Annotated in this window: 58 protein-coding genes and 1 pseudogene (2 of these 59 only partly in view); 20 read left to right on the forward strand and 39 right to left on the reverse strand. The window is 71.1% G+C overall.

Translation table 11 applies throughout. The annotated features are described in order from the left end of the window. A protein-coding gene (locus ACN28F_RS02865) for an oxidoreductase (protein ID WP_281554516.1) crosses the window boundary here: on the reverse strand, positions 1–99 show its beginning. The gene continues 780 nt to the left of window position 1, outside the view; only the first 99 of its 879 coding nucleotides appear in the window; its start codon is at positions 97–99; its stop codon lies off the left edge, out of view. 93 nt (positions 100–192) lie between these two features. Here ACN28F_RS02865 and ACN28F_RS02870 point away from each other — a divergent pair, with 93 nt between their 5' ends. From ACN28F_RS02870 to ACN28F_RS02890, 5 genes are all read left to right on the forward strand, one after another. After that, positions 193–747, forward strand: a complete 555-nt coding sequence (locus tag ACN28F_RS02870) for a TetR/AcrR family transcriptional regulator (protein ID WP_281554515.1) — start codon at positions 193–195, stop codon at positions 745–747. Between the two features lie 170 nt (positions 748–917). Further along, complete coding sequence (locus ACN28F_RS02875) at positions 918–2,474, forward strand: ABC transporter substrate-binding protein (RefSeq protein WP_421356953.1); 1,557 nt, start codon at positions 918–920, stop codon at positions 2,472–2,474. Next, complete coding sequence (locus ACN28F_RS02880; protein WP_289206575.1) at positions 2,471–3,436, forward strand: ABC transporter permease; 966 nt, start codon at positions 2,471–2,473, stop codon at positions 3,434–3,436. Before ACN28F_RS02875 ends, ACN28F_RS02880 begins: the two co-directional genes overlap by 4 nt. A 23-nt stretch (positions 3,437–3,459) precedes the next feature. Continuing rightward, positions 3,460–5,412 carry a dipeptide/oligopeptide/nickel ABC transporter permease/ATP-binding protein gene (locus ACN28F_RS02885; protein WP_421356954.1) on the forward strand — a complete coding sequence of 651 codons (1,953 nt, stop codon included), beginning with the start codon at positions 3,460–3,462 and terminating at the stop codon, positions 5,410–5,412. A 3-nt stretch (positions 5,413–5,415) separates the two neighbouring features. After that, complete coding sequence (locus ACN28F_RS02890) at positions 5,416–6,234, forward strand: ABC transporter ATP-binding protein (protein WP_289206577.1); 819 nt, start codon at positions 5,416–5,418, stop codon at positions 6,232–6,234. Here the strand turns inward: ACN28F_RS02890 and ACN28F_RS02895 are convergent. Genes ACN28F_RS02895 through ACN28F_RS02905 form a run of 3 tightly spaced genes read right to left on the reverse strand, consistent with a single transcriptional unit; the run spans position 6,204 to position 8,981 of the window. After that, the gene (locus ACN28F_RS02895) at positions 6,204–6,962 is read right to left on the reverse strand and encodes a class I SAM-dependent DNA methyltransferase (protein WP_282230407.1); all 759 of its coding nucleotides are present in this window, start codon (positions 6,960–6,962) and stop codon (positions 6,204–6,206) included. The genes ACN28F_RS02890 and ACN28F_RS02895 overlap by 31 nt on opposite strands. 19 nt (positions 6,963–6,981) lie before the next feature. After that, positions 6,982–8,205, reverse strand: a complete 1,224-nt coding sequence (locus ACN28F_RS02900) for an ATP-grasp domain-containing protein (protein WP_289206578.1) — start codon at positions 8,203–8,205, stop codon at positions 6,982–6,984. Further along, positions 8,202–8,981, reverse strand: a complete 780-nt coding sequence (locus tag ACN28F_RS02905) for a class I SAM-dependent methyltransferase (protein WP_289206579.1) — start codon at positions 8,979–8,981, stop codon at positions 8,202–8,204. The genes ACN28F_RS02900 and ACN28F_RS02905 overlap by 4 nt, the downstream gene beginning before the upstream one ends. Positions 8,982–9,278: 297 nt before the next feature. On the opposite strand from ACN28F_RS02905, the gene ACN28F_RS02910 reads away from it, so the two are divergent. Next, positions 9,279–10,400: a pyridoxal-phosphate dependent enzyme gene (locus ACN28F_RS02910; protein WP_282230404.1), complete on the forward strand. Its 1,122-nt coding sequence runs from the start codon at positions 9,279–9,281 to the stop codon at positions 10,398–10,400. Between the two features lie 6 nt (positions 10,401–10,406). Here the strand turns inward: ACN28F_RS02910 and ACN28F_RS02915 are convergent, their stop codons facing one another. From ACN28F_RS02915 to ACN28F_RS02930, 4 genes and pseudogenes are all read right to left on the reverse strand, one after another. Continuing rightward, a complete protein-coding gene (locus ACN28F_RS02915) occupies positions 10,407–11,636 on the reverse strand; it encodes an MFS transporter (protein WP_282230403.1) in 1,230 nt (409 codons plus the stop codon). Then, positions 11,636–12,742 (reverse strand): mandelate racemase/muconate lactonizing enzyme family protein, encoded by a 1,107-nt coding sequence (locus ACN28F_RS02920; protein ID WP_289206580.1) that lies wholly within the window; start codon positions 12,740–12,742, stop codon positions 11,636–11,638. Before ACN28F_RS02920 ends, ACN28F_RS02915 begins: the two co-directional genes overlap by 1 nt. Before the next feature lie 38 nt (positions 12,743–12,780). After that, positions 12,781–13,580: pseudogene (locus tag ACN28F_RS02925) on the reverse strand (class I SAM-dependent methyltransferase). Positions 13,581–13,663: 83 nt separating this feature from the next. Next, positions 13,664–13,867, reverse strand: coding sequence for a hypothetical protein (locus ACN28F_RS02930; RefSeq protein ID WP_348650086.1), 204 nt, complete (start codon positions 13,865–13,867; stop codon positions 13,664–13,666). 68 nt (positions 13,868–13,935) lie between these two features. On the opposite strand from ACN28F_RS02930, the gene ACN28F_RS02935 reads away from it, so the two are divergent. The 5 genes from ACN28F_RS02935 (at position 13,936) to ACN28F_RS02955 (ending at position 19,064) form a co-directional block, all read left to right on the forward strand. Then, complete coding sequence (locus ACN28F_RS02935) at positions 13,936–14,883, forward strand: helix-turn-helix domain-containing protein (RefSeq protein ID WP_416567712.1); 948 nt, start codon at positions 13,936–13,938, stop codon at positions 14,881–14,883. 230 nt (positions 14,884–15,113) lie between these two features. Then, a complete protein-coding gene (locus ACN28F_RS02940) occupies positions 15,114–16,280 on the forward strand; it encodes an agmatinase family protein (protein WP_421356955.1) in 1,167 nt (388 codons plus the stop codon). 47 nt (positions 16,281–16,327) lie between these two features. Continuing rightward, the gene (locus ACN28F_RS02945) at positions 16,328–17,362 is read left to right on the forward strand and encodes an ABC transporter substrate-binding protein (protein WP_421356956.1); all 1,035 of its coding nucleotides are present in this window, start codon (positions 16,328–16,330) and stop codon (positions 17,360–17,362) included. Beyond that, positions 17,359–18,231, forward strand: coding sequence for an ABC transporter permease (locus ACN28F_RS02950; RefSeq protein ID WP_289206585.1), 873 nt, complete (start codon positions 17,359–17,361; stop codon positions 18,229–18,231). Before ACN28F_RS02945 ends, ACN28F_RS02950 begins: the two co-directional genes overlap by 4 nt. Beyond that, positions 18,228–19,064, forward strand: coding sequence for an ABC transporter ATP-binding protein (locus tag ACN28F_RS02955; RefSeq protein WP_289206586.1), 837 nt, complete (start codon positions 18,228–18,230; stop codon positions 19,062–19,064). The genes ACN28F_RS02950 and ACN28F_RS02955 overlap by 4 nt, the downstream gene beginning before the upstream one ends. A 43-nt stretch (positions 19,065–19,107) precedes the next feature. On the opposite strand, the gene ACN28F_RS02960 is transcribed toward ACN28F_RS02955, so the two are convergent. Further along, complete coding sequence (locus ACN28F_RS02960) at positions 19,108–19,884, reverse strand: ABC transporter permease (protein ID WP_289206587.1); 777 nt, start codon at positions 19,882–19,884, stop codon at positions 19,108–19,110. A 31-nt stretch (positions 19,885–19,915) separates the two neighbouring features. After that, positions 19,916–20,644 (reverse strand): ABC transporter ATP-binding protein, encoded by a 729-nt coding sequence (locus ACN28F_RS02965; RefSeq protein WP_289206588.1) that lies wholly within the window; start codon positions 20,642–20,644, stop codon positions 19,916–19,918. A 136-nt stretch (positions 20,645–20,780) separates the two neighbouring features. On the opposite strand from ACN28F_RS02965, the gene ACN28F_RS02970 reads away from it, so the two are divergent. Continuing rightward, positions 20,781–21,908, forward strand: coding sequence for a sensor histidine kinase (locus ACN28F_RS02970; protein WP_289206589.1), 1,128 nt, complete (start codon positions 20,781–20,783; stop codon positions 21,906–21,908). Continuing rightward, on the forward strand, positions 21,905–22,588 hold the full coding sequence (locus tag ACN28F_RS02975) for a response regulator (RefSeq protein ID WP_421356957.1): 684 nt from the start codon (positions 21,905–21,907) through the stop codon (positions 22,586–22,588). Before ACN28F_RS02970 ends, ACN28F_RS02975 begins: the two co-directional genes overlap by 4 nt. Positions 22,589–22,603: 15 nt before the next feature. Here ACN28F_RS02975 and ACN28F_RS02980 read toward each other — a convergent pair whose 3' ends face one another. Next, entirely contained in the window at positions 22,604–22,996 is a 393-nt protein-coding gene (locus ACN28F_RS02980; RefSeq protein WP_421356958.1) for a VOC family protein, read from the reverse strand. Between the two features lie 25 nt (positions 22,997–23,021). Then, on the reverse strand, positions 23,022–23,534 hold the full coding sequence (locus ACN28F_RS02985) for a winged helix-turn-helix transcriptional regulator (protein WP_421356959.1): 513 nt from the start codon (positions 23,532–23,534) through the stop codon (positions 23,022–23,024). Positions 23,535–23,590: 56 nt separating this feature from the next. Here ACN28F_RS02985 and ACN28F_RS02990 point away from each other — a divergent pair, with 56 nt between their 5' ends. Next, a complete protein-coding gene (locus ACN28F_RS02990; RefSeq protein WP_421356960.1) occupies positions 23,591–24,124 on the forward strand; it encodes a PaaI family thioesterase in 534 nt (177 codons plus the stop codon). A gap of 49 nt (positions 24,125–24,173) precedes the next feature. Next, entirely contained in the window at positions 24,174–25,406 is a 1,233-nt protein-coding gene (locus ACN28F_RS02995; protein WP_421356961.1) for an MFS transporter, read from the forward strand. Positions 25,407–25,416: 10 nt separating this feature from the next. On the opposite strand, the gene urtE is transcribed toward ACN28F_RS02995, so the two are convergent. The 8 genes from urtE to ACN28F_RS03035 form a co-directional block, all read right to left on the reverse strand. After that, a complete protein-coding gene (gene urtE / locus ACN28F_RS03000; protein WP_421361234.1) occupies positions 25,417–26,109 on the reverse strand; it encodes an urea ABC transporter ATP-binding subunit UrtE in 693 nt (230 codons plus the stop codon). A 5-nt stretch (positions 26,110–26,114) separates the two neighbouring features. After that, on the reverse strand, positions 26,115–26,921 hold the full coding sequence (urtD, locus tag ACN28F_RS03005) for an urea ABC transporter ATP-binding protein UrtD (RefSeq protein WP_421356962.1): 807 nt from the start codon (positions 26,919–26,921) through the stop codon (positions 26,115–26,117). Continuing rightward, positions 26,918–28,135: an urea ABC transporter permease subunit UrtC gene (gene urtC / locus ACN28F_RS03010; protein WP_289206595.1), complete on the reverse strand. Its 1,218-nt coding sequence runs from the start codon at positions 28,133–28,135 to the stop codon at positions 26,918–26,920. Before urtC ends, urtD begins: the two co-directional genes overlap by 4 nt. Then, complete coding sequence (urtB, locus tag ACN28F_RS03015; RefSeq protein WP_289206596.1) at positions 28,132–29,007, reverse strand: urea ABC transporter permease subunit UrtB; 876 nt, start codon at positions 29,005–29,007, stop codon at positions 28,132–28,134. Before urtB ends, urtC begins: the two co-directional genes overlap by 4 nt. 33 nt (positions 29,008–29,040) lie before the next feature. Then, positions 29,041–30,264, reverse strand: a complete 1,224-nt coding sequence (gene urtA, locus ACN28F_RS03020; protein WP_421356963.1) for an urea ABC transporter substrate-binding protein — start codon at positions 30,262–30,264, stop codon at positions 29,041–29,043. 196 nt (positions 30,265–30,460) lie between these two features. Then, positions 30,461–31,378 carry an acyl-ACP desaturase gene (locus ACN28F_RS03025; RefSeq protein WP_289211003.1) on the reverse strand — a complete coding sequence of 306 codons (918 nt, stop codon included), beginning with the start codon at positions 31,376–31,378 and terminating at the stop codon, positions 30,461–30,463. Positions 31,379–31,521: 143 nt separating this feature from the next. Further along, positions 31,522–32,883, reverse strand: coding sequence for a histidine--tRNA ligase (hisS, locus tag ACN28F_RS03030; protein WP_421356964.1), 1,362 nt, complete (start codon positions 32,881–32,883; stop codon positions 31,522–31,524). Positions 32,884–32,897: 14 nt separating this feature from the next. Further along, positions 32,898–33,614 carry an MBL fold metallo-hydrolase gene (locus ACN28F_RS03035; RefSeq protein WP_289206599.1) on the reverse strand — a complete coding sequence of 239 codons (717 nt, stop codon included), beginning with the start codon at positions 33,612–33,614 and terminating at the stop codon, positions 32,898–32,900. A gap of 293 nt (positions 33,615–33,907) precedes the next feature. Between ACN28F_RS03035 and ACN28F_RS03040 the strand changes: the two genes are divergently transcribed. Together ACN28F_RS03040 and ACN28F_RS03045 are read left to right on the forward strand one after the other, a co-directional pair. Continuing rightward, positions 33,908–34,822, forward strand: coding sequence for a peptidylprolyl isomerase (locus tag ACN28F_RS03040; protein ID WP_289206600.1), 915 nt, complete (start codon positions 33,908–33,910; stop codon positions 34,820–34,822). Between the two features lie 44 nt (positions 34,823–34,866). Next, positions 34,867–35,694: a peptidylprolyl isomerase gene (locus tag ACN28F_RS03045; protein ID WP_289206601.1), complete on the forward strand. Its 828-nt coding sequence runs from the start codon at positions 34,867–34,869 to the stop codon at positions 35,692–35,694. A gap of 150 nt (positions 35,695–35,844) precedes the next feature. Here ACN28F_RS03045 and ACN28F_RS03050 read toward each other — a convergent pair whose 3' ends face one another. The 11 genes from ACN28F_RS03050 to ACN28F_RS03100 all read right to left on the reverse strand — a co-directional run bounded on the left by ACN28F_RS03050 (position 35,845) and on the right by ACN28F_RS03100 (position 47,158). Beyond that, the gene (locus ACN28F_RS03050) at positions 35,845–38,364 is read right to left on the reverse strand and encodes a RelA/SpoT family protein (protein WP_289206602.1); all 2,520 of its coding nucleotides are present in this window, start codon (positions 38,362–38,364) and stop codon (positions 35,845–35,847) included. Positions 38,365–38,539: 175 nt separating this feature from the next. Further along, entirely contained in the window at positions 38,540–39,103 is a 564-nt protein-coding gene (locus ACN28F_RS03055; RefSeq protein ID WP_421356965.1) for an adenine phosphoribosyltransferase, read from the reverse strand. A 126-nt stretch (positions 39,104–39,229) separates the two neighbouring features. After that, a complete protein-coding gene (gene secF / locus ACN28F_RS03060; RefSeq protein ID WP_289206604.1) occupies positions 39,230–40,441 on the reverse strand; it encodes a protein translocase subunit SecF in 1,212 nt (403 codons plus the stop codon). A 1-nt stretch (position 40,442) separates the two neighbouring features. Further along, positions 40,443–42,341 carry a protein translocase subunit SecD gene (gene secD / locus ACN28F_RS03065; protein WP_289206605.1) on the reverse strand — a complete coding sequence of 633 codons (1,899 nt, stop codon included), beginning with the start codon at positions 42,339–42,341 and terminating at the stop codon, positions 40,443–40,445. A 184-nt stretch (positions 42,342–42,525) separates the two neighbouring features. Continuing rightward, positions 42,526–42,873, reverse strand: a complete 348-nt coding sequence (gene yajC, locus ACN28F_RS03070; RefSeq protein ID WP_289206606.1) for a preprotein translocase subunit YajC — start codon at positions 42,871–42,873, stop codon at positions 42,526–42,528. Between the two features lie 146 nt (positions 42,874–43,019). Next, complete coding sequence (gene ruvB / locus ACN28F_RS03075) at positions 43,020–44,111, reverse strand: Holliday junction branch migration DNA helicase RuvB (protein ID WP_289206607.1); 1,092 nt, start codon at positions 44,109–44,111, stop codon at positions 43,020–43,022. Positions 44,112–44,130: 19 nt separating this feature from the next. Then, entirely contained in the window at positions 44,131–44,733 is a 603-nt protein-coding gene (ruvA, locus tag ACN28F_RS03080) for a Holliday junction branch migration protein RuvA (RefSeq protein WP_421356966.1), read from the reverse strand. Then, entirely contained in the window at positions 44,730–45,257 is a 528-nt protein-coding gene (ruvC, locus tag ACN28F_RS03085; RefSeq protein ID WP_421356967.1) for a crossover junction endodeoxyribonuclease RuvC, read from the reverse strand. The genes ruvA and ruvC overlap by 4 nt, the downstream gene beginning before the upstream one ends. Positions 45,258–45,421: 164 nt before the next feature. After that, positions 45,422–46,045, reverse strand: a complete 624-nt coding sequence (locus ACN28F_RS03090) for a transcriptional regulator (protein WP_421356968.1) — start codon at positions 46,043–46,045, stop codon at positions 45,422–45,424. Between the two features lie 404 nt (positions 46,046–46,449). Then, positions 46,450–46,731, reverse strand: coding sequence for a hypothetical protein (locus ACN28F_RS03095; protein ID WP_421356969.1), 282 nt, complete (start codon positions 46,729–46,731; stop codon positions 46,450–46,452). Further along, positions 46,724–47,158 (reverse strand): hypothetical protein, encoded by a 435-nt coding sequence (locus ACN28F_RS03100; protein WP_421356970.1) that lies wholly within the window; start codon positions 47,156–47,158, stop codon positions 46,724–46,726. Before ACN28F_RS03100 ends, ACN28F_RS03095 begins: the two co-directional genes overlap by 8 nt. Before the next feature lie 234 nt (positions 47,159–47,392). Here ACN28F_RS03100 and ACN28F_RS03105 point away from each other — a divergent pair, with 234 nt between their 5' ends. Both ACN28F_RS03105 and ACN28F_RS03110 read left to right on the forward strand, forming a co-directional pair. After that, positions 47,393–48,178, forward strand: coding sequence for a helix-turn-helix domain-containing protein (locus ACN28F_RS03105; RefSeq protein ID WP_421356971.1), 786 nt, complete (start codon positions 47,393–47,395; stop codon positions 48,176–48,178). Further along, the gene (locus tag ACN28F_RS03110) at positions 48,165–48,353 is read left to right on the forward strand and encodes a DUF397 domain-containing protein (protein WP_421356972.1); all 189 of its coding nucleotides are present in this window, start codon (positions 48,165–48,167) and stop codon (positions 48,351–48,353) included. Before ACN28F_RS03105 ends, ACN28F_RS03110 begins: the two co-directional genes overlap by 14 nt. A 282-nt stretch (positions 48,354–48,635) precedes the next feature. Here the strand turns inward: ACN28F_RS03110 and ACN28F_RS03115 are convergent, their stop codons facing one another. The 8 genes from ACN28F_RS03115 to pgsA form a co-directional block, all read right to left on the reverse strand. After that, positions 48,636–48,917, reverse strand: coding sequence for a type II toxin-antitoxin system VapB family antitoxin (locus ACN28F_RS03115; RefSeq protein WP_421356973.1), 282 nt, complete (start codon positions 48,915–48,917; stop codon positions 48,636–48,638). 37 nt (positions 48,918–48,954) lie between these two features. Further along, positions 48,955–49,704 carry a YebC/PmpR family DNA-binding transcriptional regulator gene (locus tag ACN28F_RS03120; RefSeq protein WP_282227804.1) on the reverse strand — a complete coding sequence of 250 codons (750 nt, stop codon included), beginning with the start codon at positions 49,702–49,704 and terminating at the stop codon, positions 48,955–48,957. 30 nt (positions 49,705–49,734) lie between these two features. Continuing rightward, positions 49,735–50,349, reverse strand: a complete 615-nt coding sequence (pdxT, locus tag ACN28F_RS03125; RefSeq protein ID WP_421356974.1) for a pyridoxal 5'-phosphate synthase glutaminase subunit PdxT — start codon at positions 50,347–50,349, stop codon at positions 49,735–49,737. Then, a complete protein-coding gene (gene pdxS, locus ACN28F_RS03130) occupies positions 50,346–51,224 on the reverse strand; it encodes a pyridoxal 5'-phosphate synthase lyase subunit PdxS (RefSeq protein WP_421361236.1) in 879 nt (292 codons plus the stop codon). The genes pdxT and pdxS overlap by 4 nt, the downstream gene beginning before the upstream one ends. A 237-nt stretch (positions 51,225–51,461) precedes the next feature. Beyond that, entirely contained in the window at positions 51,462–51,995 is a 534-nt protein-coding gene (locus tag ACN28F_RS03135) for a hypothetical protein (protein WP_289206614.1), read from the reverse strand. Positions 51,996–52,038: 43 nt separating this feature from the next. Beyond that, complete coding sequence (locus ACN28F_RS03140; RefSeq protein ID WP_289206615.1) at positions 52,039–53,199, reverse strand: glycosyltransferase family 4 protein; 1,161 nt, start codon at positions 53,197–53,199, stop codon at positions 52,039–52,041. A gap of 12 nt (positions 53,200–53,211) precedes the next feature. Continuing rightward, entirely contained in the window at positions 53,212–54,144 is a 933-nt protein-coding gene (locus ACN28F_RS03145) for a phosphatidylinositol mannoside acyltransferase (RefSeq protein WP_289206616.1), read from the reverse strand. Next, the gene (gene pgsA / locus ACN28F_RS03150; protein ID WP_289206617.1) at positions 54,141–54,779 is read right to left on the reverse strand and encodes a phosphatidylinositol phosphate synthase; all 639 of its coding nucleotides are present in this window, start codon (positions 54,777–54,779) and stop codon (positions 54,141–54,143) included. The genes ACN28F_RS03145 and pgsA overlap by 4 nt, the downstream gene beginning before the upstream one ends. A gap of 318 nt (positions 54,780–55,097) precedes the next feature. Between pgsA and ACN28F_RS03155 the strand changes: the two genes are divergently transcribed. Beyond that, positions 55,098–56,764, forward strand: the 5' portion of a protein-coding gene (locus ACN28F_RS03155) for an elongation factor G-like protein EF-G2 (protein WP_421356975.1). Its footprint extends 457 nt past the window's final position; only the first 1,667 of its 2,124 coding nucleotides appear in the window; the start codon lies at positions 55,098–55,100; the stop codon falls past the right edge of the window.

Below are 56,764 nucleotides of genomic sequence, written 5' to 3' on the forward strand. Positions count from 1 at the left end.
GACGGCGTAGACGTGGTAGCCCATGGCGCGCAGCTTGCGGGCGGTGGCCTCGCCGATGCCGGAGGAGGCGCCGGTGACGACGGCGACCTTGTCGCTCATGATCTCTCCCTTGGTAACCAACTAGATAGTTACATCATCGGCGCTACCCGCGCAGTTGTCAACCAACCAGTTGGTTTTGGGTAGGCTGGCGGCATGGTCCGCGACTCCACCGCCACCAAGCACCGGATCCTCGACGCCGCCACCGTCGAGTTCGCCGCCCACGGCCTGGCCGGCGCCCGGGTCGACCGGGTAGCCGAGCGCGCCGGCGCCAACAAGCAGCTGATCTACGCGTACTTCGGCAGCAAGGAACGGCTCTTCGACACCACCCTCGCCACCCACCTGGAGCGCTTCATGGAAGCGGTGCCCTTCGACGCAGACGACATACCCGGCTACGCCACCGCGATGTTCGACTTCGGCGTCACGCACCCGGACCTGCTCCGACTGCTGCAGTGGCACACCCTCGAACGGCCCGGCGAGCTCGCCCGGATGGAGCAGAACCACCACACGACCCGACGGAAACTGGCCGCCCTGGCCGAGGCCCAGGCCGCCGGCCTGGTCGACGACACGCTCCCGCCCGCCGAACTGCTCGCCGTCGTTCTCGCCGTCGCCCGGGCCTACGACGATCCGGCGCCGACGTCGGTGGCCGCGCGCCGGGCCAGCGTGACCACCGCCGTACGCCGGCTCGTCACCCCCGGCCCGCGCCCGTAGAGCCAGCTCGTCACTCCGCCCGCGACCGTAGAACCCGGCGACCCGGGTCCGGCGCGCCGCCGGTCCGCGACATCGAAACGGTTGTGCCGGGAACCAGCGACGCCGTTGCACCGACTACTCCTATCGGACCCCGGGACACATTATTGACTGACGTCTATCTGGAGCGCTCCGTGCCGCGACCCCGCATGCTTGCCGCCGTCCTCGCCGCGTCGATCGGACTCACCACAGCCTGCAGCGCTGACTCCGGTGGTGGCGCCACCTCGACGACATTACGGATCGGGTTGGGCACCGAGTCGGGCGCACTGGACCCGCACGCGTTCACCGGCAACTTCCTGCTCCTCGACGCCATCTACGAGCCACTGGTCAGCTACGGCGAGGACGGGCAACTGGAGCCGGGCCTGGCCGAGTCCTGGACGGTGGCACCGGACGGACGGCAAGTGAGTTTCGACCTACGCGACGACGTGCACTTCACCGACGGGACGCCGGTCGACGCCATGGCCGTCAAGTGGAACTTCGACCGGTGGGTGGGCAACGAACGCTTCTCGTTCTTCCGGGCCTCGCAGGTCGTCTCCGCTGTGGACGCCCCGGATCCGGACACAGTCGTGCTCACCCTGTCCGAACCGTACGAACCGCTGCTGCAGGAGTTGTCGATCGTCCGTCCTGTCCGGCTGCTCAGCCCGGAGTCCGCCGACGCCGACGGCACCTTCCAGGACCCGGTGGGCACTGGGGCGTGGAAGCTGGTCTCCAACGGCGCCACCGGCACCGTGCTGGAGCGCAACGACGACTACTGGGGGCCGAAGCCCAGTCTGGAACGGCTCGAGTTCAAGGTGATCCCGGATTCGCAGGCCCGCGTCGACGCGCTCACCAACGGCGAGATCGATCTGATCGGCGGCGCCTACCTGGCACCGATCACGCCGGTGGAGGCGCAGTCCTTGCGCGATCGCGCCGGCGTACGGCTGATCACCGGCGCGGCGGACGTCTCGATCCTGCTCGGGTTCAACCCCGACGGCCCCGCCGGCGACCGGGCGGTCCGAGAGGCCGTCGGCCGGGCGATCGACACCGAGGCGCTAGCGACGGCGTTGTTCCTGGGCCAAGCGGAACCGGCCCGTCGGGTGTTCCCGCCGAGCGTGCCGGACTCCGGTACCGATCTGCCGGTCGGCTTCGACCGGGCCGCCGCAGGGCGGGTGCTAGACACCGCAGGCTACCTCCGCGAAGGGGAGATCCGGACCCGCGACGGCGAGCCGCTGTCGTTGCGGCTGCTCATCCCGGCCGCACCGGCCGAGGGGCAGCTCGATCCGCGCACCATGGCCGCCGCGATCGCCTCCGCTCTGCAGGAGGTGGGGATCGGCGTGGAACTGGTCCCGGTCGACGCCGCCGCCTACTACGACGAGCGGGCCGAGGGCAGGTACGACCTGACCTTCTTCGAAACCCTCGGCGCCCCGTACGACCCGTCCAGCTCGATCGTGTCCCTGTTCACCGACGGGGCCCGAGCGCCGCTGTGGGTGACGCCGACCACCGAGGACCTGGTCGACAAGGCGTTGTTCGCCACCGACCCCGCTGAACGTTCCGAGGCCTACCAGGACCTCTACGAGGCGGTGGCCGCTGATACCGGGTTCGTCCCGTTGGTGTACCGGCCCCGACTGTGGGCGGTGCGCGACGGGGTGAACGGCTTCGCGGTGCCGCCCACCGACGTAGATCTCGAACTGACCGGGGTCACCGTCGGGTGAGCGTGTCCCTGCGGCCACGGTCCGTCGGCGGCCACCTCGTACGGTGGACCGTCGACACCGTCGGCGTGCTGCTCGCGCTGTCGGCCGGAACGTTCGCGCTGGTGCTGCTGGCCCGCGGCGATCCCGCCGCGGTGCTGGCGGCCACCCGGGCCGGCCGGCCGGCGACTCCGGAGCAGGTCGAGGCCGTCCGCTCCGAACTTGGGCTGAACGCTCCCGCCCCGGTGCGGTACGTGCGGTGGCTGGCCGACGCCGCCACCGGCGACTTCGGACTGTCACTGCGGACGAACCTGCCGATCGGCCCCGAGGTCGCCGACCGGCTGGCCGTGACGGCGGGGCTGGTGGCGGGATCGGTCGTGGTGGCCGTGGTGGTGGGGATGACCGTCGGCGTCGCCGGGGCGGTGGCCGGGCGGGGGCCGCTGCGTGGGGTACTGCGGATCGGGGCGCTGCTGGCGACGTCGGTGCCGGCGTTCTGGCTGAGCTACCTCCTGGTTCTGCTGCTGGCTCTACGGTGGCAACTGGTGCCGACGTCAGGCATGGCCGGTCCCGCCACCTGGGTGATGCCGATGGCGGTGCTCGGGCTGCCGGCGGCCGGAGTGCTCAGCCGGGTGGTGGCTGTCACGTTACGGGAAGCGATCGACCGGCCGTACGTCCTGGCGGCGCTGGCCCGGGGCAGCGGGCCGATGTCTATCGTGCTCCGGGACGGTCTGCCGAACGCGGCCGGGCCGATCCTGTCCGTAACCGGGGTGATCATCGGCGGTCTGCTGGTTGGCACGGTCGTGGTGGAACAAGTCTTCGGCTGGCCCGGTCTCGGGGCGTACTTCGTCCACGCCGCCGCCGCCCGTGACGTGCCGGCCCTGCAGGCCAGCGCGCTCGTGCTCGGCGGAGGTTTCATCCTGGCCAATCGGCTCGCCGACGTCGTGCAGGTCCTCGTCGATCCCCGGGCCCGGTCGGGCATCGGATGACGGCCGGACATGGAAAGTGGACGATGCCCGCCCCGGTACGGACGGCGCTGGTCGGCCTGCCGTTGGCCGGGTTCGCGGTCGTGGGGCTGCTCGCACCGGTGCTGGCGCCGGCCGACCCGGCGGCCAACGATCTGTCGGCCAGTCTGCTGCCGCCGTCGGCGGCCCATCTGCTCGGCACCGACCAGCTGGGCCGTGACCAGCTCAGCCGGCTCCTGCACGGTGCGCGAATCTCACTCGCCGTCACGGCGGCGGTCCTGCTGGTCTCGGTGACCATCGGGGTGCTCGCCGGCGCTGTCGCCGGATACCTGGGTGGCTGGGTCGACCGAATCGTCGCCCGGGTCATCGACATGGCGGTCTCGCTACCGGGAATGCTGGTGGCGCTGGCGGTCATCGGCGTACGTGGCCCCGGTGTGGAGAATCTCGTCGTCGCGATGTCGCTGTGGACGTGGGCCCCGTACGCGCGGATCGCCCGCGCCCGCGTCGCGGGTCTGCGGGCCAGTCCGCACCTGGACGCGCTGCGGCTGCTCGGCGCCGGCCCGGTGCGCGTCATCGGCCGTCATCTGCTTCCGAGCGCCCTCGCCCCGTGCCTGGTCTATGCCAGCACCGACGTCGGCTCCATCGTCCTCGGCGTCGCCACGCTGAGCTTTCTCGGCCTCGGCATCCCACCACCGCAGGCGGAGTGGGGCCAGATGCTCATCGAAGGCCGGCCCTACCTGGCCTCGGCCTGGTGGCTGGCCTACCCGCCCGGAATCGCGATCACCGCCGTCGTGTTCGCGAGCAACCTGCTCGGCGAACGGCTGGCGGTCGGCGACAAACGGCCGTCGGTGCTGCGCTGGGTCCTTCCGTCCCGGCTGCGCTTGCCGCGCCCCCGGCGACCGGCACCCGGAACGCCGGCCACAGTCGAGTCGAGGAGATCAGCCGAGTCGAGGACCACGGTCGACGACGACGTACTGCTGCGGGTGCGCGACCTGTCCGTCGCCTATCCACGCGACGGCGGCATCCGACGCGCCGTCGCCGACGTCTCCTACGCGGTACGCCGCGGCGAGACGCTGGCGATCGTCGGCGAGTCCGGCAGCGGCAAGACCACCTCGGCGTTGGCGCCGTTCGGCCTGCTGGACCCGGGCGCGCTCGTCGCCGGTTCCGCGCGGCTGCGGACCGGATCCACGGCACGTGAACTCATCGGACTCACATTTCGCCATCGCCGCCACGTCAACGGCCGCCAAGTCGGGGTGGTCTTCCAGGACAGTCTCGCCGTGTTCGATCCACTGCGCAGCATCGGTGCGCACGTCGACGAGGCGGTCCGCAACGCGGGCAGCCGAGGTCGGCGGGCTGCGGTCCGCCGGATCAGCGAGGAGCTGCTGCGCCTCGCCGGTCTGCCCGACCCGGCGACGGTCGCCGGCCAGTATCCCCACCAGCTCTCCGGCGGGATGCGGCAACGGGTCCAGATCGCCGTCGCGATCGCGGGTGAGCCGGAGCTGCTCGTCGCCGACGAACCGACCTCCGCGCTCGACGTCACCGTCCAGGCACGGCTGCTCGACCTGCTCGGGCAGCTCCGCGACGAGTTGCGCATGGCCATGGTCGTCGTCAGTCACGACCTGGCGGTGGTCACCCGGCTGGCCGACGCCGTGGCCGTGATGTACGCCGGCCGGATCGTGGAGTACGGGCCGCTCGACTCCGTGGTCCGTCATCCCGACCATCCGTACACCCGGGGTCTGCTCGACGCCGTGCCGCGTCCCGGTGCGGCACCGGGCACCCGGTTCCGCACCATGCCGGGACGCTCCGGTGCCGGGCCGGACGACACGTCAGGTTGCGCGTTCGCTCCCCGGTGTCCGATCGCCGTAGCCGGATGCGGCCATGACCAGCCGGTACTGCTGCCGGTGGGACCGGTCCAGGCGCACCGCTCGGCGTGCCCCCGTACCCGTGCGGCCGGAGCGTCGCCGCCCCTTCTGGCACTCGGCGACCTGGACGGAGACTGACCGATGCTGGAGATCGAACAGCTCACCGCCGACCACCCCCGGCGGCACGGCCGGGGCCGGCAGAGTGTGGTCGAGGACGTCACGCTCCGGGTCGCCGCCAGCGAGATCGTCGGGCTCGTCGGCGAATCGGGCTGCGGCAAGACGACCCTCGCCCGCGTGGTCACCGGACTGCACCGGCCCCGGGTCGGATCGGTGCGGTTCGAGGGTGTCGACGTCCATGCCCTGCGCGGTCGCGCGCTGCGGGCACACCGACGACAGGTCCAGATGGTGTTCCAGGACCCGTACCTGACCCTCAGCCCCGCTCAGACGGTGCGCCAGGCCCTCGCCGAGCCACTGCACATCCACCGGGTCGGCAACGGCCGGTCCCGCGCCGCACGGGTGGACGAGCTGCTCGACCTCGTCGGGCTCGGTCCTGCGGTCGGCGGACGCCGGCCCCGGCAGCTGTCCGGCGGTCAGCAGCAACGGGTGGCGATCGCCCGCGCGCTGGCGCTGGGACCACGCCTGCTGGTGTGCGACGAACCCGTCACCGCGCTCGACGTATCGGTGCAGGCGAAGATCCTCAACCTGCTGTGCGATCTGCGCGACCGGCTCGGCCTGGCCTGCCTGTTCATCTCCCACGACCTCGCCGTCGTCCGGCAACTTGCCAACCGCGTCGCGGTCATGCGGCACGGCCGCATCGTCGAGCAGGGACCGACCGGGCAGGTCACCGGCGGCCCGCGCCATCCGTACACCCGGGCGCTGCTCGCGGCGACCCCCACCATCGACCTCGGCGCCACCGACCGGCCACGACGTCACGCGTCCGAGCCGGCCGGGTTGTCGTAGACGGTGACGTGGGTGCCGGTGCCGAGGTAGGGCTCCCGGCGCCAGCCACCCCAGCGGTGCCGACGGCGCAGACCGGCGAGGCGGGCCATCAGGTCGAGCTCGGACGGCCAGGCGTAGCGCATCGACACCGGGGCCAGCCGCATCCCGTCGTTGCTGATCAGGATGTGCTGGCCGTCGAAACGCTGGTCTACGGGGTCGTGGCGGACCGCGACCAGGCGGACGTGGTCGTGGTCGACACGGTGGGCGTCGACGCTCTGCTGCCGCTGGTAGCGGGCGAGGTCGGGCACCAGGCACTCCAGCACGAACAGCCCGCCCGGCAGCAATCGTCGGGCGACGTTGGCGAAGCACCGCACCTGCTCCTCCTGGGTCATCAGGAAGAAGAAGGTGGTGAAGACGACGAAGACCATGGCGAACCGGTCGTCGGTGCCGGGATCGACGTCGGCCATGTCGCCGATGGTGACGGGAATCCGGTCGCCGCCTGGCTTGGCCCGCATCCGGGCCACCATCGCCTCGGAGGCGTCGATGCCCCGCAGATCGATCCCGCGACCCGCCAACGGAACGGTGACCCGGCCGGTGCCGACCGCCAGTTCGAGGACCGGCCCGGCCGGCCCGTGCCCGATCAGGTCGGCCAGGCAGTCGACGGCATCGGTCGGGTCGAGGTCGGCGTGCCACTCGTCGTAGACGTCGGCGTTGCGCTCACCGTAGGTCTCCGGTCCGTACGTGGTCATGAGGCTCCTGTCCGAGGCTTCAGTGCAGCGGTCGCATGTCGTGGGTGACGGTGCCGGCGGCGGCCAGCGAGTGGTAGAGCCCGATCTCGGCGGTGGGCCCTTCGGCCATCACCAGGGCGGTGCAGCCGCGTTGGTCGGCGAGGTGGACGATCCGGTCACCGGGCTGGGCGGTCGGGAAGAACTCCGGGCCGCCGGGGAACATCGGTAGCCGTTCGGGTCCGCGCCAGCCGGCGAGTCGGCCGGCCGCCGGTGGATGCAGGAACGTCATGCCGTAGCCACGGTCGGCACTCAGTGGTGCGTCGAGCAGCCGGGGCCGTCGGCCGAGCGCGGTGTCGGTCACCGCCGCGTACACGTTCACCCCGAGCGACCGGCACATCATCTCCCCGATGACCGCCCCGGCGATCCGGCCGTTGATCTCCACGACCTCGGGGCCGGCCGGGGTGTGGGCGAACTCGGTGTGTGCCACGCCGTCGGTGAACCCGACGGCGGCGAGGACCTCCCCGATCCAGGTCGCCAGCCGCTCCGACTCGGCTGGCGGGAGCGCGACTGGAAAAGCGACGGCCTCCTCCCGACGGACCGGCTCGGGGGTGTGAATGTGCACGGCGATCCCGAGCAGTCTGGTGTGCCCACGCCAGCTGACGGTCTCGGCGCTGTACACCGGGCCCGGGAAGTACGGTTCGACCACCAGGTGTCGACCCAGCAGGGTGGCTTCGGCGACCTCGCGGGCGGTCCGGTCGCGTTCGGCGTCGTCGCGGATCAGCCACACCGACCGGGACGATGTGCCCGCCGAGTCCTTCACTATCACCGGGTAGCCGATCGCCGCGACCGCCCCGGCGACCGCCTCGCCGGTGGGCTCCACGCGGAGCGCGTCGGCGCGGCTGAGTCCGGCCCGGTGCAGCAGGGTACGGACCTGTGCCTTGTCCCGCAGAGTGTGGGCTACCTGCGGGCCGAGCGTGGCCAGGCCGTACCGGGCCGCCAGCGTCGCACCGGGCAGCATCCACGTGTCGGTGGAGTTGACCAGCCCGGCGAGGTCGGGCAGCCGGTCGAGCACGGCGGCGCAGGCGGCCACGTCGGTGGTGTCGACGTCGATCACCGTCACGTCGTCGGGTCCGAGCCGGTCGAGTTCGTACGCGTAGATCGACCGGTCCCCGGTGAGCAGGCACAGCCGGTGCCCGGACTCGGCGGCGGCGTCGCGCAGCCGGGTGAGGCCGAACGTCAACGCCTCCAGCGACACGATGGTCACGCCCCCGCCTCCTCGGCCTGCCGGGGACGGCTCGCCTGCGCAGGACGGCTCGCCTGCACGATCAGCCGCTGCGCGTGATTGTCGTACGGTTCACCGGCGAAGCCGCCGAAGCAGGTGATGCCGGTGAATCCGGCGGTGTCCAGCATGGTGCGGATCTCGGCGGCGCTGTAGACGAACTGTTCGAAGTACGCGTGCCGGGCGGTGTCGCCCCGGATCAGGGTCCAGTCGCTACGAAACCGGGTCCAGTCGTCCAGGATGGTGTCCCGCATGACCAGATGTCCGCCGCTCACCTCGACGACCTTCGGGGTGCCCGCCCACCGGGCGAAGATCTCCTTGCTGAACAGATCCAGCAACAGTCGCCCGCCTGGCACCAGGCTCTGCCAGGCGTTGCGCAGTACGAGCTGGTTCTGGGCCGGGTCGGTGAAATACCCGAACGAGGTGTACATGCTGATGATCAGGTCGTAGCTGTCCCGCTCGACGAACTCCCGCATGTCGGCGCGGACCAGACGTAGCGTCACTCCGGCCTGCTCGCCGGCGAGGTCGGCTCGGTCCAGCATGGTCGCGCTCAGGTCCACCCCGGTGACCCGGGCACCGCGTGCGGCGAGCGGCACGGCGTAGGTACCTGGACCGCAGCCGAGGTCCAGCACTCTGGTCCCGGCTGCGACCTCCAGCAGCGGCGAGGTCGCCACCCAGTTCCGGGCCTCCTGCTGACGGTGCGGGGCGAACAACGCGCCGGCGAAGTCCACCCAGAACCCGTCGTCTGCAAACCACTCCATCGGCAGCTCCGAACTCATGCGACGACTGACGCCTTACAGGTCGCTCAACGACGTGCGGAAGTTCCCCGCCGACCGAAGAAAACTGATCACCTCCACATCAGGGTGAAGCAAATGAATCCTGGATCATTATATCGATGTCGGACATTGTCCAGCGCTCGACTGCCAGCGTCCTGATTCGCACGACAACAGGAACCAATCCACCACTCGGAGCGACCAACATGTCAACGGAACGCCTCGATACCGAGCAGACACATTCCCTGACGACAATGTGATGAACATCAGAGGAGCGATCAGCCCATGCCGTCCACGGGCCCGTCGACGCCCCCGCCGCCGGTACACCTGCACGTCACAGACGCCATCAAGACACCGAGCCTCATCCGCCTGTCGGACACCATGATCCTGGCCCGGTTCGAGACCCTGAAGGTCTACGCCGCCCTCGGCGCGGTACGGGCCCTGCTGGCGGCGGGGACCGTCCGCCCCGGCGACACCCTCGTCGACAGCTCCAGCGGAATTTACGCCCTCGCGCTGGCCATGGCCTGTCACCGGTACGGACTGCGCTGCCACATCGTCGCCTCGACCACGGTGACCCCGACCATCCGGTCGCAGTTGGAGATCCTCGGCGCCACCGTGCACCAGATGCCCGTCGAGAGCGATCTGCGACTGGACCAGCACCGACGCGTGGCGCGGGTACGGGAGCTCCTGCGCGCCAACCCCGGCATGCACTGGATGCGCCAGTACCACGACCCGGTGCACCGACTCGGCTATGCCGAACTGGCGACACTCGTCCGGGCCGCCGTACCGCAGGTCCCGCTGACCCTCGTCGCCAGCGTCGGCACCGGTGCGTCCAGCGCCGGACTGATTCTGCCGATCCGCGCCCACGACCCGTCGACCCGGCTCGTAGGTGTCCAACCGTTCGGCAGCGTCAGCTTCGGCAGTGAACGGTTTCCGGATCCGGACGCGATCATCGCCGGGATCGGCAGCGCCATCCCTTTCGACAACGTCCACCACGAACTGTACGACCAGGTGCACTGGATCGGCTTTCGCCACGCCATGGCCGGCACCATCGCGCTGATGCGGTCTCATGCGGTCTTCGCCGGCCTCTCCACCGGTGCGGCGTACCTCGCAGCGCGGTGGGAGGCCCGCCGCCACCCGGAACGGGTGCATCTGCTGATCGGAGCCGACACCGGCCATCGGTACGTCGACAAGGTCTTCGCCCGCCACCGCGAAGCCCTCGACATGGAGACGTTGGAGCCGGTGGAGATTGCCTCTCTCGACGAGCTGGCCCCGCCCTGGTCGACCTTGCCGTGGGCGCGACGCGCCCATCCGCCGTCAGCCGGCCAGGACCTGCACCCCGCCGCCGTCACCGGCGGCCCAGGAACAGACCGGCCCGCAACAGACCGGCCCGCGACGGCCGGATGAGCGCAGCTAGGAACCCTGCTGCGGTACGCGGCGTCCCAGCCATCGCCCGACAGTGAGCACCAGCACCGGAAGGACGACACACTGGGCGGCGACGACCAGCCAGAAGCCGGGTAGGAACCCGACTTGTTCGAACGCCCCGTACACGCTGCCCCCGGCGACGCCACTGAGGAACGAACCGACCCCCACCGCGAGCCGTTGCTGGCCGAAGGCCACCGTCGCCGACCTTCTCGACCCCGCCAACGCTTCGAGGTCGTTCTTGAGGAACAACACGGCGCTGCCGGCGCTGATCGCGGCGACCCCGCAGACCACCGCCGGACCGTTGCCAACCGCGAACGCGGCCATCCCGGTCGCCAGGGCACCGAATCCGATGGCCATCGCCGCCGGGTAGCTCATCCTCCCCACCCGCTCGGCGACCAGGGGCTGCACCACCACCAGGCCGAGCGAATAGCCCATCATCGCCGCCCCGAACAACAGGGTCGCCATCCGGCCCTGGGCGTAACTGGAGAGGTACTGGTAGAACTGCATGTGCACGTAGAACGACACGGCGGTGACGACGAACGGCAGCACCGCCACCCCGTGCAGCATCCGCCGGAACGGCTCCACCGGTGGCGCGTCGGCGACTTGCCGCTCCCGGCGGAGAAAGACGTGACCGAGCGCCACACCGGCGTACACCGTCGTCACGGCCGCGAACATCACGGTCGGCCGGTGCACGAACAACGCCCCCACCACCGGCCCCACCGCTATACCGAGGTTGCCTGCGGCGTTGCCTGCCGACACCAGCCGGGGCCGCTGCTCGTCGCCCACCTCGTGCACCAGATAGCTGCGGTACGCCGGCGAGTACAGTGATCCGCCGCCGGAGATGAGCAACAGGCCGGCGACGGTCAGCACCGGGAACCGCTGTCCCGCGAGGAACGCCGCCCCGCCGAGGCTGTACAGCGTGAGGGCCGCCACCAGGGCCCGCTTGAGACCGACCCGCTCGGCCACCGCAGCGGTCGCCGGGGCGCTGGCGAACTGCACCAGGGTCGCCGCCCCGAGCACCACCCCGACCTGCGCCATGCCCACGCCCATGCGTTCCCGCAGCAGCACGGCCAGGTACGGATAGATCGAGAACGAGCCGACGTTGACCAGGAATCCGCCGATCAGCACGGCCCACTGGGCACGGGTGAAGGAACCCCTGCGCAACGCCGACCAGGGGCGGTTGCCCGCAGCCGCGCGGGGGGTGGCCGGTGCGGCCATCAGTCGGCCGGCCCGCCGTCGGATCGGACACCGACCCCGGTCGACGGGTCGACGCCGCCGAAGGCATGCTGGTCGGACGGCAGCACGCCCAGCCCTGGGGCGTCGCCGAGAACGATCCGCCCCTGGTCGAGGCCCAGCCCCCGGAACGGGGGGTCGCGCAGGAGGAACTGGCTGTCGATGTCGATGCGCTCGGCCAGCGGGGCCAGTAGGGCGGCCTGGCTCAGCGCTAGCTCCGACTCGCAGTTGCAGCTGAGCATCACCGACAGGCCCGCCTGGCGGGCGGCCTCCATCACCCGTCGGGTGGCCCGGACCCCGCCGGACTTGGCCAACTTGACCACCACCCCGTCGGCCAGGCCGGCGGCCGCCCGGACACTGTCCACGTCGGTGCAGCCCTCGTCCAGGAAGACCGGCAGCCGGTCGGGCAGCTCACGGTAGCGGCGGTACGCCTCGACCGCGTCTCTCGGGAACGGCTGCTCGACGAGCTGGATGTCGAGGGCACGCAGGGCCGGGGTCAGTTCCTGCGCGGTCCGCAGGTCCCACGCCTCGTTGGGGTCGATCCGCACCGGCAGGTCGGTGACCGCGCGGACGGCGGCCAGCCGGTCGAGGTCCTCGGCGCCGCGCACCTTGATCTTGAACGCGCCGACCGGCGGCGCGTTCGCGACCAGCTCCAGGGTCTGCGCGACGCTGCCGAGCCCGATCGTGTACCCGGTCGGCTCGGGCATGGTGCGCGGTACGCCGTACAACTGCCATGTCGGCACGCCGGCGGACCGGCCCACCCAGTCGTGCACCGCGCCGTCGAGTGCCATCCGCGCGCCGACCGGTCCGTCCCAGTCGGCCACCCGGTCCAGGACCCGGTCCGGATCGGACAGGTCCGGGCCGAGGACGTCTCTGCCGTGTTCGGCGACCGCCGCGACGACCTGCTCGACGGTTTCGCCGTGCGCCCAGGCCGGTGTGCCCTCACCCAGGCCGGTGACGCCGTCGTGGACGACGGCGACGAGGCAGGTGTCCGTCGAGTCGTAGGAGTGCTGTGAACTCCGGAACACCGTCAACAGGCGCAGGGTCATCCGACGGACGTCGAGCTCCATGCGGATCAGCTTGTCACGCACCACGCCGATAATCCACGGTGATCGATCTGGCGTCCGGGTCAGGGACGGCAGAGGATCTCGCCGTGCAGGATGGCGAACCAGCCGTCGGGCGCGTCGGCCCAGCTAAGCCAGCCGGCGGAGAGCCGTCGCAGGTCGGCGGGGGTGGCGGTGCCGGCGGCGAGGATCTGCCGGGCCATCTCGGAGGCGACGATGCGCTCCGACCACATGGTCCCCCACCAGCGGCGGTCCTCGTCGGTGGCGTAGCACCAGGCGGAGGCGCCGGGCGTGACGTCACCGAACCCGGCGGCCCGCGCCCAGGAGAGCAGGCGGCGACCGGCGTCCGGTTCGCCGCCGTTGGCGCGGGCGGTCGCCTGGTAGAGCGCGAGCCATTCGTCGAGCTCGGGTACGGCGGGGTGCCAGGCGAAACGGTCGTAGTCACTGTCGCGGGCCGCGACCACTCCCCCGGGCCGGCAGACGCGGCGCATCTCGGCGAGCGCGCGGACCGGGTCGCCGACGTGCTGGAGGACCTGGTGGGCGTGGACCACGTCGAACGCGTCGTCGGGGAAGGGCAGATCGTGTACGTCGGCCGTGGTGAAGTCGACAGTCGTGACGCCCGGGCCTGCGCCTCGGCGCGGGACAGGGCGAGCGCTTCGTCGGTGACCTCGGTGGCGGTGACCCGGCCGGGAGCGACGAGCGCGGCGAGGTCCATGGTGATGGTGCCGGGACCGGCGCCGATGTCGAGCAACGCCTGGCCGGGCCGCAGGTGCGGCAGCAGGTACGCGGCCGAGTTCTCGGCGGTACGCCAGCGGTGGGAGCGCAGCACCGACTCGTGATGACCGTGCGTGTATACAGCTGACATGCTCCGACGATAGACCGGCTGTCTCGCAATTCGGGAGCAGCTTCCCACATTATGGCCACTGCGGGATCACGACGGTACGCGGCTCAGCTGACCCGAGGCGGCCGGTTCTCCTGAATCCACCGCTCGACATCGGCGCGAAGCCAAACCTCACCCTGTTTGAGCTTCGCAACCGGCAGCGGGAAGGTTCGAGACCTGGTGATGGTGTACGTGCGTTGACGGGACAGCGGGCCGCCTGGCTGGCCCAGCATCTCGGCTATCTCAGCGCTGCCGACCAGGTCGATGTCCACACTCTCGCAAGTTAGGCTGCAGGCAACCGCACTTGACGGTTGCCCGTAATTGTTTCACCCTGTTGGGTATGACTGGCAGGGGTGACGGCCGACGGGCCGGGGCGTACAACGGGAGAGCCGCCCGGACGGCGGGCATCAACGCGCAGGCCGGCGGGACGGCCCTGCTGCGGCGGCAGGTGGGACGGTGCCTGGCGGCGTTGCGGTACGAGGCCGGGCTGTCCCAGGACGTCGCCGCCGACAAGCTGCGACGCGGCAACAGCACGCTCTGGCGAATCGAGGCCGGCGACCCGCGGGTGCGCTGGACCGAAGCGGACATGTCAGCGATGTGCCGGCTGTACCGGGCCGACGACGAGACCCGGGAACGGCTGCTCGCCCTCGCGGCGGAGATCGACCGCCCCAGCGGCGGGCGCTGGTGGCACGACGGGCTGGCCGGACTGCCGATCGACGCCGACCCGTACCCGGTGTTCGAACAGTCCGCGACGCTCATCCGCTGCTACGGCCAGGCGACGCTGCCGGACCTGCTGCAGACCCCGGGGTACGCCGAGGCGCTGCTGCGCTGCCCGGCCGGTCTGCGCAGCGACGACGACATCGCCGCCCGCCTCGACCAGCTGGCGGCGCGGCAGCGGCACCTGCTGACCCACCCGCATCCGCCGGCGGTGCAGGCGATCGTCGGCGAGGGGGCGCTGCGGCGTACCGTCGGCAACGACGCGACGGCGCGGGCGCAACTCGACCACCTGCGGGCGCTCGCGATCAGGCCGGGGATCTCGGTACGGGTCCTGCCGCTGGCCGGCGGCGCGCACGCCGGCATGACCAACCCGTTCACCCTGCTGCGCTTCGCCGCCGCCACGACGGTCCCCGGACGGCGGCCGGCCGGGTCGGGGCTGGTCCGGCTCGACACCCTGACCGGGACGATGCACCTCGACCAGCCGGCGCACGTCGTTGCGTACGAGCGGGTCTGGTCCGACCTGGCCGCCCGGGCGCAGCCGATACCCGACGGCAACGGGTCGGCAAAGTGACCGAAACCACAGCGGCGTCTACTCCGGGGTGACTCACCAACGGTGAGGCGCACCTAGGGTTCCGCCGCCGCCGGGCAGCCAGGCACGGGCAGCCGGGGACGGGACAGGTCCGAGAGGTGCAGGCGTCGGGCCGCCAGCGTGGCGGGCGGCGTTCCACGGCGGGACAAAAGCCCGGGAGGCAGCCGGATGTCTGGCTGTGCCTCAGCCAGGCCCTCATTCGGAGGTGCCCCGTGGGCTTGCACCACCATCATCACCACAGTCACCAGCACCGCGACCAGCAGCCCGCCGACCAGCCCGAACTGCACGGCAACTACGGCCCGGAGGCGGCGTACGCGGTCGCCCGCGAAGCCGAACTGCCCACCACCAAGTGGGAAGAGGAGATCGCCCGGGGCCTGGAGTACGGCCTGCCCGGTGCCGACTCGATCGTCGACAAGCGGATTCCGACGTTCTCCCGTGGCGAGCTGCCGCACTTCGCCGGGATCAACACCTTCCTGAAGGCCCCGTACGTCGAGGACGTGCGCCGCTGCGGCGAGTACGACGTGGCGGTGCTCGGCGCACCGTTCGACGGCGGTACGACGTACCGCCCCGGGACCCGGTTCGGGCCGCAGGGCATCCGCAAGATCTCCGCGCTGTACGGGCCGTACTCGTTCGAACTCGGCGTCGACCTGCGGGAGTCGATCACGATCGCCGACCTCGGGGACGTGTTCACCATCCCGGCGAACATCGAGAAGACCTTCGACCAGATCTCCAAGGCGGTCAGCCACGTCTACGCTTCCGGGGCGTTCCCGGTGGTGCTCGGCGGGGACCACTCGATCGGCTACCCGACGGTTCGTGGCGTCGCCGAACACCTCGACGGCAACCTCGGCATCATCCACTTCGACCGGCACGTCGACACCCAGGAGACCGACCTCGACGAGCGGATGCACACCACCCCGTGGTTCCACGCCACCGACATCCCGAACGTGCCACCGAAGAACCTGGTGCAGATCGGCATCGGCGGCTGGCAGGCGCCCCGCCCCGGGGTGAAGGTCGGCCGGGAACGCGGCACCACGATCATGACGGTCACCGACTGCGTCGAGATGGGCATCGAGGCCGCCGCCGAAAAGGCCCTAGAAGTGGCCTGGGACAGGGCCGAGGCGGTCTGGCTGTCGTTCGACGTGGACTGTCTGGACGCCGCGTTCGTGCCCGGCACCGGTTGGCCGGAGCCGGGCGGTTTCCTGCCCCGCGAGGTGCTGAAGTTCATCCAGTTGATCGCCGAACGGCCGCTGGCCGGCATCGAGGTGGTGGAGTGCTCGCCGCCGTACGACAACGCCGACATCACCTCGCTGATCGCCACCCGCGTCATCTGCGACACCCTCGGCTGCCTGGTCCGCGCCGGGCACCTGCCGCGCCGCTGAGCCCCGGCAACACCTCCCCCCGCAATCCCTTACGCAGGAGGACATAGATGCGACGTACCGCCGGATCTTCCCGCCGATCCCCCACCCGCCGCCTGATCGCGGCCGTCTGCGCGGCGACGCTGCTGGTCACCGCCGCCGGCTGCGGCGACAGCGATTCCGACAGTTCCGGGTCCGGTTCGACCACCGTACGGTTGGGGTTCAGCGCCTGGCCGGGTTGGTTCCCCTGGCAGGTCGCGCAGGAGCAGGGCCTGTTCGAAGCCAACGGGGTCGACGTCGAGCTGACCTACTTCGACAGCTACACCGACAGCCTGACCGCGCTGGCCACCGGCAACCTGGACGCCAACAGTCAGACCCTCAACGACACGCTGTCGTCGGTCAGCGGCGGTGCGGCGCAGACCGTGGTGCTGGTCAACGACAACTCGACCGGCAACGACCAGATCATCGCCGCGCCGGGGATCGACTCGGTGGCCGACCTGGCCGGTAAGCGGGTGGCGATCGAGGAAGGTACGGTCGACCACTACCTGCTGCTGCTGGCGTTGGCCGAGGCGGGGCTCAGCGCCGACGACGTCGAGATCAGCCCGCTGCTGACCGACGCGGCCGCCGCCGCGTTCCTGGCCGGGCAGGTCGACGCGGTTGGGGCGTTCGCCCCGTTCACCACCACCGCGCTGGGCCGCGAGGGCAGCAAGGCGATCGCCACCTCGGCGGACTTCCCCGGCGCGATCCCCGACCACCTGGTGTTCGACTCGGCGTTCGTCGCCGACCACCCGGAGCAGGTGCAGGCCGTGGTGGACACCTGGTTCGACACCATCGCCTGGATCGCCGACAACCCGGACGAGGCGATCGAGATCATGGCGACGCAGGCGGGGGTCAGCGTCGAGGACTACCGCACGTACGACGCCGGAACGACGATCTTCGACCTGGCCGACAACCAGGCGGCGTTCGCGCCGGGCGACACCCCGGCCAACCTGGACTTCCAGGCCCGCTCGATCGCCGAGTTCCTGGTGGAGACGGGTCTGGTCGACGAGGCACCACCGCTGGACGGACTGCTCGACGGGCAGTTCGTGGCGGCGGTGTCGCCGTGACCGTCACCCGGGAGCCGGCTACGGCCACCGACGGCGCGGACCGGACGTCGTGGGGGCCGCTGCCCCGGCGGCGTCCGGCCCGCCGGGTGCCGGCGCTGCTGGCCATCCGTACGCCGATCCCGGCGGCCGGCCGGTGGACGTTGACGGTCGCCTCGATCGTGGTGCCGCTGGCCGCCTGGCAGATCGGCAGCATGCTGGTCGACGGGCAGCCGGATTTCCTGCCGTCCCCGCTGGAGTCGGTGGCGGCTGGAGTGGAGATGGCCCGTACGGGTCAGTTGTGGACCGACACCGCCGCGACCGTCGGCCGGGTGCTGCGCGGTTTCGGCCTGGCGGTGGCGGTGTCGGTGCCGCTCGGGCTGCTGATGGGCAGCTTCCAGGCGGGTCGGGCGGCGTTGGAGCCGATGATCGGCCTGCTGCGGTACCTGCCGGCCAGCGCGTTCATTCCGCTGCTGATCATCTGGTTGGGGCTGGGCGAGCCGTCCAAGGTCGCGTTGATCTTCATCGCGACCGTCTTCTTCAACACGCTGATGACCGCCAACGTGGTCCGGACCGTGCCGACGGGGCTGATCGACGTGTCCTACACCCTGGGTGCCCGCCGCTTCGAGGTGCTGCGCAAGGTGATCGTGCCGCACTCACTGCCCGGCATGATCGACGCGATCCGGGTCAACGCCGCCGCCGCGTGGAACTTCGTCGTGGTCGCCGAGCTGATCAACGCCCAGTCGGGGCTGGGCTACCGGATCGTCCGGTCGCAACGCTTCAACCAGCTCGACAGCATCTTCGCCGTACTGATCGTGATCGCGCTGATCGGGGTGGCGATCGACCTGACGTTGCGGGCCACCCGCGACCGGATCGGCAGGTGGACGACGTGACCGCGACCGAAGCCGAAGCCGCCGGCACGCCGCTGGTGCGCCTCGACGGCGTCGGTAAGGACTTCCGGGCCGCCGCGGGCGGGTCACTGCGCGCGCTCGACGGCGTGGATCTGGCGGTACGCCGAGGCGAGTTCGTCTGCCTGGTCGGCGCATCCGGATCCGGCAAGTCGACCCTGCTGTCGCTGATCGCCGGGCTGGCCGCGCCGAGCCGGGGCACCGTGCTGCTCGACGGCGCGCCGGTCACCGGACCGGGACCGGACCGAGGGCTGGTGCTGCAGAGCGGTGCCGTCTACCCGTGGCGGACGGTGGAACGCAACGTCGCGTTCGGGTTGGAGCTGCTGCCGATCAGCCGGGCCGAACGGGCCCGGCGGGTCGCCTGGTACCTGGCCGAGACCGGGCTGACCGGGCTGCGGCACGCGCTGCCGAAGCAGCTCTCCGGCGGGCAGTGCCAACGGGTGGCGATCGCCCGTGCGCTGGCCTGCGAGCCGCAGGTGCTGCTGCTCGACGAGCCGTTCGGTGCCCTCGACGTGCAGACCAAGGAGGACATGCAGCTGTTCGTGCGCCGGGTGTGGGCCGACACCGGCACCACCGTGGTGATGGTGACCCACGACGTCGAAGAGGCGGTCTTCCTCGGGCAGCGGGTGGTGGTGCTGGCCAGCGACCCGGGTCGGGTCGCCGCCGATCTGCCGGTGGAGTTGCCGCCGGACCGCGACGGGACGCCCCGGGAGCTGGCCGTCAAGCGGCTGCCGGAGTTCCTGGCCCTGCGTGCCGAGGTGGAGGACCAGGTCCGCGCCTACCACCAGCGGCACGCCGCCGCCGGGTCCGGCGGCTGACTGGCCGCCCCGCTCAGGCTGGCGGCGCTGGCTGGTATCGGCGTCACTGCCAGCGGAAGAACCGGGCGGCGACCAGCGCGCTCACCACGGTCGCGACGGCCAGGGCGATCAGGTGGCGCGGCTGCGGCGGCTCACCCGCCCAGGCCGCGCCGACCGCCTGCACGGCCGCCCCGAACGGCAGCGCCTCACCGACCATCGCCACCCGGTCCGGCAGGTTCTTCGTCGGCCCGAACAGGCCACCGGTCGCGCCCATCGCGAAGAAGGCCGTCAGGCCGATCGCCACCGACGCGTTGCCGCTGGGCGCGACCGCCGCCACCAGCATCCCGACGGCGTACATGGCTGCTGCGGCGAGGGCGACGACGGCCACCGTACGGCCGGGGTTGCCCGGCGGCCGGGCACCGAACGCGACCACCGCGACCCCGAGCGCCAGCCCGACCCCGACGATGGTCTGCAGCAGGCTCGTGACCACCTGCGCCGCCAGGACCATCGCCGGGTGGGCGGGAGTCACCGCCAGCCGGCGCAGCACCCCGGTCCGCCGGTAGTAGGCCAGGAAGCTCGGCATGTTGACCACGCCGACGGTGGCGATGATGACGGTGAACACCAACGGCAGCACGTACCCGTCGAGCACGGTACGGCCACCGGGCAGCGTCTGGTCGCCGTGCACGCTGACCGCGTTCATCACCAGGATCAGCAGCGGCAGCCCGATCGGGACGACCAGGCCGGCGGTGTCGCGGGCCACCATCCGGCACTCGGCGGCGACCAGCGCGGCCCAGGCGCGCGGTCCGGGCCGGCGTACGACGATCTCCGGCCCGGTCACCATGTCTCCTCCTCGGTGTCGAGCGGCTGGCCGGTCAGGTGAGGAAGGCGTCGTCGAGGGTGGTTGACGGTGCTGCCGTCCCCGTGTCGGCGGCTCTGCGCTCGGCTCGCGTGATCAGCCCGGCCGGGCTGTCGAGGGCGATCAGCCGGCCCCGGTCGATCAGGGCGATCCGGTCGCAGAGCCGCTCCACCTCCTCCATCAGGTGGCTGACCAGCAGCACCGTCACCCCGTCGTCGCGCAACTGTTCGACGACCGCCCAGATGCGTCGACGGGCCTGTGGGTCCAGCCCGGTGGAGAGCTCGTCGAGCAACGCCACCCTGGGCTTGCCGACCAGCGCCAGGGCGATCGACAGCCGCTGCTGCTGGCCGCCGGAGAGCTTCTCGAACCGGGTGTCGCGGCGGTCGGCGAGACCCAGCAGGTCGATCAGCTCGTCGGGGTCGGCACCGTCGGCGTAGAAGCTGCGGTACAGCCGGACCAGCTCCCGGACGGTCAGCGCCGCGTGCAGCGCGGCGGCCTGCAGCTGTACGCCGAGCACCTGACGCAGCCGGGCCCGGTCCCGCCACGGGTCGAGACCGAGCACCCGCACCCGGCCGTGGTCGGGCCGGCGCAGTCCGGCGATCGTCTCCACGACCGTGGTCTTGCCGGCCCCGTTGCGCCCCAGTACGCCGAGCACCTCCCCCGCCTCGACAGTGAAGCTCACCGAGTCCACGGCGACGGTCGCCCCGTACCGCTTGTGGATGTCCTCGACGGTGATCGCCGGCATCGCCGTACCTCCTCGGTTGGGGACGTCTGCACGCTATGGCGACCGGGCCGACCGGCGGATCTGCCGGTGGTCACGGTCGGTGGGGGTGACTTCCGGCAGGGGCGGTACACCGACCGGGCCGCCTAGCATGACGAGGGTGAGCCGATCCGATCCCCGCCCCTGGTCCGGGGTGGTCGGCGTACTGACCTGCCTGGCCGTCGGTGCCCCGGTGCTGGTGCTGGGTCGCGGCCCGGCAGCCGGGGCGTTCCTTGTCCCGGTGTGGCTGTGGTGGGCGTGTTTCGCCGGGTTCGTCATGGCGCTGGTGGTCTGCACGCTGCTGGTGGACCGGGTCCGCGACGTCGGCACGGTGCTGGTCTTCGCCGCGCAGGTCGGCCTCGGGGTGGCGGTGGTGCTGATGGCACCGGCGTTCGGGTGGACGCAGATCCTGCTGGTGTTCGGCGCGGCGGTCAGCACCTACCTGAATCCGTGGCCGGTGACAGCGGCTGTGATCGCACTGAACACGGTGGTCGCGGCCGCAGCGGCGTATCTCAACTCGGGTGCGGTCGCCCAGGGACTGCTCAACGCACTGCTGTACGCCCTGCTGCAGGTGGGGGTGGTGTTGTCGGTGCAGACGTACCTGCGGGAGTTGGCGACCCGACGCAAGCTCGCCGAGGCGCACACCGAGTTGCGGGCGGCGACCGCGCTGCTGGCGCAGGCGACCCGGTCGGACGAGCGGTTACGGATCGCCCGGGAGCTGCACGACCTGATCGGCCACCAGTTGACGGTGCTGACCCTGGAGCTGGAGGTCGCCGCGCACCAGAGCGCACCGCCGGCCGCCGAGCACGTCACCCGGGCCAGGCAGGTCGCCCGGGACCTGCTGGCCGACGTCCGTGGCACCGTCGGCGAGCTGCGCCGGCACGCCCCGGACCTGCGCGAGGCTCTGCAGCGGATCGTCGCGGAGCTGCCGGAACCCGCCGTGCACCTGCGGGTCGCCGACGGGATCGCCGTCGACGAGGAACGGGTCACCGCGCTGGTCCGCTGCGTGCAGGAGGTGGTGACCAACACCATCCGGCATGCCGGGGCGGCCAACCTGTGGATCGAGATCAGCGACGACGACGGCACGATGCGGCTGTCGGCCTGGGACGACGGCCGGGGTACGGGTGGCGAGGTGCGGCCGGGCAACGGGCTGTGCGGGATCCGGGAACGGGTCGAGGCGCTCGGCGGACGGGTGTCGTTGGATAGTGGGCGGGGCTTCCGGGTGCGGGCCGAGGTGCCGGCGGCATGACCAGTGGCCGCGAGACCGGTGGTCCCGTCATCAGCGTCTGCGTCGTCGACGACCAGACCCTGGTCCGCCAGGGCATCCGCAGCCTGCTGGAGCTGGCCGACGGCATCGTCGTGGTAGCCGAGGCCGACGACGGGCATTCGGGGGTCGCGGCGGTCGAGGAGTACCGGCCGGACGTGGTCCTGCTGGATCTGCGGATGCCCGGCCGGGACGGGATCTGGGCGCTACGGACGTTGCGCGAGCACGGGGTCGACATACCGGTGCTGGTGCTGACCACGTTCGACGACGACGAACTCGTGCTGCAGGCGTTGCGCGCCGGGGCGCGGGGCTACCTGCTCAAGGACGTGACCCTCGAACAACTGATCGGCGCGGTCCGCACGCTCGCCGCCGGTGGCACGCTGGTGCAGCCGGCGATCACCGACCGGCTGCTGCGGGCGGTCGCCGCCGGTGACGCTCCGGTCGCCGTCGACGGGGACGCCCCGCCGATCCAGAAGTTGACCGAACGGGAACGTGAGGTGCTGCGGCTCGTCGCCACCGGCTACACCAACCGGGAGATCGCCGAGGCGCTGTTCCTCGCCGAGGGCACGGTCAAGAACCACGTGTCGGCCGTACTGCTGAAGTTGGGCACCCGCGACCGCACCCGCGCGGTGCTGCGCGCCCTGCACCACGGCCTGCTCCGCTGAGCAGGGAGCGACCGTTCAGGCCGGGCCGACCAGGTCCCACCGGTTGCCGGCGATGTCGAGGAAGACCACGACCTTGCCGTACGGTTCGGTGCGCGGCGCGGTCACGAACCGCACGTCGTGGTCGGTCATCCGCTGGTACGCGGCGTCGAAGTCGTCGACCCGCAGGAAGAACCCGACCCGGCCGGCGGCCTGGTTGCCGACCGCCGCCCGTTGGGCGTCGCCGTCGGCGCGGGCCAGCAGCAGGCCGGTCTCGGCGCCGGGCGGGCGCACCACCACCCACCGTTTGGGACGGCCGTCGTTGGTGGTCGACGGGGAGTCCTCGACCAGCTCGAAGCCGAGGACGGTGGTGAAGAACGCGATGGCCGGGTCGTAGTCGTCAACGATGATCGCGGTGAGCGAGATGTGCACGTCCCGCAGCGTAGGCGGTCAGGCGTCAGGCGTCAGGCGTCAGGCGCCGGGGCTGCGGGGCTGCGGGGGTGCGCAGGCGGGCGCCGGGGCCGGGACGGGGCAGGGCGTCGCGGGGGCCGGCCAGGTCGTGGCCGGCGGCGCAGCGCATGGTCACGCCGACCTCGGCGCCGCAGTCGCGGTGGGTCACGGCCAGCGCCGAGCCGTCCGGGTCGGCGCAGTACCGGTCACCCCACTGCAGCAGGGCGATCAGCACCGGCCACAGGTCGAGACCTTTGCCGGTGAGCCGGTACTCGTAGCGTTGCCGCTCCCCCGGCTCCTGGTACGGGTGCCGGCGCAGCAGGCCCTGGTCGACCAGCATGGCGAGCCGGTTGGTCAGCACCTGGCGTGGAACGCCGGTGCGTTCGCGCATCTGGTCGAAGCGCCGTACGCCGTTGAAGACCTCGCGGAGCACGACGACGGTCCACCGCTCGCCGAGGATCTCCATGGTGCGGGCGATGGTGCAGTTGTCGATGGACCACTCGAGTGCGGTAGGTCTCACCGGTACCAGGCTAGGTCTCGTTGACAGACCTAGCAACCGGCTGACAGCCTGCAATGATGACGCAGACTCAGCAGCCGGCGCCGGACGCGACGCAGCGCAGCCGTACCTTCTCGTGGACCGACCCGGCGACGGTCCGGCTGGCCGCGTTGAACGGCCTCGACGGGCTGGGCCAGCTGCGGGCGATGGCCTCCGGCGAGATCCCCGCCCCGCCGGTCATGGTGATGCTGGGCCTCGAAGGCCTGGAGCCCGAGCACGGCCGGGTGGTCACCACGCTGACCCCGCAGGAGTTCCACTACAACGCTCTGGGCACGGTGCACGGCGGCATCATCTCGACGCTGCTGGACACCGCAGCCGGCTGCGCGGTGCACTCGGTCCTGCCCGCCGGGACGAGCTACACCTCGATCGACCTGAACGTGAAGTTCCTGCGCCCGGTCACCCTCGCCTCGGGCACGCTGCGCTGCGAAGGCACCGTCGTGCAGCGCGGGCGGCGCACCGCGTACGCCGAGGCGAAGCTGACCGACGCCGCCGGTCGGCTGGCCGCCCACGCCACCTCGTCCTGCCTGCTGTTCGAGCTACCGCCGACGACCTGACACCACCCGGCCGGCCGGCTTTTTCCCGGCTACTGCCATCATCGACCCGGTGAGTATCGAACCGCAGCGCCTCGGGGTGCGGTTCTGGCAGTTGTGGTCGGCATCGGTGGTCTCCAACCTCGCCGACGGGATCGTGAAGATCGGGCTGCCGCTGGTCGCGATCGGCTACACGACCTCGCCTGCGCTGGTGGCCGGCGTCGCGGTGGCGTTCTCCCTACCCTGGTTGCTCTTCGCGCTGCCGGTCGGCGCGCTCGTCGACCGGCTCGACCGGCGCCGGGTGATGCTCGCCGCCAACGCCTTCCGCGCCGGGGTGGCCGGCACGATGGCCCTGACCATGGTGCTCGACCTCGGCTCGATCTGGCTGCTCTACGTCATGGCGTTCAGCGTCGGCGTCGCCGAGACCCCCTACGACACCTCGGCCCAGTCGATCCTGCCGCAGTTGGTGCCGCGCACCCTGCTGCCCCGGGCGAACGGGCGGCTGCACGCCGCCGAGATGACCGCCAACCAGTTCATCGGTCCGCCACTGGCCGGGTTCCTGGTCGCCGCCGGCGCGGCCGTCGCCGTGGCCGGGCCGGCCGGGCTGTGGGCCGCTGCCGTCGCGACGCTGCTGCTGGTGGGTGGCCGCTTCCGGGTCGAACGGGCCACCTCCACCACGATGCGCGCCGAGATCGCCGAAGGGCTGGGCTTCCTCTGGCGGCACCGGCTGCTACGCACCCTCGCGGTGATGGTCGGCGTCAGCAACTTCACCACCAACGCCGTCTTCGGGGTGCTGGTGCTCTACGCGGTCGGCCCCGGGTCGGCGATGGGGCTGACCGAGCCCACCTACGGCTTGCTGCTGACCACGGTCGCCGCCGGTATCGTGCTCGGCTCGCTGGTCGCCGCACGGATCGAGCGCCGGCTCGGCCGGGCTCGGGCTCTGTCGGTGTCAGTGGTCGCGTGTGCCGGTCTGGTTGGCGCGCCGGCGCTGAGCACCAACGCGGTCGTGCTCGGCGCGGTCTTCTTCGGCGGCGGCCTCCTGGTCGCCACCTGGAACGTGATTACGGTGTCGCTGCGCCAGCGGATCACCCCGGACCGGCTGTTGGGCCGGGTCAACAGCGGGTATCGGATGCTCGCCTGGGGCAGCATGCCGCTGGGTGCCGGCACCGGCGGGCTGTTGGCCGAGGTGTTCGGTCTCCGCGCGGTGTTCGCGATCATGGGCGGGTTGGCGCTCAGCCTGCTGGTCGGCATGTTCTGGGTCACCGACGCCGCTATCGACGCCGCCGAACGCGACGCGGCGACCTGAAGAACGTAGGTCAGACCGACAGCAGTTGGCGGACCGATTCGTCGCGCAGGTCCTCCTTGTCGCCGGCCCGGACCACCTCGCCGGCGTCGAGGATGACGAACTGGTCGGCCAGCCGCAGCGCCAGTTCGAGGTACTGCTCGACCAGCAGGATCGCCAGCCCGGCCTCGGAGTGCAGCCGTTCGATTGCCTCCTCGATCTCGACGATGATGGACGGCTGGATGCCTTCGGTCGGCTCGTCGAGCAGCAGCATCTTCGGCCGGGTGACCAGGGCGCGGGCGATCGCCAACTGCTGCTGCTGGCCGCCGGAGAGGAACCCGGCCCGCCGGCGCAGCAGACCGCGCAGCGCCGGGAACAGGTCGAGCGCCTCGTCCAGGGCCGCCTTGTCGGTGCCGGCCGCCTCGATCGTCACCTGCAGGTTCTCCGCGACGGTCAACTGCGGGAACGTCTCGTGGCCCTGCGGCACGTAGCCCAGCCCGAGCCGCACCCGCTCGTGCGTACGGAGTTTGGTGATGTCGCGGCCTTCGAAGGTGACCCGGCCGGCGCGCACCGGCAGCACCCCGGTGATCGCCTTCAGCAGCGTGGTCTTGCCGACCCCGTTGCGCCCCATCACACAGACCAGCGCACCGGCCGGGGCCTGCAGGTCGACCCCGAAGAGCACCTGGGCCCGGCCGTACGCGACGTCGAGTGACTCGACGGTCAACATTGCACTCACGACGACGCCTCCTGGACGATCGGGGATCCCTGCGCTACGGCCGGCGACGCGGCGGGTTCGTCGGGCTCCTCCCGGCTGCGCCCGAGGTAGACCTGTTGCACCCGGGGGTCGGCCTGCACCTGCGCGACGGTGCCCTCGCAGAGCAGGGTGCCCTCGTGCAGCACGGTGACGGTGCTGGCGAAGCGGCGCAGGAACTCCATGTCGTGCTCGATCACCATCACGGTGTGGTCCTTGGCGACCTCGCGCAGCAGCTCGCCGGTGCGGTCCCGTTCGCTGCGGCTCATCCCGGCCACCGGTTCGTCGAGCAGCAGCAGGCTGGGCTGCTGCACGATCAGCATGCCGATCTCCAGCCACTGCCGTTGACCGTGGGACAGCACCCCGGCCGGGGCGAACGCGAGGTCGGCCAGTCCGGTGGTCTCCAACGCCCGGGACACCTCGTCGGACACGCCCCGGCGGCGGCGCAGCAGGCCGACCATCCGCCGGCGGAAACTGGCCGCCAGGTCGAGGTTCTCCAGGACGGTGAGCTGCTCGAACACCACCGACGTCTGGAAGGTACGGCCGATGCCGAGCCGGACGATCTGGTGTTCGCGCCGGCCGACCAGCTCCTGACCGTTGAATCGCACCGACCCGGAGGCGGGCCGGGTCCGACCGGTGACGACGTCGATCAGGGTGGTCTTGCCGGCACCGTTCGGTCCGATCAGGAACCGCAGTTCACCCGGCTCGACCGTGAGGCTCAGGTCGGTGACCGCCCGGAACCCGTCGAAGACCACGTTCAGGTCGCGGACCTCCAGTTTGCCGCTCACCGCTGGTCACCTCCGACCGAGGCGGTCGCCGCCGGCTGTGTCTGCGCTGGTGTCACCGGGTCGCCGGCCGCCGGCGAGACCGGGGCCGCACCCGGTGGGTCGCCGGTGGGTCGGCCGGGCCAGCGGTGCCGTACCGCCGACCAGCCGTCGGCGAGCAGCCCGGCCAGTCCCCGGGGTGCCCACATCATCACCGCGATGAACAGGCCACCGAGCAGGTAGAGCCAGCCCGACGGCCACTGCTCGCTGAGCACCGTACTGCCGTAGTTGAACAGGATCGCTCCGCCGACCGCGCCGACCAGCGAGAACCGCCCGCCGATGGCGACCGCGACCAGCATCTCGATCGACGGCACCACACCCAGGTCGGCCGGGCCGAGGATGCCGACCACCGGCACGAACAACGCGCCGGCGATCCCGGCCATCGCCGCCGACAGGGCGTACACCAGGGTCTTGACCACGGCCGGGTCGTAGCCGAGGAACCGGACCCGGTCCTCGCCGTCGCGGATCGCGACCAGCAGCTTGCCGAACCGGGAGTGGGTGAGCTGCCAGGCGGCCAGGAACACCAGGCCGAGCGCACCGACGCAGACGTAGTAGACGATCCGTTTCTGCGTCGGGTCGTACAGGTCGAGGCCGAAGAAGAACTGGACGTTGGTCAGGCCGTTGGTGCCGCCGGTGAGGCCCTGCTGGCCGACCAGCAGGATCACGAACGCGGCAGCCAGGGCCTGGGACAGTACGGCGAAGTAGGCGCCGCGGACCCGTTGCCGGAACACCAGGGTGCCGAGGATCAGTGCCACGGCGGTCGGCAGGACGACCACCATGGCCAGGGCGAAGAACGGGTTGCGGAACGGCGCCCAGATCGCCGGCAGCGTCTCCACCCCGCTCCACACCATGAAGTCGGGCAGGTTGCCCTCGCCTGCGTCGGAGAGCTTGAGGTACATGCCCATGGCGTAGCCGCCGAGGCCGAAGAAGACGCCCTGGCCGAGGGTGAGCATGCCGCCGCGTCCCCAGGCCAGGTAGATACCGACCGCGACGATGGCGTAGCAGAGGTACTTGGCCAGCAGGTCCAGCCGGAACGGGCTGAGCGCCAGCGGCGCGACGACCAGCAGCACGACGCCGACGGTGACGAAGACGGCCGGGCCGGGCCAGCGGGCGGCCGGGCCGGCGGTGAAGCGGGCCGCCGGCCGCGTGGCGGCACCGGTCGTCCGGGCCGCGCTCATGTCAGCGCCCGGGAACGGAGGACGAACATGCCCTGTGGACGGAACTGGAGGAAGGCCACGATCACCGCGAAGACCACCACCTTGGCGAGGCTGGCATCGGTCCAGAACTCGACATAGCTGTTGATGACGCCGAGGGCGATCGCGGCGATGACCGCGCCGCGCAGCTGCCCGAGTCCCCCGGCCACGACGACGAGGAAGGCGTCCACGATGTAGTAGGTGCCCAGCGACGGACCGACCGGGCCGATCAGGGTCAAGGCCACCCCGGCGACGCCGGCCAGGCCGGAGCCGATGAAGAAGGTGAGCTGGTCGACCCGGTGGGTGGCCACGCCGGTCACCGCCGCGAGTTGGCGGTTCTGCATCACCGCCCGCATCCGTCGGCCGTACGAGAGTTTGCTCAGGTAGAGCGAGATCGCCACCACGCAGGCGACCGCGAGGACCATGATGAAGATCCGGTTGTACGGCAGCCGTACGCCGGCCACGTCGATCCCGCCGGTGAGCCAGCCGGGCGCGGTGACCTGAACGTTCGGCGCGCCGAAGATGTCGCGGGCGAGCTGCTGCAGGATCAGGCTGACGCCGAAGGTGAGCAGCAGGGTGTCCAGGGGCCGGCCGTAGAAGCGCCGGATCACCAGGCGCTCCAGGATAAGGCCCATGGTGCCGGCGATGAGGAACGCGACCGGCAGGGCGGCCGGGACGGCCTGCGCCCCGACCAGCCCCTGCATCATGTACGCGGTGTAGGCGCCCGCCAGGATGAACTCCCCGTGGGCCATGTTGATGACGCCCATCTGACCGAAGGTGAACGTCAGGCCCAGCGCGATCAGGAGCAGCACCGCTCCGATGCTCGCGCCGATGACCAGTTGGTTGAGTACCGCCATGGCGGGCACCTCCCTCCGCTTGCTACCGACCGGTCAGGACAGGCCCTCGGCCCAGTCGTAGCCGGTCAGGTACGGATCCGGCTTGATGGGTTCACCGGAGTTCCACACCTCCTGGATCTGGCCGTCGGGCTGCACCACGCCGATCCGGGCCGTCTTGTAGACGTGCTGGTTGTCGCCGTCGATGGTGACCTTGCCTTCGGGAGCGTCGATGCTGATCCCGCCGGCGGCTTCCTTGACGGCTTCGACCTCGGTGGTACCGGCGGCCTCGACGGCGGCGGCCCACAGGTAGACGGCGTTGTAGCCGGCCTCCATCGGGTCGGAGGTGACCTTCTCGGCGCCGTACTTGGCCTTGAACGCCTCGACGAAGGCGGTGTTCCGTTCGCCTTCGGTGGTCTGGTAGTAGTTCCAGGCCACCAGGTGTCCGGCGACGTTCTCCGGGCCGATGCCGACGACCTCCTCCTCGGCGACGCTGACCGAGACGGTCGGCATCGCGTCGGCGGTGATGCCGGCGCTGGTCAGCTGCTTGAAGAAGGCGACGTTGCTGTCGCCGTTGAGGGTGTTGAAGACCGCGTCGGGCTTGGCCTGCTGGAGTTTGTTGACCACGGTGCTGTACTCGGTGTGGCCCAGCGGGGTGTACTCCTCGCCGACGACCTGCATCCCGTTGGCCTCGGCGTACGCCTTGATGATCTTGTTCGCGGTGCGCGGGAAGACGTAGTCGCTGCCGACCAGGAAGATCGTCTGGTGGCCCTGCTCCTTGAGGTAGTCCAGGCCGGGCACGATCTGCTGGTTGGTGGTCGCTCCGGTGTAGAAGATGTACGGCGAGCTCTCCAGCCCTTCGTACTGCACCGGGTACCACAGCAGCGCCTTGTTGCGCTCGAAGACCGGCAGCATCGCCTTGCGCGAGGCCGACGTCCAACCACCGAAGACGGTGGCGACCTTGTCCTGGGATATGAGTTTCTGCGCCTTCTCCGCGAACGTGGGCCAGTCCGAGGCACCGTCCTCGACGACGGGTTCGATCTGCTTGCCCAGTACGCCGCCGGCGGCGTTGATCTCCTCGATCGCGAGCAACTCTGCATCGCGTACGGTGACCTCGCTGATGGCCATGGTGCCGCTCAGCGAGTGCAGGATGCCGACCTTGATGGTGTCGGAGTCAGCGCCGCCACCCGAGGACGTGGGGTCCTCAGCGCAGGCGGTCGCGGCGACCAATGTCGACAATATACAGAGTGCGGCGAGGCCGCCCCGGAAGCGTCGTGGCATCCAACTCCCCTTCAGCCGAAGTTGTGGGTGCCACGAAACGTAGGGAGGCGGAGTTTCACGAATCTCGACGTATCGATTTCCAACGCGTTAAGCCCGCCTCACCGCGAACCTGAACGTTCGGTGAGGCGGGCCGTACGCTGCGTGCCAGCACGCTGGGCTGTTGCCTGGTGGTCGACGGGCGGGCCGTACCCGCAGGTCAGCGGCCGCGGGCGCGGCGCTCCTCGCGGCGGGCCTCGAACCGCGCGGCGGCGGTCTCCAACTGGTCCATCTGCGCGGCCAGCTGCTCCCGGGCCGCCTCGCCGTCGGCGTCCAGGCCGGTGACGTTCCAGATGTCCCACTGGCGCAGCACCGGCGCGAGCACCTCGTCGCGGTGCTGGCGCAGGTCGTAGATGCCGGCCAGGGCGATCGCCACCGACTTGCGGGCGAAGCCGTCGATCCCGGCACCGGGCATCTGGAAGTCGGCGACCACGTCGGCGACCGCCCGCATCGCCTGGCTCGGCGCCAGCTCGAACGCCGCGCCGAGCAGGTTGCGGTAGAACATCATGTGCAGGTTCTCGTCGGCGGCGACCCGGGCGAGCAGCCGCTCGCAGTGCGGGTCACCGGTGGCCTTGCCGGTGTTGCGGTGCGAGATCCGGGTCGCCAGCTCCTGGAACGACACGTACGCCAGCGAGTGCAGCACCTCGTCGCCGTGGACGTTGGCGTACCCGTTGGACATGTGCTCCATCCGGGCCCGCTCCAACGCCACCGGGTCGACGGCCCGGGTCACGGTCAGGTAGTCCCGGATGGCGATGCCGTGCCGGCCCTCCTCGGCGGTCCACCGGTGCACCCAGGTGCCCCAGGCGCCGTCGCGACCGAACAGGGAGGCGATCTCGTGGTGGTACGACGGCAGATTGTCCTCGGTCAGCAGGTTGACGATCAGCGCGGTCCGGGCGATGTCGGGGATCTGCGAGTCCTCCGGCGACCACGCCTCGCCGCCGAGCAGTCCGTCGAAGGTGCGTCCCTCACTCCACGGCACGTACTCGTGCGGGAACCATTCCTTGGCCAGGCCGAGGTGGCGGTTGAGGTTGTCGGCGACCACCGGTTCGAGCTCGATGAGCAGCGCGGTCTGGGACATCGGGGCGGTGGCGGCGACGGTCAACGACTTTCTCCCAACACGACAACAACCTACGGCTACGTAACTTACGCAACCGTAGGTTATTTGCTGCCGTCGCCGCCACTTCTCCCCGACGGATCGCGGCTATCAAGGCCGATTGTCCGCTATGTCGCCGAACCGGAGGCCGTCGGTACCGACCCGGAGACCTCCGGTACGAGGTCGCCGGAGGCCGGCAGCCAGGCGTCGGCCGCCGCCGCGACCTGCTCCCCCGACCGGATGTCCTTGACGCTGTCCGGCTCGCCGGCCACCCCGAGGAACCAGACGTACGGGACACCCCGACGCTCGGCGTACCGGATCTGCTTGCCGAACTTGGCCGCCGACGGCGACACCTCGGTGGCGATCCCCCGCCGGCGCAGCGCGTCGGCCACCCGGTTGCCGGCCGGCCGGTCGGCCTCGGATGGCAGCGCCACCAGCACACAGGTCGGCACCGGCCGGGAGATCGACAGCGCGTCGGCACCGAACAGCAGCCCCAGCAGTCGGGACACGCCGATCGAGATGCCGACCCCGGGAAAGCGGTCCGCCCCGGCCGAGGCGAGATCGTCGTAGCGGCCACCCGAGCAGATCGAGCCGAACCGCTCGTACCCCTGCAGCTGGGTCTCGTAGACCGTGCCGGTGTAGTAGTCGAGGCCGCGGGCGATGCGCAGATCGGCGACGCACAGGCCGGGCGAGTGCGCGGCCGCGGTCTGCAGCACCGCGACCAGCTCGGCCAGCCCTTCGTCGAGCAGCGGGTGCTCGACGCCGAGCCCGCGCACCGCGTCGTCGATCGAGGCGTCCGGCGCCGAGATCTCCGCCAGCGACAGGCAGGCCTTGGCCTGGCTCTCACTGGCACCGGCCGTACTCATCAGCAGCTCGGCCACCCGCTGCGGGCCGAACCGGTCCAGCCGGTCGATCGCCCGCAGCGCGGCGTCCGGATCGGTCAACCCGATCCCCCGGTAGAAGCCTTCGCAGACCTTGCGGTTGTTGACCTGAATGCGCACCGGCGGGATCGGCAGACTCGCCAGCGCGTCACCGATGATCAACGGAAGCTCGGCCTCGTGGTGCGGGGCCAGCTCGTCGCGGTCGACGATGTCGATGTCGGCCTGCAGGAACTCGCGGTAGCGACCCTCCTGTGGCCGTTCGCCGCGCCACACCTTCTGGATCTGGTAGCGGCGGAACGGGAACTGCAGCTTGCCGGCGTTCTCCAGCACATAGCGGGCGAACGGCACGGTCAGGTCGAAGTGCAGCCCGAGGGCGTCGTCACCGGTCTGCGCATCCGGATCGGCCTGCAGTCGACGCAGCAGGTAGACCTCCTTCGAGGTCTCCCCCTTGCGCAGCAGCTGGTCCAGCGGCTCGACCGCGCGGGTCTCCAGCGGGGCGAACCCGTACAGCTCGAAGGTACGGCGCAGCCGGTCGATCACGTACTGCTCGATCATCCGCTGCGGGGGCAGCCACTCCGGAAAGCCGGAGATCGGCCTGGGCTTGCTCATCAGGTGCGTCCTTGTCACAGTCCGGTACGGCGGGCCGGCGCGGCGATGTCGCCGCCGGCGGCCTCGTGCAGGTAGGGGTTACTCACGCGCTCCTGACCGATGGTGGTGGCCGGGCCGTGGCCGGGCAGCACCACGGTGTCGTCGGCCAACGGCAGGATCTTGTCGCGCAGGCTGGTCATCATCGCCGGCATGCTGCCGCCGGGCAGGTCGGTGCGGCCGATCGAACCGGCGAACAGCACGTCGCCGGAGAGGCAGACCTGCTCGGCCTCCCAGGGCGAGCCGGCGCCGGGCAGCCGGAACAGCACCGACCCACCGGTATGGCCGGGGGCGTGGTCGACGCTGATCTCCAGACCGGCGAGCAGCAGCGTCGCGCCGTCGGTCAGTTCGGCCACGTCGTCGGGTTCGCTGTACGGCAGCCGACCGCCGAACATCGCGGTCAGATCGGCCGACAGGCCCTTGGTCGGGTCGGCGAGCATCTCCCGGTCGCCCGGATGGACGTACGCGGTGATACCCCGTGCCCCGCAGACCGGCGCCACCGAGAAGGTGTGGTCGAGATGGCCGTGGGTGAGCAGCACGGCGGCCGGCTGCAACCGGTACTCGGCCAACGCCTGCTCCAACTGGTCCAGTACGCCGATGCCGGGGTCGACGACGACGCACTGCTCGCCCGGCCCGGTCGCCACCAGGTAACAGTTGGTGCCGAACGCCTGCGCCGGGAAACCAGTGATGAGCACGCCCCTGCCTCCTCCCGGCCTGCCCGCACGACAGGTCGGGCAGCGCCGTGGCCGAGCCTAACGGTCGGTGGCACCGGTCGTGCGGTGGCACACCTGCCGGGCCGGCGCACACCCCGGCAGACGCATCCGTCACAATGATGATCTCCGATTGGATACGGAGCGGACCTCATACAACAATTTCCCAGCGGATACCCGTACACTCTGGCGGGCATGTGGCGTGGCGCACCGCAAAGGCGCCCGGATCCGGCGCGCCCGCCACTGGACGCGGGGACGAACACGAAAGGGGAGCACGGGTGGCTTCCAGCAGGGACCGGCAGCGCAAGTTGGCGCGGGCGAAGCTCGACCGGCAGATGGCCCGGCGTGCCGCCAGCGCGCGGCGCAAGCGGCGGATCCGCGCCGGGTTGGGTGCCGGCCTCGCGGTGCTGGTGATCACCGCCGGTTCGGCGTGGGCCCTCGGTGCCTTCGACCGCGAGCCGGAGACCACCACGGAGGCGGGCAGCACCTGCACCTGGACGCCGCAGGACCCGGCGGCCAACAGCAACCTGACCGACGTCGGGACGCCCGAGTCCGTCAACCCGCCGAACCGCGGCGTCCAACCGATGACGATCACCACCAGCGTCGGTGAGCCGATCACCGTGGAGCTCAACCTGTCCGCCGCCCCCTGCGCGGCCGCCAACTTCGCCCACCTCGCCAGCCGCAACTTCTTCGACGACACCACCTGCCACGAGATCACCGACGAGGGTGCCATCCTCTGCGGCGACCCCAGCGGCACCGGGCAGGGCGGGCCGACGTACTCGTACTTCAGCGAGAACGTGCCGGTCGCACCGCAGGTCGACCCGTCGGCGGACCCGGCCGTGGACCCGGCGGACCAGCCGCCGCTCTACCCGGCCGGTACGGTGGTCGCGGTCGGCGTGCCGCAGGGCACCAACGGCAGCCAGTTCAAGATTTTCTTCAGGGACTTCACCACCGAGTTCCCCAGCTACCCGATCATCGGTAAGGTCACCGCCGGCATGGCCACGGTCGACCAGATCGGGGCGCTCCCCCGAGTGGACAACGGCAGCGGAGCGCAGGTGAAGCCGGAGACCGATGTCGTCATCCAGAGCCTGACCGTCGGCGAGCCGGTCGAGGAGCCATCGCCGTCAGCCAGCGCGGAACCGTCGCCGTCGGCCAGTCCCGAGCCGGAACCGTCGGCCAGCACCGCGTCCTGACGACGACAGTCAGCACCAGATAACCCGATTCCAGGAGGACCACCGTGACGTCGACCAGGGAGCGGCAGCGGGCCGCTGCTCGGGCCCGCCTCGAGAAGGAGATGGCCGAGCGCGCTGCGGCTGCCCGCAAGCGCCGCCAGTTGCAGGCCGGTATCGGTGCCGGTGTCGCCCTGCTGCTCGTCGTGGCCGGCACGGTGTGGCTGGTCGCCAGCCTCGGCGACGACGAGACCGAGACTCCGCAGGCCGAGGGCGACCCGGCCGCCACCACCTGTGTGTGGAACGAGATCCCCGCCGAGCAGCGCACCCCCACCGTCAAGGACGTGGGGCTGCCGCCGACCACCACCCCACCGGACTCCGGCACCCAGGTGATGACGCTGGACACCAACTTCGGTGAGATCCAGGTGACCATGAACCTGGCCGAGGTGCCGTGCACGGCGGCCAGCTTCAGCCACCTGGCGAGCAACCAGTTCTGGGACAACACCAAGTGCCACCGGATGTTCCCGGGGATGCTGCAGTGCGGCGACCCGAGCGCCACCGGGGAGGGATACCGGGACAGCGACGGCACCGGCGGACCGACCTACCAGTACGCCAACGAGAACCTGCCGATCGACGACCGGCCCCCCTACCCGGCCGGGGTGATGGCGATGGCGAACAGCGGCCCGGACACCAACGGCAGCCAGTTCTTCTTCATCTACCAGGATGTCGAACTGAGCCCCGACTACACGATCGTCGGTCAGGTCACCGAGGGTCTCGAGGTGATCCAGGAAGCGACCGAGGCCGGACACGACGGCGCGTTCGACCCGTCCCCCGGCGGCGGTCACCCCAACAACGACATCCTGATCAACAGCTTGACCGTCAGCGAACCGCAGTGACCTCGCTGCGGTAGCGGTAAGCCTGCGGACCATCGGGTCCGGTTCCCGCGTCGGTGTACCGACGCGGGAACCGGACCCGATCACGTGTGGTGCGTGCAACCGGATGCGGGCCGGGAACCGGCAGCGGGGGTCGGGGCGGGGCAGTCCGGCTCAGGAACCGGAGGTGACCCGGTAGGCGTCGAACACCCCGTCGACCTTGCGGACCGCGTTGAGCAGGTGGCCCAGGTGCTTCGGGTCGGCCATCTCGAAGGAGAACCGGCTGACCGCCACCCGGTCCCGGGTGGTGGTGACCGTCGCGGAGAGAATGTTCACCCGTTCCTCGGAGAGCACCCGGGTCACGTCGGCCAGCAGCTTGTGCCGGTCCAGCGCCTCCACCTGGATGGCGACCAGGAACGTCGACGCCGAGGTCAGTCTCCAGGTGACCTCGACCAGCCGCTCCTCCTGCACCCGCAGGTCCTCGGCGTTGACGCAGTCGTCGCGGTGCACGCTCACCCCGCCGGAGCGGGTGACGAAGCCGAACACCGTGTCCGGCGGCACCGGAGTGCAGCAGCGGGCCAGCTTGATCCAGACGTCGTCGACCCCTCGGACGACCACGCCGGGGTCGGTACCGGAGTGGCGGATCCGGTGCGGCCGGGTCGGCACCGCCGTCTCGGCGAGGTCCTCCGCAGCCCCTTCCTCACCACCAAGGCTGGCCATCAGCCGCTGGACGACCGACTGTGCCGAGACCTGGCTGTCACCGACGGCGGCGTAGAGCGACGCCACGTCCGCCAGGTGCAGGTCGCGGGCGATCGCCATCAGCGAGTCGGTGGTGAGCATCCGCTGCAGCGGCACGCCCTGCTTGCGCATCGCCTTGGCGATCGCGTCCTTGCCGGTCTCGATCGCCTCTTCGCGGCGTTCCTTGTTGAAGTACTGCCTGATCTTGGTGCGGGCGCGGGGGCTCTTGACGAAGCCCAGCCAGTCCTGGGTGGGGCCGGCGGTCGCCGACTTCGACGTGAAGATCTCGATCACGTCGCCGTTGGACAGGGTCGACTCCAGCGGCACCAGTTTGCCGTTGACCCGGGCCCCGATGCACTTGTGCCCGACCTCGGTGTGCACCGCGTAGGCGAAGTCGACCGGGGTCGACCCGGTCGGCAACGGGATGACGTCACCCTTGGGGGTGAAGACGTACACCTCCTGGCTGGACAGGTCGAAACGCAGCGCGTCGAGGAACTCGCTCGGGTCGCTCGCCTCCCGCTGCCAGTCCAGCAGCTGCCGTAGCCAGGTCATCTCGTCGATGTGGGCCGGCGGGCCGACGACGGTCGCGCCCTTGAGCTCCTTGTACTTCCAGTGCGCGGCGATGCCGAACTCGGCGGTGCGGTGCATCGCGTACGTGCGGATCTGCATCTCGACCGGCTTGCCGGTCGGCCCGATGACCGTGGTGTGCAGCGACTGGTACATGTTGAACTTCGGCATCGCGATGTAGTCCTTGAACCGGCCGGGAACCGGCTGCCAGTTCGCGTGGATCACACCGAGGGCGGCGTAGCAGTCCCGGACCGTGTCGACCAGGATGCGTACGCCGACGAGGTCGTAGATGTCGTTGAAGTCGCGCCCGCGCACGATCATCTTCTGGTAGATCGAGTAGAGGTGCTTCGGGCGGCCGGTCACCTCCGCCTTGATCTTGGCGGCCCGCAGGTCGACCTGGACCTTCTGAGTCACCTTGCGCAGCTGGGTGTCCCGCTGCGGCTGGTGCTCGCCGATCAGCCGGTTGATCTCCTCGTACCGCTTCGGGAACAGCGTGCCGAAGGCCAGATCCTCCAGCTCCCACTTGACCGTGTTCATGCCCAGCCGGTGGGCCAGCGGCGCCAGGATCTCCAACGTCTCCTTGGCCTTCTGCTCCTGCTTGGCCTTGGGCAGGAAGGTCAGGGTGCGCATGTTGTGCAGCCGGTCGGCCAGCTTGATCACCAGAACCCGCGGGTCCTTCGCCATCGCCACGACCATCTTGCGGATCGTCTCGGCCTTGGCCGCGTCGCCGAGTTTGACCCGGTCGAGCTTTGTCACCCCGTCCACCAGCAATGCGACCTCGCCGCCGAAGTCCACCCGCATCTGCTCCAGCGGGTAGCCGGTGTCCTCGATCGTGTCGTGCAGCAGCGCGGCGACCAGGGTCGTGGTGTCCATGCCGAGGTTCGCGAGGATCGTCGCGACCGCCAGCGGATGGGTGATGTACGGGTCCCCGGACTTGCGGAACTGCCCGGAGTGCCACTTCGAGGCGACGTCGAACGCGCGCTGCAGGTCCTTCGGGTCCGCCTTCGGGTGACTCTGCCGGTGCGTGGCGATCAACGGCTCCAGCACCTCGGGAATGTGCGGCGTCTGCCAGGGCGCGTTGAACCTGGCCAGCCGGGCCCGCACCCGCCGCCCGGTCGGCGCGCCGGAGAAGCCGAACCCGTTACCGACCGGCTCCGCCGCCGCACTGGCCGGGACACCCGCACCGACGCCGTTGACGGCCTCCACCGGGTGTCCGTTCGGGCCGGCGGCCGCGCCGCTACCGGTGGCCGCGCCGTGCGCGGTCGGAGCCGCCCCGTTGCCCGGCGTCACCGGCGGCGTCGCCGCGCCATTGGCCATGCCCGAAGTCGGGTCGACCTCGCCAGTCGGCTGCACAGTGCCCTCCACGGAAGGGGTGACGTCGTAGGACACCGGCCTCCCTCACCTCTGCCGGATGTGAGCCGACCGTATCCGGCCGGACCGCTGCCGCGCTAGCCAGGGGGAACCGCCCCTGACTGACAGGGACCGCAATATTACCCGTCCGGCCTGTGCCACGCCCGCCAGCCGGGCCGGTCGTGACGAACGGATCACCGTACGCGGGGGAAGGTCACACCCGCCACAGCGCGTGCACCGGACGGGGTGCCAGCCGTTCCCGACCGGCCAGGAACCCCAGCTCCAACAGTACGGTGAAGCCGGACACCGTACCGCCGGCGCGCTCCACCAGGTCGAGAGTCGCCCCGGCGGTCCCGCCGGTGGCGAGCACGTCGTCGACGACCAGGACCCGCTGGCCGGCGGTGAAGGCGTCCTGGTGCACCTCCAGGACCGCTTCGCCGTACTCCAACGCGTACGCGGCGGCGAAGGACGCGCGGGGCAGTTTGCCGGCCTTACGGACCGGCACCACGCCGGTGCCGGTGGCGTAGGCGATCGCCGCGGCGAGCACGAAGCCGCGCGCCTCGATGCCGGCGACCACGTCGAACGATTCCGCCCCGTGGTGGGCGATGATGCCGTCGATCACCTCACGGAAGACCGGACCGTCGGCGAACAGCGGCATCAGGTCCTTGAACACGATGCCGGGCTTGGGAAAATCGGGTACGTCGAGCACTCGGCTGGCCACCAGTGCGGCAGCCTCGGGTCCGCTGTCCCCGATGACAGCCGAAGGGGTCTGCGTCACCTGCGTCCCTTTCCTCACGGATCGTCCCGCGTGGTGGGCGGTACGGGCAACCTTGCGGGATCCACTGGTGTGCCCGTACCGGCCGATATGACTACCTCTGATACGTCTGTCGCTACCTCTGATACGTCAGCGACGCTTCGCGCCGCTGGGTCGCTTCCGGTTCCCGCCGCCACCCGGGCGACCGCCCCGGCCGCCGGACTGACGCTTGCCGGCGGGCCTCGCACCGGCCTTGGGCGCGGCACCGGCGAGCGCCTCGTCGGCCTGGGCGTCGGTGGCGGTGTCGGCGACGGCCGCCTCTTCCCCGGTGGCCGCCTCGGTACGCGCGGCGGTCCGACGGGCCGGCCCGCGCTCGGCCAACGAGGCCCGCTTGGCCTGCACCCGCTGGGCGTGCAGCTTGTACTTGGGCTCCTGCTCCTTGAACACCGTCACCAGCGGCGAGGAAACGAAGATCGAGACGAAGAAGGCCGCGCCCATACCGACGAAGAGCACCAGACCCAGGTCCTTGAGCGTGCCGGCGCCGAGCAGACCGGCCCCGATGAACAGCAGACCACCGACCGGCAGCAGCGCCACGATCGAGGTGTTGATCGACCGCATCAGGGTCTGGTTGACAGCGAGGTTCGCCGCCTCCCCGTAGGTCTGGTTGCTGCCGCCGGTGACGCCCCGGGTGTTCTCCTGGATCTTGTCGAAGACCACGACGACGTCGTACAGCGCGAAGCCGAGGATCGTCAGGAACCCGATGATCGTCGACGGGGTGACCTCGAAGCCGGACGCCGAGTAGATGCCGGCGGTCAGCACCAGGTCGATCACCAGGCCGATGACCGCCGCGATCGCCATCCGCGCCTCGAAGCGCAGCACCAGGTAGATGGTGACCAGCACCATGAAGACCAGCAGGCCCAGCAGCGCCCGCTGGGTGACCTGGCCACCCCAGGCACCGCTGACCCGGCTGTCGCTGATCGCGTCCTGCTCGATACCGAGCCGCTCGGCCAGCCCCTGCTTGAACGCCTCGGTCTGCGCGGAGTCGAGCTCGCCGGTGCGGAACAGGTAGGTGGTGCCGCCGACCTCCTGACCGGAGACAACTTCCAGTGGCTCGGCGGTGTCCAGCTCGGCGAGTTCGGCGTCGAGGGCGTCCTCGGCCTCCAGCAGGGTGCCGACGCTCGACGGCACCTGGAACTCGTTGCCGCCCCGGAAGTCGATGCCGAGGTTGAAGCCCCGGATCGCGACGCTGGCGATCGCCAGCACGAGGAGGACTGCGGCGATCGTGAACCAGGTGTTGCGCCGCGGAATGATCGGGAGATTGGCCTCGCCCCGGTAGAGGCGTCCAGCGAATCCGCTGCTCATCTCAGGCCTCCTTGACGCGCGGGTTGCGGATCGGGGTCTCGTCCTCGGTCTTCACCGCGCGGCCGAGGCCACTGACCCGGGGCGACAGGAACGCCTTGGTCCGGGCCAGCATGGACATGATCGGGTGCCGGAAGAGGAAGACCACGACCAGGTCGAGGACGGTGGCGAGGCCGAGGGCGAAGGCGAAGCCCTTCACCGTACCGACCGAGACGATGTAGAGCACCACGGCGGCCATCAGGGTGATCGCGTTGGCCGAGATGATCGTCCGCCGGGCCCGGATCCAGGCCCGGGGTACGGCGCTGCGCGGGCTCCTGCCCTCGCGTATCTCGTCCTTGAGGCGTTCGAAGTACAGCACGAACGAGTCGGCCGCCACACCCAGCGAGACGATCAGACCGGCGATGCCGGCCAGGGTGAGGGTGAAGCCGATCTGCCGGCCGAGCACCACCAGCGCGCCGAAGACCAGCAGCGCCGACAGGATCAGGCTGAGGAAGATGACGATGCCGAGCATCCGGTAGTAGAAGAACGAGTAGACCGCGACCAGCAGCATGCCGATGCCGGCGGCCAGCAGGCCGGCCCGCAGGTGTTCGGTGCCCAACGTGGCGGAGATGCTCTGCGCCTCCTGCGGCTCGAAGGTCAGCGGCAGGGCACCGTAGCGCAGGTTGCTGGCCAGCTCGTTGGCGGTGGCGCCGGTGAAGTCACCGGTGATCTGCGAGTCGCCGGTGAGCACGCCCTGGATCTCCGGTGAGGAGATCACCTCGTTGTCGAGTACGACCGCGACCCGGCACTTGCCGTCCTGACCGAGCGCGCTGGCCTCGCACTGCTGGTCGGTGTTGTTGAACGCCTCGCGGGTCAGCTCGGTCCAGGCCCGCTGCCCGGAGCCGGTGAAGTTGAGGCTGACCACCCACTGGCCGGTGGTCTGGTCCACCACGCCACTGGCGTCGCTGACGTCGGTGCCGACCACCTTGGCCTCGTCGAGGAAGTACTTGATCAGTCCTTCGCAGGCGACGACCTGCTGCGACTCGTCCCGGATCGAGCCGGCCTGGCGCAGCGCCAGCTTGTCGCAGGTCACGTACGGCACGTTGTACTGCACGGTGGCCGGCAGCACCCGTACCTCTGCCGGGGTGAGCTCGCTGAACGGGGCGAGCGTGTCGGCCAACGACGGGTCGGCGCTGAAGTCGGCCGGGGCCTGCAGGCCGGTCGCGGCGGACCAGGCGCCCTCGCCCACCTTGGCCTGGACGGCGGCCAGGTCGGCCGGGCCGTCGTCGGTGGCGTCGGGGGCCGGCGTCGCCGACGGGCTGGTCTCGGCGCTGGGGCTGGGGTCGGGCGACGCGCTCGGGTCCGGCTGGGCCATTCCGCCCTCGCCGCCGGCCGACGGGCTGGCCTCGGCCTCGGCCTCGGGGGACGCCGCCGGGTCCGGCGACGGGGAGTCGCCCGGTGCCGGCGACTCGCCGCCCTCGGCTGCCTCGCTCGGGCTCGGGCTGGCCTGCGGCTGCGCCGGCTCGCCGCCGTCGGTCGCCTTGAGCACCTTGCGGAAGCGCAGCTCAGCGGCGTTGCCGATCTCGGTAAGGTCGCGGTTCTGGCCGGGCAGCGACACGACGATGTTGCGGTCGCCCTCGGTCACCACCTCCGCCTCGGACACGCCGAGGCTATTGACCCGGTTCTCGATGATGTCGCGGGCCTGCTCCAGCGAGGCGGCCGGCGGCGCGCTGCCGTCCTCGGTGGTGGCCTCCAGGGTGACCCGGGTGCCGCCGATCAGGTCAAGGCCGAGTTTCGGCTCGAGCCGGTCCTGCCAACTGCCGCTCGCTCCGGCAAAGAACACCAGAAGGTAGAGGACGGCGAAGATGAGCCCGAGAGCGGCGAGCTGCCGCCCGGGGCGCATCTGTCCCTGAGGTGGTGCCACGGCGGTCCTGTCTCCCTGCGCAGTTCGGCCGCTGTGCACCGGGGCGGCAGCGGTTGACGCCACCGGTGGACGCGGCGGTGGGGTGGTCGTCCTACCGGCGGCGACCGCCCGTCGGGGCGACCGTGACCGGCAACACAACGATCAGTATCTTCGATGTAACGAAAGCGTGCTGACCCGGGGTGGGTCAATCCTTGGTCGGCACCTCGTCCGGCGTGACCGACTCGGTCACCGCCGGCGTGTCGGTCTTCTGCACGACGCGGGCGATCGCCGGTCGGGCGTACCGGGCGTGCACGCCGGGCGACACCTCCAGCATCACGGTCTCGTCGTCCATGCTCGAGACGGTGCCGTACAGGCCGCCGATCGTGACCACCTCGTCGCCGGGGCCGATCGACGACTGCATCTGCTCGGCTTCCTTGCGGCGCTTCTGCTGTGGCCGGATCATCATGAAGTACATGACGCCGAAGAGCAGGGCGATCATCAGAATCGGCATGAAGCTGGCGCCGCCAGCAGCGCCGTCTTGTGCCAAGAGCACAACAACAACCTTTCCGTCAGCCACCCGCAGGGCCGGTACGCTCTGCGGAGGCAGGATCTCACGTGCCGTACAGACCGCGGCGAGTCTAGTCGGTGTGACTGAGAACCCAGCGCGCGGCACTGATCACGTTCAGATCACGAGATAATCTAAGCCTCAAAGTTGAATAAATCCGGCTTATCCGCCACGGTGCCACGGGTGGATCCGGTCCCGGAGCCAGGCCCGCCGAGCGCACCCGGCGGTGGCACCCGGCCCAGATGACGCCACGCCGCCTCGGTCGCCACCCGCCCCCTCGGCGTACGGGCCAGCAGCCCCGCGCGCACCAGGAACGGCTCGCACACCTCCTCGACGGTGTCCGGCTGCTCCCCCACCGCCACCGCCAGGGTCGACAACCCGACCGGGCCGCCACCGAACGAGCCGATCAGCGCGCCCAGCACCGCCCGGTCCAGTCGGTCCAGACCGAGCTCGTCGACGTCGTACACGGTCAACGCCGCCCGCGCCGTCTCCCGGTCGACCACCCCGGCCCCACGGACCTCGGCGTAGTCGCGGACCCGGCGCAGCAGCCGGTTCGCGATCCGGGGCGTCCCCCGCGACCGGCCGGCGATCTCCACCGCGCCGTCCGGGGTGATCGGCACCGACAGGATGCCGGCGGACCGGCGCAGCAGCACCTCCAGCTCGGCCGGCTCGTAGAAGTCCAGATGCGCGACGAACCCGAACCGGTCCCGCATCGGACCGGTCAACAGGCCCGCCCGGGTGGTCGCGCCGACCAGGGTGAACGGCTCCACGTCCAGCGGGATCGCCGTCGCACCCGGCCCCTTGCCGACCACCACGTCGACCCGGAAGTCCTCCATCGCGCTGTAGAGCAGCTCTTCCGCCGGCTTGGCGATCCGGTGGATCTCGTCGATGAAGAGCACGTCGCCCTCGGCCAGGCTGGTCAGGATCGCGGCCAGGTCACCGGAACGCTCGATCGCCGGGCCGCTGGTCACCCGGATCCCCGCACCCAGCTCGGCCGCGACGATGTTGGCCAGCGTCGTCTTGCCCAGCCCCGGCGGCCCGCTGAGCAGGATGTGGTCCGGCGGCGTACCCCGGCCCATCGCCCCCTTCAACAGCAGGTCCAGCTGGTCACGGACCCGGTGCTGGGCGATGAACTCGGCCAGCCGGCGCGGTCGGACGCTGACCTCGGCGTCGCGTTCGGCGTCGCTGGCGTACGCCGACACCAGCCCGTCGACCTCCTCGCTCACCTGCTCCTACCCTCGTCGCTCACCGGGTCCTGCCCAGCAGCCGGATCGCCTGTTTGAGCAGCACCGGCACCGGCGGCGGCGGTCCGTCGAGACTCTCGGCCACCGCCGCGACCGCCTGATCGGCCTGACCCGCCGTCCAGCCCAGCCCGATCAGGCCCTGACGCACCTGCTCCGGCCAGGAGCCCCGGGTCACCCCGGCAGCGCCGTCGGCACCGACCGGCACCGGGCCGATCCGGTCGCGCAACTCCAGCACCAGCCGCTCCGCGCCCTTTTTGCCGATGCCGGGCACCCGGGTCAACGCCGCCGTGTCGGCGTTCGCGATCGCCGAGCGGACCGCGTCCGGGGTGAGCACCGACAGCACCGCCTGGGCCAGCCGGGGGCCGACCCCGCTGGCCGTCTGCAGCAGCTCGAACAGCTGCTTCTCGGCGTCGTCGGCGAAGCCGTACAAGGTGAGCGAGTCCTCCCGGACCACCAGGCTGGTGGCCAGCCGGGCCTGCTCACCGGTCCGCAGGTTGGCCAGGGTGCCGGGCGCGCAGTGGACGGACAGGCCCACTCCGCCGACCTCGATCACCGCGCTGTCCGGCGCGACCGCCAGCACCACCCCGCGCAGACTCGCGATCATCGGTTCCCTCCGGTCCGGGCCGCCCGCTGTGCGGCGGCCAGCCGGTCATGCGTACCACCTCGCCAGACGTGGCAGATCGCCAGGGCCAGGGCGTCGGCGGCGTCGGCCGGGCGCGGCGGGCTGTCCAGCCGCAGCAGCCGGGTGACCATCGCCGTCATCTGCGCCTTGTCGGCCTGGCCGGACCCGGTCACCGCCGCCTTCACCTCACTCGGGGTGTAGGTCCGCACCGGCAGCCCGGCCCGCGCGCCGGCCAGGATCGCCACCGCGCTGGCCTGTGCGGTGCCCATCACGGTACGCACGTTGTGCTGGCTGAACACCCGCTCCACCGCCACGGCGTCCGGCCGGTGCTCGGCGACCAGCGCGGTCAACCGCTGGTCGAGCAGCAGCAGCCGGTCCGGCAACTCGGCACCCGGATCGGTCTGCACCACGTGGTAGGCGACCATCCGGCACGGCCGCCCCGGCACGCCTTCCACCACGCCGACCCCGCACCTGGTCAGTCCAGGGTCGACCCCGAGCACCCGCACACTGCTCCTCCCCGAACCGCCGCGTCGACACGTACGTGTGTTCGACACCCTAACGAACGGCCCACGGGGATGATCGACCCGACACGCCTGTCGACACGCCCGGGCAGACCGTTGCGCACTCGGCGCGTCAGCCCCGTCGGCGAGTCAGCCCCGTTGGCGAGGAGTCAGCCGTTGGCGAGCGCGGCCCGTAGCGCGCCGGCCAGCGACCCGACCGCGACCACCTGCGGCGGCAACGGGTGCGGCCAGCCCGGCCCCGCCGCACAGCGGCGCAGCGCCGGGAAGTCCCGGCCAAGCCGGACCAGCGGCGCGGTCCGCGCGGTCACCGTCGTCTGAGCCCAGACGATCACGGTACGCGGCTGCCAGCGCCGGACCGCGTCGGTCAACGCGGTCCACGGCAGCGCCGCGCCGAGCAGCAGGCAGTCGTACCCGCGTTCGCGCAGCCCGGCCGCGATCGCGTGCAACGCGAGGCTGTGCTGCTCGCGCTCGACAGCGGCGAGCAGGGCACCGCTGGGCATCAGCACCCGCCCCCGGGTACGGCAACTGCGGTCGAGCCCGGCTCGAATCCCCTCGGAGAGGGTGTGTTCAGCGGCGATCGCCGGACCGGAGTCGCCGGCACCGGTGCCGGCCAGCAGCGGCAGGCAGATCCGCTGCCATGTCGGTACGACCCCGTCGGCGGCGATCCGCTCGACGATCAGCGTGGCGATCCGGTCAGCGTCATGGTCGTCGGCGGCCGACCGGATCCGGGCCACCGTGTGCCATGCCGCCACCGACGTGTGTTCCGCCTGCACCAGGCCCGACCCCCAGCGATTCGACTTCCGTTCGCCTGGGGGTTCGCTAGCGGACCCCGCCCCGGATGCACCCGACACCAGGTCGGTCGCGCCTGTTCGAAAAGTCGGCGAGTGCCCATTCGGTGCTCTGGACCCCGGGGCGTCCGCCCGGATCTCCCATCCAATTCCCCGATCGGGGATGCGGTCCGGCGGGACCGCGGGCGCTCGACCGGGCCGGGTCGCCCCCTGTTGCGGGCGACGGGGACATCGCCCGAAGAGGGCTGCCGGGTGACCCGGCGCACCGGTGAGCTGCGGGGAGCGGTGAGGCGCGACGCCCCGGGGTCGTTCAGCTGGGACCTGGAAGGGTCCCGGTCGGGTCCCCCGAGGCGGGGGCGACGATGGGATTGCCCGCCCCGGGGGTGCTTTCAGGGGGACGCGCCTGGCTCCCCTTGGTTGTTGGCCGCCGACCTGGTGACGATCCCGGGTCGGCACAGCGCGTCGCGGTAGGCCCGCACGGCGACCACGGTGCCGTGCCGCTGCGGGTCCTCGCTGATCTCCCGGCCGTGGAGCGTCACCCACGACAGCCACTCCGGGGACGGCCAGACTTCCTCGACCCGCAGCCGGACCGGGCGGTCGGCGTCCAGGTGGTCGCACTGGCGCAGCGCCACGAGGTCACCGGGACACACCTGCACCTCACCGTCAGGCATCATCGAGCGCTCCATACGACTCGGCGGACTCGTCCCGGCCGTCGTGCGGGTAACCGTCGGGCATCAACCCGGAAAGATGCAGTACGGCACGGATCCGCCGGGCGTTCGCCGGCTCCCACCGGTCCAGGATCGCGATCGCTCGCAGAAACGGACGGCAGGGTCCGGGGACACCGCCGCAGCGGTGACACTCCCCGGTGGTCCGGTTCGGCAGATGTGTACGGGCCGTCGAGTTCGCGTCGTGGATCGCCCGGGACAGTTCTGGCGACCTGGCCGCTCCGGGTGCCCCGCCGGACCCGGTGGGAGCCGGCGCGACACCCCGGGCGCCGGTCGGCCGGAACGGCCAGCCCTGATCCGGATCCGTCTCGCCGGGATTCCGCTTCGGCAGCGGCGGCCGACCTGGAGTGGGAGCGGACGGAAGATCGTCCACACTCCTCTCGTTCGACATGTCGTCTGGGCATTGCTGGGAAGATCGATATCGGGCGAGGCGGGGTTCACCACCGATTCCGTCGTTCCTGATCATGCTTTCCCCCTCGGGTGGAGTCGACCGGGGTCGTACTTCCGTCGATTTCCACCCTGGACTGTGCGCCGCCTTCGGCGGAAGATGACTACAGCCACCGCCCGGCGATGGCACACCGTCGACCGACCATTCGGGGTGATAATCGTGAATGACCTGCCTTCCCTCTCCGCTCGCCTGCGGGAACTGCGGACCAGCCGGAAAATGGCCCAGGACAGGCTTGCGGCGGCGATCGGCGTATCGAAGTCCCTGGTGCAGTCTTTCGAGTCGGGGAAACTGGTGCCGCAGGAGGGCACCGCAGGACGCATGGACGACTTCTTCGGCACCGGCGACGAGATCCAACAATCGGCCAAGGACGCGCGGGAAGATCGGCAGCCCTGGCTGCGGTCCTGGTTCGAACAGGAACGCCGCGCGGCGTTGTTGCGCTCCTGGGAGCCGATGCTGGTGCCGGGGCTGCTGCAGTGCGAGTCGTACATGCGCGAGGTCTTCTCGGCCGTGCCGTCGAACGCCGGCAAGATCGACGGGCTGGTCGTCAAGCGACGGGAGCGCCAGGCGGCCACCATCGACCGGGACGAGCCGGTGGGGCTGTCCGCCATCATCGGCGAGGTGGCGCTACGACGTGGGCCCAGTGAGGTGCTGAAGGACCAGCTCGGGCATCTGGTGGACGCGGGTCATCGGCCGCATGTGCGGATCCGGGTGATCCCGGCCGAGTCGGAGGGGATCCACGTCGGGCTCTCCGGGGCGTTCGTCATCGCCAACATGCCGGACGGTCGACGGTCGGCCTACATGGACGATCAGCTGACTGGGCACGTGGCGAACGCGCGTGCCGATCTCGCACACCTGGAACTAGCCTGGGAGGAGATTGACGCGCTGGCCCTGCCCGTGGTCCAGTCCCGAGACCTGATCCTGAGGATGCTGCATGAACACAAGTGAGCCGCGCTGGCGGACGAGCACTCGCACCACCGGCACCGGCAACTGCGTCGAGGTCGCCGACAACATCCCTGGTCGCGTCCACGTCCGGGACACCAAGAACCGCGACGGCGGCACCCTGACCTTCACCCCGACCGCCTGGTCACACTTCGTCGAACTGACCAAGGCACCCAACTGAGCCTAGCGGCATCAACGAGTGGAGGGCTGGGGTACGTAATTCTCGCGGAATTACGTACCCCAGCCCTCCACTCGCGAGCGTTCAGCGGCGGCCGCAGTGCGGGGCCGGCGGAGGTGCTGCCCAAGGGCGGCCGGTCATGCGATCCGCTCTTGAGCCAGTTGCGGCACGAAGCGAGCTGCGGTCTCGAAATCAGCGTCCTGGTGGAGCACCGTCAACTTCAGACGAGTCGCGGTGGCGATCACGAGGCGTCGTCCGGTACCGGAACCAGGGCGCTCGTGTCGATCAGGTACTGCACCTGTCGATTGCATCGAGCTGATCGAAGTGGAAACCGCCAGCATCAGTGATTTCCTGGAGGTCGGTCAGTGCCCGCTGCCGCCGCTCGCGGCTGGACTCCACCGCCTGCCGGAGTGCCTCCGTCACCGTCTCCCGCGTCGAGCTTGTGCCCAGCGCGGTGGTGGCTTCCGCCAGCAGATCGTCATCAAGATCCAGCAGAGTCTTGGCTACGAGATACCCCTCCCAGCTAGCGATATCTCGGAGGCGCGGCAGCGAGCACCGCGCGGGCACCGGGCAACGTCCGTATCCCGGCGATGAACGCGGCCGGTCAGCCGACGGCGGCCATGATCTCGTCGGAGACGTCGAAGTTGGCGTAGACGTTCTGCACGTCGTCGCAGTCCTCCAGCACGTCGATCAGCTTGAAGATGCGGCGGGCGCCTTCCTCGTCGAGCGGCACGTTCACGCTGGGCACCAGGGAGGACTCGGCCGACTCGTAGTCGATGCCGGCGTCCACCAGCGCGGTCCGTACGGCGACCAGGTCGCCCGGCTCGCTGACCACCTCGAAGGCCTCGCCGAGGTCGTTGACCTCCTCCGCGCCGGCGTCGAGGACGGCCATCATCACGTCCTCCTCGGTGTGCTCGCCCTTGGGGACGATCACCACACCCTTGCGGGAGAACAGGTAAGAGACCGAACCGGCGTCGGCCAGGGAGCCGCCGTTGCGGGTCAGGGCGGTCCGCACCTCGGTCGCCGCCCGGTTGCGGTTGTCGGTCAGGCACTCCACGAGCAGCGCGACACCGTTCGGCCCGTACCCCTCGTACATGATGGTCTGCCAGTCGGCGCCGCCGGCCTCCAGGCCGGAGCCGCGCTTGACCGCCCGGTCGATGTTGTCGTTCGGGACCGAGCTCTTCTTGGCCTTCTGAATGGCGTCGTACAAGGTGGGGTTGCCGGCCGGGTCACCCCCGCCGGTCCGGGCGGCGACCTCGACGTTCTTGATCAGCTTCGCGAACATCTTGCCGCGTTTGGCGTCGATGACCGCTTTCTTGTGCTTGGTCGTCGCCCACTTGGAGTGGCCGGACATGTGCACCTCCGTCGCTTCCCACCTGCGGGGTCAGTCTGCCGCAGCAGCCATCTCCACGAACAGTTGGTGAACGCGACGGTCGCCGGTCAACTCTGGGTGGAAGGCCGTGGCGAGCAGATTGCCCTGCCGAACCGCGACAATCCTACCTGTGGCCGCTCCGGCGGCCACCCGGCCCAGCACCTCGACGTCGTCACCGACCCGTTCCACCCACGGCGCGCGGATGAAGACCGCGTGAAACGGCGGATCGCCGAGGCCGTCGATGGTCACCGGGGCTTCGAAGGAGTCCACCTGCCGGCCGAACGCGTTACGGCGTACCGCCATGTCGATGCCGGCGAAGGCGCGCTGGTCGGGCCGCCCGTCCAGGATCTCCCCGGCGAGCATGATCATGCCGGCGCAGGAGCCGTACACCGGCATCCCGGCCGAGATCCGCTTACGGATCGGCTCCAGCAGGTCGAACTCGACCGCCAGTTTGCTGATCGTGGTCGACTCGCCGCCCGGCACCACCAGGGCGTCGACCTGCTCCAGCTCGACCGGGCGGCGGACCGCGCGGGCGCTCGCGCCACACTCGGTGAGCGCCCGCAGGTGCTCCCGGACGTCACCCTGCAGGGCGAGGACCCCGACCCGCACCCCGCTGTCGGTGCTCACCAGCCGCGCTCGGCGAGCCGGTGCGGCACGGGAATGTCGTCGACGTTGATGCCGACCATCGCGTCGCCGAGGCCCCGGGACACCTTCGCGAGCACGTCCGGGTCGTCGTAGAAGGTGGTGGCCTTGACGATCGCCGCCGCCCGCTGGGCGGGGTTGCCGGACTTGAAGATGCCCGAGCCGACGAAGACCCCTTCGGCGCCGAGCTGCATCATCATCGCGGCGTCCGCCGGGGTGGCGATCCCGCCGGCGGTGAACATCACCACCGGCAGCTTCCCGGTCTCGGCGACCTCCTTGACCAGGTCGTACGGTGCCTGCATCTCCTTGGCGGCGACGTACAGCTCGTCGGGTGACAGGGAGGTGAGCCGGCGGATCTCACCGCCGATGCGCCGCATGTGGGTCGTGGCGTTGGAGACGTCGCCGGTGCCCGCCTCGCCCTTGGAGCGGATCATCGCCGCGCCCTCGGTGATCCGGCGCAGCGCCTCGCCGAGGTTGGTCGCGCCGCAGACGAACGGGACGGTGAACGCCCACTTGTCGATGTGGTTGGCGTAGTCGGCGGGGGTGAGCACCTCGGACTCGTCGACGTAGTCGACGCCGAGGGCCTGCAGCACCTGCGCTTCGACGAAATGGCCGATCCGGGCCTTGGCCATCACCGGGATGGAGACCGCCGCGATGATGCCGTCGATCATGTCGGGGTCGCTCATCCGGGACACCCCACCCTGGGCGCGGATGTCGGCCGGGACCCGTTCGAGGGCCATCACCGCGACCGCGCCGGCATCCTCGGCGATCTTGGCCTGCTCGGGCGTGACCACGTCCATGATCACCCCGCCCTTGAGCATCTCGGCCATGCCGCGCTTGACCCGGGCGGAGCCGGTCACGGCAGCGCCGGGAGCAGAGCTGGCGGCGGTGCCGGAAACGGGCGTGGTGGTGGCCGCAGCGGCGGACGGGTCGACGGTCTCGGACACGGCGGATCGGCTCCTCGGCGACGGTACGGAGAGGGACGCTGCCGATGCTACGCCCGCCGACAGGGTCCACCGACAGCCAATCAGCAAGCCGGTGGCCTGCCCTGTGGCCTACCTCACGGCCGCGTCGGCCTACCTCACAGCGGTGTCGGCCTACCTGACGGCGGTGTCGCCGCCACCGCGTACCGCCGGCGACGACGACAGATCCGGATCCCGGGTCAACGTCGGGTCGTCGATGTCGAAGTACCGGGGCTCGTCGTGGCGTCGACCAAAACGCAGCAACCGCACCAGCGGACGCCGCCGGGCCAGCAACGCGTCCCGGACCAGATCGGTGTGCAGCTGGCGGGCCAGCACCAGCCGCCGACTCGCCACCACCACCGCCTCGGTCGCCGGGTCGTCGCCGACCAGCGCGGTCGCCCGCAACTGCCGGGTCAGGTCGTTCTCCGCCGCCTCACGCTCCTCCGGGGAGGCCGCGTCGAGGGCGATCCGGGCCGCCGCGTACAGCTCGACGCCGTACTTCTCCTCGGCGAGCACGGCGGCCGCCGCCGCCCGGCGCAGCAGGTGGGCGTCGAGGGCGCGGGCGGCGGCCGCCACCCGTACGTGCAGCCGGTCGACCCGGGCCGCCGTCCAGGTGAGGTACGCCGACGCCAGCACGACCGCGACACTCACACCGACCACCCACCACATTCCCGGCATCGTAGTGCCGCCCGTGGGTACGCCGTGGTCCCGCTCACCGTGGCTCCGCCCACTCCTGGTACAGCACCCGGCCGTCGGTGGCCTCGATCGCGGCGGCGTACACCTCCAGCACCCGGCGAGCCACCGCCGGCCAGTCGAAGCCCGCCACCACCTGTCGGGCGTGCGCGGCCAACGCCGACCGGCGGGGCTCGTCGTCGAGCAGATCGGTGACCGCCCGGCCCATGGCCACCGCGTCGCCGGTGGGGAACAGTTCCCCCGCCCGACCGCCGTCGAGCACCCGGCGGAAGGCGTCCAGGTCACTGGCGACGACCGCCGCCCCCGCCGCCATCGCCTCGGTCAGGATCATCCCGAACGACTCACCCCCGGTGTTGGGCGCCACGTACAGATCCACGCTGCGCAGCATCCGGGCCTTGTCGGACTCCGACACCAGCCCGAGAAACGTGACCCGGTCGTGCAGTTCATCGGGGATGTCCGCGTACAGGTCGGCGGGCCGGCCCGGACCGGCCACCAGCAGCCGCAGGCCCGGCCGGTGCGGTGCCATCGTCACGAACGCCCGGCGCAGCAGCCCGAAGCCCTTGCGCGGCTCGGTGAACCGGCCCAGAAAACCCAGGGTGCCGCCGCTGCCGGGCGCGCACTCGCCGGGCCAGCCGGGCAGCGGTTCGGCGTCGGCGAACTTGGCCACCGCCACCCCGTTGGGGATCTCCACCGCTCCCCCGTCGAGGTGTTCGACCTGCACCTTGCGGGCCAGCGCCGACACGGCGATCCGGGCGGTGATCTTCTCCAGCACCAGCTGCAACATGCCCTGGGCCGCCGCCAGCGCCCGCGAGCGGGTCATCGCCGTGTGGAAGGTCGCCACCACCGGGCCCCGGGCGCAGAGCACCGCCAGCAGGCTGACGCTCAACGCGAACGGCTCGTGCACGTGCAGGACGTCGAACTCGCCCCGGTTTAGCCAGCGCCGGACCCGGGTGGTCACCACCGGCCCGAAGCTGACCCGGGCCACCGAACCGTTGTACGGCACCGGCACCGACCGCCCGACGGCCACCACGTACGGCGGCAGGTCCGCGTCCTCGTCCGCCGGGGCCAGCACGCTGACCTCGTGGCCGAGGCCGATCAGCGCCTCAGCGAGATCGATGACGTGGTTCTGCACCCCACCGGGAACATCCAGGGAGTACGGACACACGATGCCGACCCGCACGCTGGCCTCCACTCATCCCGGCCCGGCGACGCCGGTGCCCGAGCGGCCACGGTCGGTGCCCGGCTGCCCGTCCAGCCAGAGCCGCTGCATCATGTGCCAGTCCTGCGGGTGCCGGGCGATGCCGGCGGCCATCCGGTCGGCGACCTGCTGAGTGAGCCGGCGTACCCGCTCGTCCAGCGAGCCCGACGCCGGGTCGGGCAGCGGCAGCGGACCCTCCAGGGCCCCGCGCGCCCGGTCCGGTTCGAACCACATAGCGCTGACGTACAAGGGGGCGCCGGTGCGCAGCGCCAGCAGGGCCGGCCCGGCGGGCATCCGGGTCCGACCGCCGAAGAACGTCACCTCCACGCCCCGCGCGGACAGGTCCCGGTCGGCCAGCAGCGGCACCACGTGACCCTGCCCGATCCGGTCCAGCAGGACGTCGAAGGGTGGACGCGGGCCGCCCGTGGCCGGGACGATCTCCATGCCGAGGCGTTCACGCGCAGCCACGAACCGGTCGTAGACGCCCTCGGGGCGCAGCCGCTCGGCGACCGTGGTCAGCGGCCAGCCGTTCGCCGCCACCCAGGCGCCCGCCGCGTCCCAGTTGCCGGCGTGCGGCAACGCCACCACCGAACCCTGCCCGGCCGCCACGTTCTCGGCCAGCATCTGCGACCCGGCCAGGTCGAACGCGGCGAGCCGCTGCTGGCGGCTCAACGACGGCAGCCGGAACATCTCCATCCAGTAGCGGGCGTAGGAACGTACGGCGTCGCGCAGCAGCAGGTCGAACTCGGCCGCCGGCAGGTCGGGCCCGACCACCCGGCGCAGATTGTCCGCGAGCCGACGTACCGCCGGCCCGCCGCGCCGGTGGGCGCGGTCGGCACCGGCGCGGAACAGGGCCGCCGCCGCCGGCCGGGGCATCGCCCGGACCGCCCGCCAGGCCGCCGCGTAGCCGAACTCGACCGGGGTCACGCGTCGACGCCCTGCGCCGAGCGCGCCAGCTCGGCGCTCTGCCGGTGGACGTGGACGATCCGCTGCCAGACGGTCACCAACGACAGCGCGGCGAGCAGCCACAGCGCCGCCGGCAGCCCCCAGCTGACCCCGAGGCCGCTGAGCAGGCCCCCGATCCCGACCAGGATCAGCCGTTCGGCGCGTTCGGCGATACCGACGTTGCAACTCATGCCGAGGCCCTCGGCGCGCGCCTTCACATAGGAGACGATGCCGCCCGCGACGAGGCAAATCAAGGCGGCGACGGCTCCGGGCCGATTGCCGCTGACGGCGAGCCAGTACGCCACCGAGGCGAAGATCGCCCCGTCGGCGACCCGGTCCATGCTCGAATCCAGGAACGCCCCGAAGGTGCTGGACCCACCGCGCAGCCTGGCCATGGTGCCGTCGAGCACGTCGGTCAACGCCGACAGGGTCACGATCACCAGACCGGTGATCAGGTGCCCCCGGGCACCGAAGCCGATCGCGCCGACGAGCACACCGACGGTGCCGGCGACCGTGACCGCGTTCGGCGGGATCCCGACACTGAGCAGTCCGCGGGCTACCGGCTCGATCACCCGGGTGATGCCCGCGCGGACGGACACTCTGAAGATCTTCGCCATGGCGGTCCCACGATAACGGTCGGTGGAAACGGGCGGCACGGTGGCCGTGGACACGGCCCGGACTCGGTCGCCGCGCGCCGGCTCTGTCTACGGCGCGTCGCCGCGCGCCGGACTTGTGTACGGCGCGTCGCGGGTGTGGGATCGACTCGTGAACGTGAGTGAGCTCGCCCGGGCACCGCTCACGTTACCGAGCGGGCCCCCACCGCCCGACGACGTCGCCGCGGAATCACCCCCCGGTCATCCGGCGGCGCAGTCGTCACCCGTCACGGAGCACGGCTCCCGCCCCACGCACGCAGTCAGCCAGGAGGTGCGCACGTCATGGCGCAGAAGAACCACGATCGCAGCGGCCCCGGGGCCGGCACAGCGGTGACCGATCCGGACCGCATCCGTAACGTCGTCGTCGTCGGGCACTCCGGATCGGGTAAGACCACCCTGGTCGAGGCGCTGCTGGCCGCCTCCGGCGTGATCGGCCGGGCCGGCACCGTACCGGACGGCACCACGGTGTGCGACCACGATCCGGCCGCCGTACGCCAGCAACGCTCGGTCGCTCTGACCTGCGCCCCACTGGTCCACCGGGAGGTGAAGGTCAACCTGCTGGACACCCCCGGGTACGCCGACTTCGTCGGTGAGCTGCGCGCCGGGCTACGGGCCGCCGACGCGGCGCTGTTCGTGGTCAGCGCCGCCGACGGGATGGACGCGGCCACCGCAGCGCTGTGGGAGGAGTGCGCGGCGGTGGAGATGCCACGCGCGGTGGCGATCAGCCGGCTGGACCACCCCCGGGCGGATGTCGACGAGGCGGTGGCGCTGTGCCAACGGGTATTCGGCGACAACGTGCTGCCGCTGCACCTGCCGATGCTGGCCGACGACGGGGTGCAGATCATCGGGCTGCTGGACCTGCTCGCCTGCCAGGTCCTGGACTACTCGGCCGGTCACCCGCCGCAGGTGCGGCCGCCGGACCCGGAGCACCTGCCGGCGATCACCGAGGCCCGCAACGAGCTGGTCGAAGGGATCATCGCCGAGAGCGAGGACGAGACCCTGCTCGACCGGTACCTCGGCGGTGAACAGCTCGACCCGAAGATGCTCGTCGACGATCTGGAGACGGCAGTGGCGCGGGGGCACTTCTACCCGGTGCTGCCGGTCTGCGCGCACACCGGCGTCGGGCTCGACGCGCTGCTGTGGCTGCTGACCGCCGCGTTCCCGACCCCGGCCGAGCACCCGTTGCCGGCGGTGACCGGAGTGGACGGATCCCCCCGGCCGCCGCTGCGCTGCGACCCGGCCGGCCCGCTGGTCGCCGAAGTGGTCCGGACCACCGTGGACCGGCACCTCGGCCGGGTGTCGCTGGTGCGGGTCTTCTCCGGCACGCTGAGCCCGGACCGGCGGGTACACGTCGCCGGGCACGGGCTGGCCGACCGCGGTCACCCCGATCACGACGCCGACGAACGACTGGCGCACGTCTACCGTCCACTGGGGGCGCAGCTGCAGGAGGTGCCGTTCTGCGTCGCCGGTGACATCTGCGCGATCGCCAAGTCGGGCAGCGCGGAGACCGGCGACACCATCTCCGCCGCCGACGATCCCCTGCTGGTCGAGCCCTGGCAGATGCCCGAACCGCTGCTACCGGTGGCGGTGGTGGCGGCGAGCCGGGCCGACGAGGACACCCTGTCGCGCAACCTGGGCCGGCTGGTCGCCGGCGACCCCACGCTGCGGCTGGAGCGCAACGCCGAGACCCAACAGCTGGTCCTGTGGTGCATGGGTGAGGCGCACGCCGACGTGGTGCTGGACCGGCTACGCGGCGGCGGCGTCGAGTTGACCACCGAACCGGTCCGGGTGCCGCTGCGGGAGACGTTCACCGTGGCGGCCCGGGGGCACGGCAGGCACGTGAAGCAGTCCGGCGGGCACGGCCAGTACGCCGTCTGCGACATCGAGGTCGAGCCGCTGCCGCCGGGCAGTGGTGTCGAGTTCGTCGACCGGGTGGTTGGTGGCGCTGT

Source organism: Solwaraspora sp. WMMA2101, assembly GCF_049179175.1.
In the GTDB taxonomy this organism is placed as follows: Bacteria; Actinomycetota; Actinomycetes; order Mycobacteriales; family Micromonosporaceae; genus Micromonospora_E.

Bases quoted from the DNA above. Each gene is read 5' to 3' on its own strand.
- hisS (WP_421356964.1), bottom strand. From the start codon at position 32,883: ATGAGCAAGCCCAGGCCGATCTCCGGCTTTCCGGAGTGGCTGCCCCCG.
- ACN28F_RS03120 (WP_282227804.1), bottom strand. From the start codon at position 49,704: ATGTCCGGCCACTCCAAGTGGGCGACGACCAAGCACAAGAAAGCGGTC.
- urtE (WP_421361234.1), bottom strand. From the start codon at position 26,109: ATGTTGACCGTCGAGTCACTCGACGTCGCGTACGGCCGGGCCCAGGTG.
- ACN28F_RS02960 (WP_289206587.1), bottom strand. From the start codon at position 19,884: ATGGTGACCGGGCCGGAGATCGTCGTACGCCGGCCCGGACCGCGCGCC.
- ACN28F_RS02895 (WP_282230407.1), bottom strand. From the start codon at position 6,962: ATGACCACGTACGGACCGGAGACCTACGGTGAGCGCAACGCCGACGTC.
- ACN28F_RS02965 (WP_289206588.1), bottom strand. From the start codon at position 20,644: ATGCCGGCGATCACCGTCGAGGACATCCACAAGCGGTACGGGGCGACC.
- ACN28F_RS02885 (WP_421356954.1), top strand. From the start codon at position 3,460: ATGCCCGCCCCGGTACGGACGGCGCTGGTCGGCCTGCCGTTGGCCGGG.
- ACN28F_RS02905 (WP_289206579.1), bottom strand. From the start codon at position 8,981: ATGGAGTGGTTTGCAGACGACGGGTTCTGGGTGGACTTCGCCGGCGCG.
- ACN28F_RS03135 (WP_289206614.1), bottom strand. From the start codon at position 51,995: ATGTGGTGGGTGGTCGGTGTGAGTGTCGCGGTCGTGCTGGCGTCGGCG.
- urtC (WP_289206595.1), bottom strand. From the start codon at position 28,135: ATGAGCGCGGCCCGGACGACCGGTGCCGCCACGCGGCCGGCGGCCCGC.
- ACN28F_RS02935 (WP_416567712.1), top strand. From the start codon at position 13,936: ATGACTGGCAGGGGTGACGGCCGACGGGCCGGGGCGTACAACGGGAGA.
- ACN28F_RS03025 (WP_289211003.1), bottom strand. From the start codon at position 31,378: ATGTCCCAGACCGCGCTGCTCATCGAGCTCGAACCGGTGGTCGCCGAC.
- ACN28F_RS02990 (WP_421356960.1), top strand. From the start codon at position 23,591: ATGACGCAGACTCAGCAGCCGGCGCCGGACGCGACGCAGCGCAGCCGT.
- ACN28F_RS02910 (WP_282230404.1), top strand. From the start codon at position 9,279: ATGCCGTCCACGGGCCCGTCGACGCCCCCGCCGCCGGTACACCTGCAC.
- ACN28F_RS02870 (WP_281554515.1), top strand. From the start codon at position 193: ATGGTCCGCGACTCCACCGCCACCAAGCACCGGATCCTCGACGCCGCC.
- urtA (WP_421356963.1), bottom strand. From the start codon at position 30,264: ATGCCACGACGCTTCCGGGGCGGCCTCGCCGCACTCTGTATATTGTCG.
- ACN28F_RS03095 (WP_421356969.1), bottom strand. From the start codon at position 46,731: ATGCCTGACGGTGAGGTGCAGGTGTGTCCCGGTGACCTCGTGGCGCTG.
- ACN28F_RS03110 (WP_421356972.1), top strand. From the start codon at position 48,165: ATGAACACAAGTGAGCCGCGCTGGCGGACGAGCACTCGCACCACCGGC.
- ACN28F_RS02890 (WP_289206577.1), top strand. From the start codon at position 5,416: ATGCTGGAGATCGAACAGCTCACCGCCGACCACCCCCGGCGGCACGGC.
- urtB (WP_289206596.1), bottom strand. From the start codon at position 29,007: ATGGCGGTACTCAACCAACTGGTCATCGGCGCGAGCATCGGAGCGGTG.
- ACN28F_RS02945 (WP_421356956.1), top strand. From the start codon at position 16,328: ATGCGACGTACCGCCGGATCTTCCCGCCGATCCCCCACCCGCCGCCTG.
- ACN28F_RS02975 (WP_421356957.1), top strand. From the start codon at position 21,905: ATGACCAGTGGCCGCGAGACCGGTGGTCCCGTCATCAGCGTCTGCGTC.
- pgsA (WP_289206617.1), bottom strand. From the start codon at position 54,779: ATGGCGAAGATCTTCAGAGTGTCCGTCCGCGCGGGCATCACCCGGGTG.
- ruvA (WP_421356966.1), bottom strand. From the start codon at position 44,733: ATGATCGCGAGTCTGCGCGGGGTGGTGCTGGCGGTCGCGCCGGACAGC.
- ACN28F_RS02915 (WP_282230403.1), bottom strand. From the start codon at position 11,636: ATGGCCGCACCGGCCACCCCCCGCGCGGCTGCGGGCAACCGCCCCTGG.
- secF (WP_289206604.1), bottom strand. From the start codon at position 40,441: ATGAGCAGCGGATTCGCTGGACGCCTCTACCGGGGCGAGGCCAATCTC.